Source organism: Actinomadura sp. NEAU-AAG7, from assembly GCF_018603865.1.
In the GTDB taxonomy this organism is placed as follows: Bacteria; Actinomycetota; Actinomycetes; order Streptosporangiales; family Streptosporangiaceae; genus Spirillospora; species Spirillospora litoris.
Genome location: NZ_JAHFZY010000003.1, coordinates 931,851 through 977,316, shown reverse-complemented (window position 1 = coordinate 977,316; position 45,466 = coordinate 931,851). Strand labels below are relative to the sequence as shown.

Below are 45,466 nucleotides of genomic sequence, written 5' to 3'. Positions count from 1 at the left end.
GGGTCCACGTCACCGACCCCACCAACGCCAGCCGCACCATGCTGATGGACCTGGAGACCCTGGAGTGGGACGAGGAACTCCTGTCCTTCTTCACCATCCCCCGCGCGATGCTCCCCACCATCAAACCCTCCTCCGCCCCCGACCCCTACGGAGTCACGCGCAAGGACGGGCCGCTGGGAGGCGAGGTCGCGCTCACCGCCGCGCTCGGCGACCAGCAGGCCGCGACCGTCGGGCAGGTGTGCTTCGCGCCCGGCGAGGCCAAGAACACCTACGGCACCGGCAACTTCCTCCTGCTCAACACGGGGGAGGAGCTGGTGCGGTCCGACAGCGGCCTGCTCACCACCGTCTGCTACCAGTTCGGGCGGGAGCGGCCCGTCTATGCGTTGGAGGGGTCGATCGCGGTGACGGGGTCGGCGGTGCAGTGGCTGCGCGACCAGCTCGGGATCATCTCCGGCGCCGCCCAGAGCGAGGACCTGGCCCGGCAGGTCACCGACAACGGCGGGGTGTACTTCGTGCCCGCCTTCTCCGGACTGTTCGCCCCCTACTGGCGCTCGGACGCCCGCGGCGCCATCGTCGGGCTCTCGCGCTACAACACCAACGCCCACCTGGCCCGCGCCACCCTGGAGGCCATCTGCTACCAGACCCGCGACGTGGTGGAGGCCATGGCCCGCGACTCCGGCGTCCACCTGGACGTCCTCAAGGTCGACGGCGGCGTCACCGCCAACGAACTGTGCATGCAACTCCAAGCCGACATCCTGGGCGTCCCGGTCTCCCGCCCCGTCGTCGCCGAGACCACCGCCCTGGGCGCCGCCTACGCCGCCGGACTGGCCACCGGCTTCTGGAGCACCACCGACGAACTCCGCACCAACTGGAACCAAGACAAACGCTGGCAACCCACCTGGACCGACACCCAACGCCAACACGGCTACGCGGGCTGGAAGAAGGCCGTCGGCCGCACCCTCGACTGGGTCGACGTCGACTGACGCGGCCGCCCCTCTCATCGGGAGCATGCAGTGAGATCCGTAGCGCTCGGACCGCAGTACCGCGAGGACACCCTCCGCGACCTCGCCGGGACGGAGTTCGACGTCCTGGTGGTCGGCGGCGGCATCACCGGCACGGGCGTCGCCCTGGACGCGGTCTCCCGGGGCCTGTCCGTGGCCCTGGTGGAGGCGCGCGACTTCGCGTCCGGGACCTCGGGCCGCTCCAGCAAGCTCATCCACGGCGGGCTGCGCTACCTGGAGCGGCGCGAGTTCGGGCTGGTCAGAGAGGCGCTGCGGGAGCGCGGCCTGCTGCTGCGGCTCGCGCCGCACCTGGTGCGCCCGGTCCGGTTCCTGTATCCGCTGCGGCACCGGATGTGGGAGCGGGCCTACGTCAGCGCGGGCGTCACGCTGTACGACACGATGGGCGGCGCCGGGGCGCTCCCCCGGCACCGCCACCTGACCCGTCGCGGCGCCCTGCGGGAGGCCCCGGCGCTGCGCCCGGACGTGGTGGTCGGCGCGATCCAGTACCACGACGCCCAGGTGGACGACGCGCGCTACACGATGATGGTCGCCCGGACGGCCGCGCACTACGGCGCCCGGATCGCGACCCACGCCAGGGTGACGGGCTTCCTGCGGGAGAGCGAGCGGGTGACCGGGGCGCGCGTCCTGGACCTGGAGGGCGGGCGGGAGATCGCCGTCCGGGCGCGCCGGGTCGTCTGCGCGACCGGGGTGTGGACGGACGACGCGCAGGCCATGACCGGGCGGCGGGCGCGGATCGGCGTGCAGGCGTCCAAAGGCGCGCACCTGATCGTGCCGCGCGACCGGATCCCGATGGACACGGGCCTGGTCACGCGGACGGAGCGGAGCGTCCTGTTCGTGATCCCGTGGGGGCGGCACTGGCTCGTCGGGACGACCGACACCCCGTGGGACGACGCGCCCGACACGCCCGTCGCCGACCACACCGACATCGGCTACATCCTCGACCAGGCCAACGCGGTGCTGCGCACGCCGCTGACCCGCGAGGACATCGAGGGCGTGTACGCGGGGCTGCGCCCGCTGCTGTCGGCCGAGGAGGGCGACACGGCCCGCATGTCCCGCGAGCACGCGGTCGCCGAGCCGGTCCCGGGCATGGTCGTGGTCGCGGGCGGCAAGTTCACGACCTACCGGGTGATGGCGCGGGACGCGGTGGACGCGGTCGTCGAGGGCCTGGAGGAGCCGGTGCCCGCCTCGGTGACCGAGCGGCTGCCGGTCCTCGGCGCGGTCGGCTTCGAGGTGCTGTGGAACGACCGCCGCCGGATCGCCGCCGGGTCGGGGCTGCACGTCGCGCGGGTCGAGCACCTGCTGCGCCGGTACGGGTCGTGCGTCCACGACGTCCTGGACCTGATCGCCGGTGACCCGGCGCTCGGCGCCCCCCTCCCCGGCGCGGAGGACTACCTGTGCGCCGAGGCCGTCCACGCGGTGACCCACGAGGGCGCGCTGCACCTGGACGACGTCCTCGCCCGCCGCCTCCGCGTCCTGATCGAGGAGCGGGACGGCGGTCTGGAGGCGGCGGCGCACGTCGCGGGGCTGCTCGCGCCGCATCTGGGCTGGAGCGCCGAGGACGCCGCGGGCGAGGTCGAGCGGTACGCGTCGCTGGTCAGGTCGGAGCGCCGCGACGGCCCGGCGGCCGCGGAACCCCCGGTGACCGCCGCCTGACCGCCCGCTAGAGGGAGTCGGTCTCCAGGGCGGGAGCCGGAGCGGTCCCCCGGCCCGCCTCCCGCGGGGGGCTCTCCTCGCGGACGGGCGCGGCGTCGTCGAGGAGCCCGAACAGCCGGTCCCAACGGGCGAGCACCGCCTCCGGGTGGAACCGCCGGACCGACGCGCGGGCCGCGCCGCCGAGCGCCCGGCGCAGGTCCGGGTCGTCCATCAGGCGGCCGAGCGCGGTGGCGAACGCGGCGGTGTCGCGGCGCGGGGCCAGCAGGCCGCACTGGCCGTCCTCGATCAGCACGCGGACCCCGGGCGCGCAGTCGAAGGCGACCGCGGGCAGCCCGTAGGCCATCGCCTCCATCAGCGACATGGGCAGCCCCTCGTCCCGGGACGGCAGCGCGACGACCGACGCCTCGATCAGCGCCTCCTCCACGTCGGCGACCACCCCCCGGAACTCGACCGAGTCCGCGATCCCGGCGTCCTCGGCCCGCGTGCGCAGCTCGTCCTCCCGGGGGCCGCCGCCGTAGACGTGCAGCCGCCAGCCTGGGCGGGTCGCGACCGCCTCCGCCCACGCCTCCAGCAGCAGGTCGATCCCCTTCTCGTGGGACAGGCGCCCCACGCAGGCCACCACGGGCAGGTCGAGCGTCGGGTGGGCGCGCGGCTCGACCGGCAGCGGGTTCGGGATGTGGTCGACGTTGGTCATGCCGTCGCGCGCCCAGGCGTCGGCGTCCTCGGCGGTGAGGACCAGCAGCCGGTCCGCCCCGGCGAAGTGCTCCCTGACCCGGCGGTAGCGGGAGGAGCGGCGGCTCGCCGCGTACGACTCGTGGCTCATCCCGACGACGCGCAGGCCCGAGGTGTCGGCCCGCCGGACCCACTCCATCGCCCACACCTGCGCGACGACCACCATCGCGCCGGGCCGGGCGGCGGCGAACAGCTCGGTCAGCCGGGCGGCGCCGCGCCGCTGCGACGCCCGGCGCCACAGCTCGCGCCCGAAGGCCACCGGGTTCAGACGCCCCCGCGCCGTGGCGGGCCGCCACGCGAACGCGGGCGGGCGCCACCGCCGGTGCAGCACCTCCACGGCGTAGGAGCCGTCCCGGCCGTGGTGGTGGGACGCGGCGCCCCGGGTGACGCCGACGAGCGTGACGCGGTCGCCGCGTCCGGCCAGCAGGCGGGCCATGAGGTGCGCCCAGCGCTGGAGGCCGCCCATGTCGTCGACGTTGTCGCAGATGATGAAGACGTCACGTCCGGCCACGGCCGCTCCTTCCCGGAAGGCGCCGCGCGGCGGTCCCGCGCGTGGCCGCCGCCCCGAGGAATCTCCGGGCCAGGCGTCCGGGGCGGGAGGTGGCGGCGCCCAGCACGACCGCCCGCGCGAGCCGTCCCCGCGTCCCGGCGGAGTCGAGGGCGAAGGCCAGGTGCCCGCCGGCGGTGGTGTAGGAGCGGAGCCGGTCGGCGGCGAACCGCGTCAGCCGGGGCCGCACCGGGAACGCGACGCCGTCCAGCGGCGGCGATCCGGGGCCGGCGCCGGGACGGGTGACCAGCTCCCCGCGTCCCGTGCCCACCCGGAGCCGCACGTCCCAGACGGGGTCGGTGAGGCCGATCGGGCGGATCCGGCGCGCGGGGTCGAACTCGGCGCTCCAGGCCAGCACGTCGCCCCGGTGCTCGACGCGCGCGGGCGTCCGCGCCGTCCTGGACGGGCGGCGCCGGTCGCGGAACTCCAGCGCGGCCGTCAGCGCGGCGCCGGGCGGGATCCGGCCGAGCGGGTTCAGCACGGTCCCGGCGACGCGCGCCAGGCCGTCCCGCATCTCAAGCCGGGTCACGGTGTTGGCGGGCCGCAGCTTCTTCAGGGACCGCTTGTGCAGGCGGAGGCCGGTCACGTCAAGGACGCGGCGTGCCGGCGCATCCCCGGCGGGGTCGCCCCAGTAGATCCGCCCGTCCCGCTCCCGCAGGTGGACGCGCAGCTCGGGACGCTCCGCCCGGTCGTACTCGGCGGCCGCCAGCGCGCCCTCGTGGTCGCCCTCGCGGAGCAGGAACGCCGCGATCGCGGGCAGCGTCTGGGCGGTCTCGAACGCCCGCGGGTCCAGCTCGGCGACGTAGGCGGAGGCGAGGTCGAGGAAGCGCGCGCGGTGGGCGGGGTCGCGGGCGCGCAGGTCCCGCAGGTGCAGGGGGAGATCGTGGTTGACGAACTTGACGTCCTTGGCCCGCTTCAGCTCGTGCGCCCCGCGCCCCGCGAACAGCGCGTCGATGCGCCGGTGGATCTCCAGCCGGTCGGCGAGGCTGGCCGTCTCGGCGCGCCGGTTGGAGATCGACGGCGCCGCCGCCCCCTCCTGGACCAGCCAGCTGTAGACGCGGTGCGGGATCAGGGCCGTGCCCTCGGCCGCGAGGTAGGCCTCGGCGGTGAACAGCAGGTCCTCGTAGTGGAGCCGCTCGACGAACCGCAGACCGGCGCGCTCCAGGAAGTCCCGGCGGTAGACCTTGTTGGTCGAGAGCGTGTCGTAGAGGAGGTTGGGGTACTCGCCCAGCGACCCGTAGAGGACGCTGCGCCTGTAGAGCCAGGGGAACCAGGGGCGGACGCGGTCCGGGCCGCCCTCGGGGACGTCCAGGAAGATCCGTTCGCAGAGCCCCGAGACCAGGTCGGCGCCGGTGTCCTCGGCGGCGGCGACGAGGTTGAGGCAGGCGTGCCGGTCCAGCAGGTCGTCGCTGTCGAGGAACATCAGGTAGCGGCCGTCGGAGCGCTCGATCCCGGCGTTGCGCGGGCCGCCGCAGCCCCCGGAGTTGGACGGCAGGTGCACCGCGGCGACCCGGCCGGGATGCGCGGCGGCCAGCCGGTCGGCCACCCGGCCCGTCCCGTCGGTGCTCGCGTCGTCGACGATCACCGTCTGGACGCCGCCCAGCGACTGCCCCAGCGCCGAGGCCACCGCCCGCGGCAGCCGCCGCTCGTCGTTGTAGGCGATCACCACCACGCTGACCCGCGGGCGCGCCCGCATGGGCGGTCCCCCCTCCCCCGGCTTGCCTCGTCAGCCGGGAGTGTTTCCAGGAACGCCGCGTGAACGTCCAAGACCGATCAAAGGGCGTCAATGATTCCCATTACCCGAAACCGGGATCACCGGGCGAGGCCGGGCATGCCGGAAGCCGCCCGGCGGTGCCGGGCGGCTTCCGTGCGGCTTCCAGCGGCGTTCATGCGCGCCGCGTGGGGGGCGGGAGGGTGGGTCAGCCCGAGTAGTCGGGGTAGCCGTAGCCCACGACCTGCGACTTCTTGCGGATCTTCTGCTTCACCGCGTCGCCGGTGTTGCCCTCGACGGTGCTGATCGTGCCGTTGCCGTTGTCCTTGACGACGAACCCGACGTGCTCGATGCCGTCGATGCCGCCGCTGCGGCCGTTCTTGAAGTCGAAGAAGACGACCGAGCCGGGCTTGGCCTTCTGGCCCCAGCGGCCCTCCTTCTTGAACCAGGTGGCGTGCTGGACGGTGTAGGCGTCCCAGCCCATGTCCTTGGCGCCGACCTGCGCGCCGACCCACGAGACGAACATGTTGCACCAGCTCGCGCCCTTGTACTCGCGCACGGCGCCGCCGTCCCGCTTGGCGGTCTCGGCCGCGTGCGGGGTGGACATGTACCACTTGTGGAACTTGGTGTTGCCGCCCTTGCCCTCGCGGATGCCCACCTGCGACTCGGCCATCTTGATGACTTCCTTGGCCTTGACGCGGTGCGGCGGCACCTTGAAGCCCTCGCGGCGGGCCTCGGCGGCCTGCGAGAGCGCCGGGGCACCGGCCTTGTGGGCGGACCGCTCGGCGTGCGCGGGCTCGCCCGCGACGTGCGCGACCGACGCGGCGCGGGCCGGGGTCTCGGCGGTGGCGCTGTCGCTCGCGAGGGGGTTGAAGACGGCCAGCCCGAGGGCGCCGACGAGGACCGCGCCGACGGCGACGCCGACGGCCCTGTCCTCGGCGGACAGGCTGGACAGGCTGGCGATGGAAAGTCGATCGAAACGACCGGTCATGCAGGGGATCTCCTTGTCTTCCATGGCGCCTACCGGGTTAGCTGACGGATTCGGGCATGGAAGAGCCCTACGGCGCGCTCTGGGAGCGCCCCGATTCACCCCTGGAACCTGGGTCCCCGGCTCCGTGCGGTCTGGGACGACCGGCACGGACTCGGCCTCGCACCGCGGAACACGATGCGTTTCGGATGTATCTCAGTGACTGATCTGAGGAGCGCCCTTCATCGGGCGCGCGCCGCGGGCGGGTTCCGCTCCGCGACCGCCGTCCGCGCTTCGCGCGTCCGGCCCACAACGCATGGAACGCGTTGGGTGATTTCGGTAGAAGGTACCAACCTTCCCAAGAAAAGCAAACCAGGCACCAAACAGAGTCTTGCCTGATCAAAGCCCTCTCAAGGGAGTCCCAACGCCGGGGGCCCGCCGGGTCTTCCCGATCTTTCCCGGGTTCTCCGGCGGCGATCACAAGGAGGTCCCGGATCCCTTATGGCGGTGGAATCCCGCGCTTCCGAGCCGGTCCCGGCTTTACCTTGACCCCCGCACGCAACGCCCGGGTAAAAAAGGTCATCTTCGACGTGGCGAGGGGTCCGCCGGGCCTGCACAAAACCCGGAATGAGTCCTACGTCACGCAGGGTTACGCCACGGGGAACGGAGTGACCTGGGTCACTCGACGCGCAGGGCGAACAGCGTGGTGTCGTCGGCGGCGCGGTCGTGCTCCATCCGCGCCAGGACCTCGTCCAGCACCGGCTCGGGGCTGGACGCGCACTCCGCCAGGATGCCGGTGAGCCGCTCGATCCGCTCGTCCAGGTCGGCGTCCCGCCGCTCCACCAGCCCGTCGGTGTAGAGGAAGATCAGGTCGTCGGGCCTGAGCTGGATCCTGGCGGTCCCGTAGGCCCAGTCGGGCACCGCGCCCAGCATCGGGTCCGGGACGACCTCCATCGGCGCCGCCAGCCCGCCCCGCACGAGGATCGGCGGCGGGTGGCCCGCGCACGTCCACTCCAGGACGTGGCGGCGCGGCTCGAAGTGGGCCACGACGGCGGTGCCGGTCGCGGGCGGCTGGATGTGCCCGACCAGTTCGTTCAGCCAGCCCACGAGCCGTCCCGTGGGCTCCCCGGTGCACGCCAGCCCGAGCAGGCCGTTGCGGGTGCGGGCCATGGCGGCGGCGGCCGGGAGCCCGTGCCCCGCCGCGTCGCCGATCGCGAACAGCGCCCGCCCGTCGGGCATCGCCCGGGTCGCGAACCAGTCCCCGCCGATGCGGGCGGTGCTCTCGGCCGCCAGGCTGCGCAGGTCGACGCGCAGGCCCGGCAGCTCGTCCAGCTCGCTCTCGTCCGGCAGGATCGCGCGGCGCAGCGTCACCGCCACCCGCCGCTCCTGCGCCGTCTGGGCCTGCTGCTCCAGCATCTGCCGCCGGGTCTCGGCCAGCGCCCGCTCGATCCCGCGCCGCCGCGTGATGTCCTGCGAGACGATGTTGATCGAGACCGGCAGCCCGGAGTCGTCCAGCACCGGCTCGGCGAACACCCACAGGTGCCTCGGCGCGCCGTCCGGGCCGACGACGCGGTGCTCGGCCTCCACCGGCTCCCGGCGGGAGAACAGCGTCTGGACGGCCTCCTCCACCAGCGGGAGGTCGTCGTCCATCACGACCTTCGGCAGGTCGTCGGGCATCGGCGGCACCTGGTCGGCGCGCAGGCCGTAGTTCGCGAGCATCTGCGGGGTCCACTCGGCGTCGCCGGTCGCGAGGTCCCACTCCCCGAACCCGAGCAGCGCGAGCCGCTCGACCCGCTCCAGCCGCCGCGCCTGCCGGTCGGCGTCGTCGTGGTAGCGCCAGCTCACGCACAGGCCGGTGGGCACCGCCACGCACCGCACGCTCATCCGGGACGTCCGCGACAGCCCGCCCTGCGCGGTCGAGTACGTCATCGACGCCCGCTCCAGCCGCCTCCCGGTCTCCACCACCTCCACGAACGCGTCGAAGAGCCCGCTCATCGCCATCCCCGGCTCGGTCGGGAGCAGCCGGCGGCCCGCCAGCTCCTCCGCGCCCCGGCCGAACAGGTCCCGCGCGAGGTCGTTCAGCTCCGCGTAGAGGAAGTCGGCGACCTGTCCGCCGGAGTCCCGGACCGGGATCAGGTGCGCCGCGCCGTCGAGCGCGCCGTCCAGGAACGCCCTGGCCACCGGGTCCTCGGGCAGCCCGGCGATGATCTCCGCGTCGTCGGCGGTGTCCTCGGTCCGGACGCGCCGCAGCACGTCCTCGGCCTGCGTCACCACGGCCCGCCGCTCGTCGGCGCCCTTCGCCCGGGGCGCCTTCCGCCCGGTCAGGGCGGCGCCCTCCGGACCCGGCACCCCTCCCCGGTCGCGCGCGCCGACCACCAGCGCCGCGGCCTCGGCCAGCTCCATGTCCATGTCGCGGGCCAGCCAGATCAGGTGCTGCAGCGCCTCCCCCGGCGGGACGCCCAGCCGCCGCGCCAGCACCACCCGCGCCTCCGCCAGGACCGCGCGGTCGTGCGCGGCGCCCCGCAGGTCCTCCAGGTCGGGCACGGCCGCGTGCGCGCCGGACGGACCGGCCCCCGCGGGCCTCCCCGCGGGATCGGACGTCCGCGCCCCACCGCCGTCAGCTTCCGCCACCGCGTCCCCCATTCGGCGTTCGATGACCCCGGGAGAAAAGGTACATACACCGATGAAGGACTCTTCGCTGTCATTTCATCAGCAGGCCAGATCTTTAACCCGGTTTTCCGTTCGGCCCGGAGACGACCGGTTCAGGGGCACCTTCCCCGAAACCTCCCCGCCACACCCAGGCCCCCCGGAGCGGTCCACTTCTCTCGATTGGATGGCGACAGGCGCGCCCCGGCGTCCCTAGCGTGAACCCCATGCACGACGACCTCGCGCGGCTCCCCGGACTGCTCTCGGGCCACGCCGCCCGCCTCCTCGCCACGCTGGACGGGCGCCCCGCCGCCGTCCCGCCCGGGCCGCGCACGCCGCCGCGGCCGCTGCCCCCGGCCGCCGGCCTGGAGGGAGCGCTCGCCGAGTTCGCCTCCCGCTGGGAGCCCGGCTTCGCGGGCAGCGCGGGCCCGCGCTACTTCGGGTTCGTCACCGGCGGCGCCACCCCCGCCTCGGTCGCCGGGGACTGGCTGACCTCCGTCCTGGACCAGAACCCGGCCACCCGGTTCGACTCCAGCGCGCCCGACCTGGAGGAGGAGGCGATCGGCTGGCTCGCCGAACTGCTCGGCCTCCCGTCCCACACCGGCGCGTTCGTGTCGGGCGCGACGATGTCGAACACCACGGGTCTCGCGATCGCCCGCGAGTGGCTGGGCGAGCGGGCGGGCGTCCAGGTCGCCGACGAGGGCGTCGCGGCGCTCGGCGAGATCACGGTCCTGTCCGCCGAGCCGCACTCCAGCGTCCGCAAGGCGCTGTCGATGCTGGGCATCGGCCGCCGGAACCTGCGGATCGTCCCCGCCCTGCCCGGACGCGAGGCCGCCGACGTCGCCGCCCTGGAGGAGGCCCTCGCCGCCCTGGGCGGCCGTCCCGCCATCGTCGTCGCGAGCGCCGGCACCGTGAACACCGTCGACTTCGACGACCTGCGCGCCATCGCCGCCCTGCGCGAGCGCCACCCCTTCTGGCTCCACGTGGACGCCGCGTTCGGCGCGTTCGCGGCCCTCTCCCCCGCCCACGCGGACCTCGTCGCCGGCCTGGACGAGGCCGACTCCGTCTGCGTGGACCTCCACAAGTGGCTGAACGTCCCCTACGACTCCGCCGTCCAGTTCACCCGCCGCCGCGGCCTCCAGCACCGCGTCTTCCACAACAACGCCGCCTACCTCGGAGGGCCCTCCGAGGACCCCCTGCACCTGACACCGGAGAACTCCCGCCGCCTGCGCGGCCTCGCCGCCTGGTGCACGCTCCGCGCCTACGGCCGCGAGGGCCACCGCGCGATCGTCGAACGGTCGATCGCGCAGGCCCACCGGCTCGGCGAGCTGCTGACCGCGGCCCCCGGCTGGCGCCTGCTGGCCCCCGTCCGGCTCAACGTCGTCTGCTTCACCCACGACACGCGCGCCCCGGACGACATCATCCGCGACGCCCTGCCCGAGGCTTTCTTCACCCCCACCACCCTCTGGGGCGCCCCCGGCCTCCGCGCCGCCTTCAGCAACTGGCGCACCACGTCCGACGACGTGGAACGCGCGTTCCGCGCCCTCTCCGGCTACCCCGCCGAAGCCCGGTAGACCTGCCGCGTCAACGCCGTCACCCGCGCCGACGCCGCCCGGAACGAGGAGCCCGCCGGCTGGAGCGTCAGCACGACCACGATCTTGTCGCCCACGATCCCCGTCGTGTGCAGGACGGGCCGTCCGAGCCCCAGATCGGGCACGGCCACCGACTGCACGCTCCCCCCGCGGCACGGCGCGGCAGGCAGCGTCCCGAAGCCCGACCACCCCTGCTTGACGGCCCACGGCCGCTCCAGCGCGCTCGGGATCCCGAACGTCTGGTCGAACCCGTCCGTCCCGCACGGGGTGGACTTCCGCAACTGCGCGACCACGAAGTCCCGGTGGGGCTTCGGGGCCTTCTCCAGCAGGTACCGGTAGGTCCGCAGCACGTCCTCGGCGCTGAGCGCCGTGTAGCCCCAGAACCCGGGCTTGTCCCGGGGCGGCGGCGCCGTCTCGGTGAGCCCCGCCCTCGGGACCATCCGCCGGATGACCTCCGCCTGCCCGCCCCGCCGCCAGAACTCGGTGGCCGCCTTGTCGTCGCTGGACCGCAGCATCGACCCCAGCAGGTCCCGGTCCGCGGCCGAGACCCGGTGCTCGCGCATGTAGTCCAGCGCCAGCAGGATCTTCACCACCGAGGCCGACCGGTACGTCCTCCTGGTCTCCCGCCGCAGGACCACCCGCCCGAGCTTGCGGTCGAAGACGACGTACGACGCCCGGACCCCCGCCGGAACCTTCACCGCGGGCGGCCGCGCCCGGGGGCTCGCGGTCCCGGCGCTCGGACTCTCACCGGTCACCTGAGGACTCCCCCCGGCCGTCGCGCCGCCGCCACCGGACGGCCCGTCCGCCTGACACCCGCACGCCAGCACGACCAACCCGGCCACCCCGGCCCGCGCCACCAAAGAACCCACCAGGCATGCCTACCAGAACCAGAGGCCCCGCAGCGCCCAACGGACGGCGAGGGCCCGCATCGCCCAGGCGAAACGACCGGCTACCCGGCCCCGGTGAGCTGGAAGGCTCCGGAGGCGATGGCTTCGCGGACGCGCCGCTCGGTCTCGGTGATGTCGTCGGCGGACGTGTCGAGCACGTGGGACTCCAGCTCGCCGAGGTCGGCGAACTGGTCCCACATCGTCAGGATCGGATGGCGGTCCACCAGCGCGCCGGGCGCGGTGCGGGCCTGGGCGCGGGCGAGCGCGACATCGCGCCGCGGGCGCAGCACCACGTAGTGGACCGGGACCGGCGGAGACCGGCGTGCCCGCTCGTGGAAATGGTCGAGCATCCACGGCCCGACGACGCCGTCGACGATGGTGGTGAAATCCCCGGCCGCGTAGCGGAACGCCGCTCCGGCGATGACGTCCATGACCGTCTCGTTCTGCGTGCGCGATTCCGGTTCGTAGGGCGCGATCCCCCCGGACACGATGTAGTGCCAGAAGTCGTCGGTGTGCAGATGGACGGCCTTCGGGCGGCTGCGGGCGACCCGCGCCGCGAGGGTCGACTTCCCCGCGCCTGGCGGTCCGGTCACAATGATGACGCTGTCGGGCATGCGTGCGCCTTTCGGGTCGGGTGTGCGGGGGCCGGGGTGGTGCGGCGGTGCCGCCTCAGGGAGGCGTCGCCCCCTCTCCGGCGGCGCGGGCGACGGCGAGGAGGTGCCGGCTCGCGCCGAGCAGCGCGGGTTCCCGCTCGGTGCTCCGCAGTCCCCAGAGCAGGAGTTCCCGCTTGTCGGGGTCGTCGATCCACGACTCGATCCCTTCGATGAGCCACATGGCGCCCTCCACCGGATACACATGCTGAAGGTGGAGGCCGCAGGCGTGGACCTCCTCGGCCAGGTCGTCGGGGTGGTGCAGGTAGGCGGTGGTGAACGGGGCCCGGTCGCCGGGCAGGTGCCGGCCGTCCGCGAGCGTCGTCTCGATCACCTCGCGGACCCCGGGACGCGCCAGGAAGCCCCGCCTGAGCCCGTCGTGCAGGGACGCGAACCGGTTGATCGCGGTCGCGGCGACGATGCCGCCGGGCCGCACGACGCGGACCGCTTCCCGCCACGCGGCCAGCCGGTCGGCGCGTTCGACGAGGTGGTAGAGCGGGCCGAACAGCAGGACCGCGTCGTAGGAGGCGTCCGGCTCGTCCAACGCCCGCGCCTCGCCGAGCGCGGCGGTGACCCCGGCGTGCCCCCCGGCCCGCCGCACGTGCCTCGGCACCGGATCGACGACATGGACGGTGTGCCCGTCGGCCGCCAGCCACCGCGCGTGCGCGCCGGGCCCGCCGCCCACATCGAGGACGCGCAGCGGCGCCCCCGGCAGCACCCGGCGCAGGATGTCCTGGACGCGCAGCAGCTCCAGGCGCTCGGCCCCCGACGCCAACCGGCCGTCCTCGTCCCCCTCTTCGTAGTAGCGAAGAATCCGCTCCTCGATCAACTGCCCCTCCAGGCTGGACGAACCCGCTCTCCTGGACGGTGGCCGGCCCCGCCCGCGCAGGCGGGTCCGGCCATCGTCCAGTTCCATGATCGCCGCCGTTGCGAGTGCGGAAGCCCTGGCGAGGCGGGGAACGGGTTCAGGCGCGCTCGGCCCCCTCTGCGGCGGCGGGGCTTGGAGCATCGTGCCCCTCCTGGTGCTCGCCCCTGGTGTTGGTGGCGCGCAGGGCGATCACGGCCGCCGCGACGATGAAGGCGGCCGCGCCGAGCAGGGCGCGCTGGAAGCCCTCGGTGAGGGCGACGGCCGGCGCGGCGCCGGCGGCGAGCAGGTCGTCGGTGCGGGAGGTGGCCATCGCCGAGAAGACCGCCAGGCCGAGCGCCCCGCCGACCTGGCTGGAGGCGTTGATCAGCGCGGCGGCCAGGCCCGCCCGGTCCGCGGGCACCCCCGCGTTGGCCGCCGTGGTGACCGCGACGAACACCAGCGCGAGGCCCACGCCGACGACGACCAGGCCCGGCAGCAGGTCCCGGACGTAGCCCCCCTCCACCGGGCACCGCGCGAGCAGCCCCATGCCGGCCGCGCCGATCAGCAGCCCGGCGATGATGAGCGGGCGCGTGCCGACCCTCGGGATCAGCCCCGCGGTGAGGCCCGATCCGGCGCCGACGGCGACGGTGAGCGGCAGGTAGGCCAGGCCCGTCCTGACCGGCGAGTAGTGGAGGACCAGCTGCATGTAGAGGCTGAGGAAGAAGAACATCGCGATGAATCCGGCCATCGCCACGAACTGGGCGACGTCGGCGCCCGGCAGGCCCCTGATCTTGAAGATCGACAGTGGCAGCAGCGGGTTCCGGCTCCGCGCCTCGTTGGCCGTGAACAGCGCGAGGAGCACCAGGGCCCCGGCGATCGACGTCCACGTCCGGGCGGTGTCCCAGCCCTTCTCGGGCGCCTCGACCAGCGCGTACACCAGCAGCAGCATGCCGCCGGTGACCAGGACCGCGCCCGGCAGGTCGAAGGTGCGCGGGGCCGCCTTCCGCCGGTCGTCGGCGAGCAGCCACAGCGCGCCGGCGACGATGACCGCGACGGCGGGCGGGTTCACCCACATCACCCAGCGCCAGCCGGGGCCGTCGGTGAGGGCGCCGCCGGCCAGCACGCCGATCGCGGAGGCGGCCCCGGCCACGCCTCCCCAGACGCCGAGGGCGGCGGAGCGGTCCCGGCCGACGAAGGCGGTGGTCAGCACCGACAGGGCGGCGGGCGACATCAGCGCCGCGCCGAGCCCCTGGGCGAGCCGGGCGGCGACCATCGTCTGCTCGTTCTGGGCGAGGCCGCCGAGGACCGAGGCGACCCCGAACAGCGCGGTGCCCGCCACCAGGACGCGGCGCCGGCCGAGCAGGTCGGCGAACCGTCCGCCGAGCAGCATGAACCCGCCGTAGGTGAGCAGGTAGCCGGACGGCACCCACTGTAGGGACTGCTGGGAGAAGTCGAGGTCCTCCTTCATCGCGGGCAGGGCGACGTTCACGATGGAGGCGTCGATGAGGTCGACGAAGGCGACCAGGCAGAGCAGGGCCAGGACGATCCTGCCCCGCCCGGTGCCGAGGAATCCGAGCCGGCCGGGGCCGACCGGGCCGTCCGCGAGCTGGGTCATGTGGGTCTTCCTTGTCGGTTCCGCATGTGAGGGGAGGCCGGGCTCAGCCGAGCACCGGGTGGTTGGAGCGCACGACCCGGTCCGGGTCGCGTTCGCGCTTGATCGCCCGCAGCCGGTCCAGGGCGCGCGGCGCGAACGCCGCCGCGGCCGCCTCCTCGGGCGCGAGCAGCGTGAACGGCTTCGGCCCGCCGCTCAGCGACAGCGCGTCGGCGAGCGCCCGGCGCCGGGCGAGGCCGGGCTCGGGCGGGCCGAACGGGACGGCCATCATGGAGATCAGGAACGGGTCCCCGATCGGCCCGGCGGCGCCCGTCGAGGCGGTCAGCGCCCCGTCCAGGTGGCGGATCTGGACGGCGACGAGCGGCGGCAGGTCCCGCGCGGCCCCCGCCAGCGCGTACAGCGTCGTGTCGTCCAGGTCGGTCAGCATCTCGGTGCGGGCGCGCAGGGGCGAGGGGTCGACGGGGTCCCCGGTGATGTCGCCGAGGTCCGCGGGCCGCCGCGGACGCCGTGTGTCGAGCACGGGCGCGCCCGCGGCCGCCAGCGGCTTCAGCAGCCGCTCGGCCTCGTGGGCGGCACCGAGGAAGGCGGAGTCCACGATGACCATCGGCTCCCCGTCCGGGACGGGCGGCCGGAACAGGCGCAGCCACACGGTCAGCTCGGGCGGGGCGTTCCAGGTCACCTCGCGGAAGGCGGCCAGCACCGCGGCGGCCTTCGCGCCGGGCCACATCATCTGGCCGCCGTGGACGAGCCCCGCCTCCTGGAGGCCGAACTCCATCGCGGTGACGATCGCGAAGTCGCCGCCGCCTCCGCGCAGCGCCCAGAACAGCTCCGGGTCGCTCTCGGCCTCCACCCGCGCGGTCTCACCGTCGGCGGTGACCACGTCGAACGCGGTGACATGGTCGGACGCGCGGCCCCAGCGGCGCGAGAACCACGACAGGCCGCCGCCGAGGGTGTAGCCGACGACGCTGGTGTGGGGGGCGCTGCCGAGCAGGCCGGTCAGCCCGTGCGGGGACGCGACCTCCTGGACGCGCGACCAGGGCACCCCGGCGCCGACGCGGACGGCGGCCCTGCCGGGTTCGAAGGACACCTCGTCCAGCGCGCCGGTGCGCAGGAGGATCGTGCCGCCGGCGAGCGGTGCCGCGCCGTGCCCGCTCGGCTGGGCGCTCACACCGAGCCCGCGCTCGCGCGCGAACCGCACGGCCGCGACCACGTCGTCCGCGTGGGCGGCCTCCACGACCGCGTCCACCCGCTGGTCGACGGACAGGTTCCACGGCGTGCGGGCCGCCTCGTAGCCGGCGTCGCCGGGCAGCAGCACCGGTCCGGCGACACGGTCGCGCAGGTCGTCCAGGATGCCGTCTCGCATGCTCACCGTGCTCCTTCGGGAAGGGTCTCGTCGTCGGGGAAGGTCAGGTCCAGGCGGGCCAGGCGCTCCTTGTCGCCGAGGATGTCGATCTCGGTGATCAGGCCGTCCCGGACGGTGAAGGCCATCACGGCGGCGCCGTTGGCGAGCCCGGCGACGCCGTTCACGAGGACGGGCCGGGTGTCGTGCGCCAGCCGGCGGAACACCGCCGCCTGCTGCGCCACCGCCGGCGCTCCGGCGACGACGCGCAGGATCCCGGTGTCGGCGCGCAGCACGACGTCGGGCGCGAGGACGCGCACGAGCCCCGCGATGTCGCCGTCGCGGGTGGCGGCCAGGAAGGCGTCCACGACCGCGCGCTGGCGGGCCGGGTCCGGATCGGGCACGGCACCGCTGCCGCGCACCCGCCGCCGGGCCCGGCTGGCGGCCTTGCGCGCGGCCTCGGGGGAGCGCTCCACCATCCGCGCGATCTCGTCGTAGCCCACGCCGAACATGTCGTGCAGGACGAAGGTCAGGCGCTCGGTGGGCGTGAGCGTGTCGAGCACCACCAGCAGCGCCAGCCCGAGCGAGTCGGCCAGCAGCACCGCCTCCTCCGGGGAGGGCGTGCTGTCCACCGGCGTGACGATCGGGTCCGGCAGGCACTCGGCGAGATCGGCCAGGCCGCTCTCGCGGCGGCTCCGGCGCGCCTTCAGCAGGGTGAGGCTGACCCTGGCGACCACGGTGGTCAGCCAGCCGCCCAGATTGTCGATCTCCGCCCGGTCGGAGCGGTGCAGCCGCAGCCACGCCTCCTGGACGGCGTCCTCGGCCTCGGTCAGCGAACCGAGCACGCGGTAGGCGACCGACCGCAGATGCGGCCGGAGGCGTTCGAACTCCTCGGCGACGAACGGGTCGCCGGATGTGTCGGTCATGGGGTCGCACCACCTGGGGCAGTTCGGGAGCGGGGTGCTCCGCGTTCCCCTCCCTGACCTCGGCGGGGCGCCCCCCTGTGACCGGACGCCGCTATGACGCCGATCACCATCAGGCTGTGACCCAGGTCACCTCGAACGTCGGTCACACCTCACGGGCGGCACTTGTCAACGCGAAGACCGCACAAACGTTCGAGGAGAGCGCATGCCGCTCCTCCCGGCCACCTCTTGTGAGATGTACATGACCGACACGTCCGTGAGCCGACCGCAAGGACCGGCGCCCGCGCCGCTCCCCCCGTCCCGCTGGAACCGCTACATCGCCGCCGTCACCGGCAGGCGCTCCAAATGGGCGGTCCTGGCCGCCTGGGTGCTCGTCCTGATGGTCGCCGGCGGCTTCGCCGCCAAGCTCTCCCAGGTGCAGGACAACGACCCGGCGTCCTGGCTGCCCGCCGACTCCCAGTCCACCCGCGCCGTCGAGATCGCCGAACGGCACTTCGCCGACCACGACCGCGCCACCGCCGTCGTCGTCTACACCCGCGACGGCGGGCTCACCCCGGCCGACCTGGCCAAGGCCGACGCCGATCGCCGGACGGCGCCCGGCGCGACCGCGGCCACCAGGTCCGCCGACGGCAAGGCGGTCCTGTTCAGCGCGCCCGTCCCGATGGCCTCCAACGACAACACGGTGCTGGGCGACGCCGTGGACAAGCTGAGAAAGACCACCTCGGCCGGCGCGCCGTCCGGGCTGGACATCCGCGTCACCGGCCAGGCGGGCACCATCGCCGACTACATCGACGCCTACTCCGGCATGGACGGCGCCCTCCTCGGCGTCACGCTGGCGATCGTCACCCTCGTCCTCCTGGTCACCTACCGCAGCCCCGTGCTGTGGCTGGTGCCCCTGCTGGCCACGTTCCTCGGCACCTGGATCGCCATGGGCGTGGTCTACCTGCTCGCCAAGCACGCGGACCTGAAGGTGGACGGCCAGTCCAGCTACGTCCTGACCGTGCTCGCGCTCGGCGTCGGGACCGACTACGCGCTGCTCCTCATCGCCCGCTACCGCGAGGAACTGGGCCGGCGCGCCGACCGGCACGAGGCGATGGCGCACGCGCTGCACCGCTGCCTGCCCGCCGTCACCGCCTCGGCCGCCACCGTCGTGATCGCGTCGCTGTGCCTGGTCTTCGGGAAGATGAACAACACCCAGGGCCTCGGCCCGGTCATCGCGATCGGCGTCGCCGTCGTCTGCCTGGCCGCCGTCTCCCTGCTGCCCGCCCTGCTGATCTGCCTCGGCCGCTGGGTGTTCTGGCCCAGGCGCCCCACCGTCCAGGCGCCCCGGTCCGACGGCGGCCCCTGGCGGCGCCTGGCCACGGCCATCGACGCGAGGCCGCGCCGGATCTGGGTCGGCACCGCCCTGGTCCTGGCCGCCCTGGCGGCGGCGTCGTTCACCCTGGACTCCGGCCAGCGCCTGGACGAGCAGTTCACCAAGACCACCGACGCCATCGCGGGACAGCGCCAGATCGGCCGCCACTTCGCCGCGGGCTCGTCCGAACCCGCCGACATCTACGTCGCCGACGCCCAGGCCGCGACGACCTTGGCCCGCGCCGCCAAGGTCCCCGGCGTGGCCGCCGTTGCCAAGGAACGCTCATCGGGCGGCTACACCCACCTGACCGCCGTCTTCGCCGACGAACCCGACACCCCCTCGGCCCGCGCCACCGTCACCCGCGTCCGCGACGCCCTGGACGGCAGCGGGGCCGTCGTCGGCGGGCAGACCGCCGTCGCCCTGGACACCTCGCACGCCCAGGGCACCGAAGAGGCCGTCCTCATTCCGCTGATCCTCGCCGTGGTCCTGGCCATGCTCGTCCTGCTGCTGCGCGCCGTCACCGCGTCGCTGCTGCTGATCGCCTCCGTCGTCCTCTCCTACGGCGCGGCCCTCGGCCTTGCGGGCCTGCTCTACCGGGCGCTCGGCCACCCGCACATCGACCGCGGCCTCCTGCTGTTCGGCTTCCTGTTCCTGGTCGCCCTGGGCATCGACTACACGATCTTCCTGATGTCCCGCGCGAGGGAGGAGGCCCACCTCCACGGGCACCGGGCGGGAATCCGCGACGGCCTGAGCCTCACCGGCGGCGTCATCACCAGCGCCGGCCTCGTCCTCGCCGCCACCTTCAGCGTCCTGGTCGTCCTCCCGACCGTCGGCGCCCTCCAGCAGGGCCTGCTCATCGCCGGAGGCGTCCTCCTGGACACCCTGGTCGTCCGCAGCCTCCTCGTCCCCGCCCTGGCGCTGGACGCGGGCAAACGCATCTGGTGGCCCACGAGAATCGAAGACTGAACCGCCCGACCACCGTCCCCCTGGCCCCGCCGCCGACCCCTGCGGGCCGGGGGACGGTGGTACACCCGGCCAGGAAGGCGCCCCCGCCCAACCCGGTACGCACGCACCCTCGGACTGCGCTAGAGTAATCACGCCTGCTCCGCCAGGCACCGGGACGTAGCGCAGTTTGGCAGCGCACTTGACTGGGGGTCAAGGGGTCGTGGGTTCAAATCCCGCCGTCCCGACACAGGCCAGGGCCTATTCAGGGCCCTGATGCGAAGGGTAGAACTACCGCTCCGTGGGAAATTCGTGGGATGATCTTGAAATCATCTCTCTGCCTCGGCGCGCAGCAGCGCGTCGAGGACGTTCACGGGTGAGCGAGGGCACATACGCAGCCGAGTGCCTAGGGCTTTCATGCCACTGGTCGTTCAGCTCCTCTAGGCTTGTCGTTAAACCTCTGATCTGCGTGTTCGTGGCATTGCTGGCATAGCGGACTGTTGCTGTCTGTGGCGGAGTCAGGTCTTGCGTCGGGGTTTGGTGCCTTTCTGGTGGTGAGCTGGGCGTTTGTGAGCTTCGCCGGTGGCCAGGACGCGGCCGACCTGGTGCCGTGGTGCGGGGCGATGCCGGGAGCCGGGTGGCCGTCCGGGCCGGGCCGGGAGGGTTTTGGTGCACGCGCCGGACCGGTGGCTTTCACGCGCAGGTTCCGAAACCCCCTGCGCACCCGGGCGGGGGTGAGCCTGCCAGGTGGGGTTGGGCGCTCCCAGGGGCGGCGCAGGTCGGCGGCGAGTGGCCGGGCCAGACGCAGTTCGGTGTGGGCGGCGATGATGATCCAGGTCCAGCGGTCCGCGGCTTGGGGGTCGCGGAGCTTGGGCCGGGTCCACCCGAGGGTCTGCTTGAGCATTCGGAAGGTGTGTTCGATGTCGAAGCGTCGCAGGAACGCCTGCCAGAGCCGGTCGACGTCGGTGTCGGTGGCATCGACGCCGGACCACCACAGCCAGACCGGCTGGGGTCGCCGCCGGCGGGCAGGTGGTCGACCTGCAGGCGGATTACGGTGCCGGCGATGATGGGCAGCTCGCCGGCGAAGCCTTCCCAGGCGGCACGGCGGGTGAGCCGGGGGTGCAGCCGGTCCCATGCGGTGGCGACTGCGGTGCCGTAGCGGGTGGTGGCGGTGGTGGTCTCGGTCTGCGGCGCGTCCCAGGTGGCCGGATCGCCGAAGACGAACTCGGTGCCGTGTTTGGGCGGGCGGCCGCCCTCGAAGTTGTAGGTCCAGGGCGGGGTGGCCCGGCGCAGCACGCGATCGCTGCGCATCCGTCCGAGCACCTCGACCGGCAGATCATCGAGCAGGAACGCGATGCGGGGCACGTCGTATCCGGCGTCCAGCACGATGAGAATGTCGAGGTCGCCGCCGGTGCGCTGGTCGGTGGCCAGCAGCCGCCCGACGATCTGGCGGATTTGGGCGACGGTGACGGCCGCGGCGTCGGCGCCAGGCTCCAGGCGGACCGCGTCCAGTAGCGCGGTCCAGGAAGTCCGGCCGGTTTCCAACGCGGCGACGATGGAGTACGGCCAGCCCGGGATCATGTGGTGCTGATCCTTGCCGCGCCCATAGGTGTGGCAGAACGAGCGATCCGGCGAGGTGGCGGCGTCGGGCCGCAGCCACGGCGAGATGTCGACCGCCAGCACGATCCGGCCGTCGGCGGCGCGGGGCAGTGGCAGCGCCGCCAGCGCCCACCGCAGCCGCTCGGCCTCGATCCGGCCACGGTTCAACCCGCCGTACAAGGCACCGTGCCCGCGCCTGTGCTCGGGCGCCAGCGCCAGGTCGACCAGCGTCTTGACCGGACCATCGGTGCACAGCACCGCGTCAGCCAGCTCGAACAGCTCGTCGGAACGAGCCGACAAGCAGTCGTAGAACTCGGTCCGAAACCTCGACAGCACCGCCAGAGCCCCGTTTCCGCCAGTCCCACCGTCGCCTACTTGCGCACCGTCGACCGGCCCCCGTGCCATCGTGGAGTCCACAGCCACCGCCTCCTGTTCGGAACAGCATCCGACCCGAAGATGAGACGGTGGCCGCCTCCGTGCACGGCGACACACCATGACGCAACGGCCACAATCCGCTATGCGGTGAAACGTCACCAATCGCTCACCGACCAAGGTCAAGGGCAGAACCAGAGGTGAACGGCCGGTGCCTGGCTCGGGCTCACTCGCCATAAGGCAGGCTGGAGGGCATGAACACCGATGGGCTCACTGTTTCCAACCGACTCGGCCGCATCCGTGCCCTGTTGTCTGGCTTGACAGGCCCGCTCAGCAATGGCGAGTTGCACGCCTGGGCCAACCTCGGCAATGCCGAAGGAATGCCCCGCCAGGTGTTCCAGCTGATTGACGGCCTCGACTCGTCTCAACCCAGGCGTCCCGAAGCGCCCGGTGACATCCTGGAATCACCCGTCGATCTTGCCGCCCGCCTCGCCGAAACCGACGAGGACGGCGCCCTGCACAGACTGATCAGCATTGTCTCGACCACTCTGGCCTACCGCACTCCCGGGCGATACGACGAGGTCAAGGCCAAAGATGTCTTCGGTTCACTGCTCCACCTGCTCGGCCACGACACCCGCTGGTGGACCAACACCGACGCCCCCGCCTGGAACCCCGTGACGCGACACGTCTTCGACGCAGTAGTGGTCGGCGTCGGCAACGGCTTCATCGTCACCGTTCTCGCGTTCGACGAAGACTGATCCGCAGACCCCGGCAGGTTAAACAACAAGCTAGGAGCCTGTCTCTGATCTTTCGGGTGACATGGGTGTACCGGCTCCGCATCGAGCCGTCCTCATGCCCCATACGTTGGTCGATCAGCTTCTGTTGAACACCGGCCTCTTCAAGCATGTGGGAATGGCGCAGGCCGTGCGGCGTCACGCCCGCAGCATCGGCGTCCAGCACATCTCGGCGCGCCCCTGGGAGTTACGTCCTCGGACAGGGACCCCCGGCCACGGCTCTCCGAGAAGCGGTACCGGCCGAGCAGGCTGCGGCGCCTTCTTGGGGTACCAGCCCGACGCCGCAGGGTGGAACACCCACGTCGCGAACCCTGATCGGCGCCAGTGCGGCGCGCCCGACCTGGTGTCCGGCGCCGCCGTCGAAGGCGCGTACCCATCGCCAGGATCGCCTCCTCCACCCGCTCTCGCGCCCCCGTGGCCACACGGTCGGGATGGCGGAGGACATGAGAGACCGTTCCGACGCTCACCTTCGCACGCTTGGCCACATCCGCCATGGCCACGGCCCCGTCCTATCCAACCGCGAGCTTCAGCCCACCGCGTCACACTGATCAGCACAGGCCCTGGCTGCCAGGGCGGCCACCTCATCTTCTCTGAACCAGGAGACGTCAGGGTCGCTGGCAGGCTCTGAAACGGTCAGGGCAGAGGTGTAGTGGTTCTCGGTGTCAAGCTCTCGAAGGAGCGGCCCGACGAGGCGGTGGGTGATGGCGCCGGATGCTTGGTTGATTTCGGCCCAGGTGAGGGCTGTGCTGGAGCTGTAGGCATCACGGAGGATCCGTGACGGCTGCCGCCGGACGCAGACAGAATCACTGCGGGCCCGCTCGGTGTTTTGTCAGCGGCGGCCGACCGCGAGGAGGAACGCGGCGGCCGCCGCGACGGGAGCGACGATCACCGCCCAAGCCGCCTGATCGGGCAGGGGCGCGGTGTCGGCGAGGGTGAAGAGTGTCACGGCGGCGGTGACCGGGAGCGTCCAGGCGAGGAGCGGGGCGTGCTGGCGCAGCCAGGCGCGGCGGTCGGCGGGGGCGGTCGCGCGCAGCTCGCCGGCCAGCAGGGCAACGACCACGACGTAGGCCGACACGATCAGCAGCAGCGTGGTCATGGGCGCACCCCGGTCCGCAGGGTGTCGGGCCCGGTCCACGGGACGACGGGGATACCGAGGTCGGTCATCCTCCGCACGAGGCCCGCCCGTTCCAGCCGCCAGAGCCGCAGCGCCAGGTCGTCGGCGGGCCGCGGGGGCTCCTCGCGGAGGACGTCCACGACGACGGTCTCGAAGCCGCGTTCCCGCAGGCTGCGGATCACCTCGACCGCGTCGTGGTCGAGCAGCGGCGAGAACACCAGGACGAGGGCGCCGGGCGGCAGCGCGGGTGGCGGGATGCGGGTGACGTGCGGCCGCCGGTAGCCGGGCTCGCGCCAGGCGTCGAGTACGGCTTCGGCGATCCGGTAGAAGTGGCGTTCGCCCAGGTCGGGACGCAGCCAGCGGATGCGGTCGCCGAGGACGACGATACCGACCCGGTCCGCGCGGCGCAGCTGGGCCCAGATCACGGCGGCGGCGCCGCGCACGGCCCAGTCGAGCGTGGTGTCGCCGGGGTCCCCAGCCTCGGAGAGCGTGTCGAGCAGGACGACCACGTCGGCGGCCCGTTCCGCCGACTGCTGGTTCACGTGCAGCTCACCGCGCCGGGAGCTGACCGCCCAGTTGACGCGGCGTGGCCGGTCGCCCGGGACGTAGGGCCGGATTCCGGTGAACTCGACGCCTTCGGCGGCCACGCGGCTGGTGTGGTCGCCGAGGCGAGCGAGCAGGTCGGCCGGGCGGACACCGGCCCGGGACGGCTTGGGGACGGGGAAGACACCGAGCTCCCCGGCGGGGAACGACAGCCTCGCGCGGCGGGTGCGTCCAGCGTCCAGGCAGGTGATCTCGATGGTGCCGACGGGGCGGCGGCCCCAGCGGTCGACGGCCAGTGTCCAGGTCGCCTCGGCCCATGAGCCTTCGGTCACGGTGACCGTGGCCCGGCTGAGGAGCTTGACCGAGCCGGGCACGAAGGTGAGGGCGAACTGGTCGAGCCGGTCGACGGCGCGGACGACCAGGTGCAGCTCCACGGTCTCGCCCTCGAAGCACCGTTCGGTGCTGAGCCTCCACTCCGCGTCGAGCGTGGACACCGTCGGAGGGCGGGCGGCGGCCAGCATCACCAGCGGAGGAACGGCGACGATCAGGGCCGCGCCCTCCAGCGTGACCAAGGCCACGGCGAGCGCGACGAGCGCGACCGCCGCTAGCCGGACGGCGTGCGGCGAGGCGCGCCAGTCCAGGTCGTGCCGGTTCACCGGACGGTCTCGGCGCGCGGCGCGGGCACCTCGCCGAGGATCTCGGCGAGGAGGTCGTCACCCGTCACGCGGCGGACCCACAGCTCGGGTCGCACGCTGACGCGGTGCGCGAGCGCGGCACCGGCGATGCCCTTCACGTCCTCCGGAACGACGAAGTCGCGGCCGGCGAGGAGCGCGCGTGCGCGGGCCAGCCCGACCAGGCCGAGGCCGCCACGCGGGCTGGCGCCGACCAGCACCTGCGGGTGGTCGCGGGTCGCGGCGAGCAGCCGGACGACGTAGCCGAGCAGATCGTCCTCCACCTCGACGAGTTCGAGGGCGGCGCGCATCGCGAGGACCTCGGCCGCGTCCACCGCGGGTTCGAGCCGAGGGGGCTGCCCGCCTCCGGCGAGGCGGCGGCGCAGCAGGTCGGTCTCGTCCTCGGGCGGCAGGTAGCCGACGCGAACGCGCAGCAGGAACCGGTCGAGCTGGGCCTCCGGCAGCGGGTAGGTGCCCTCGTACTCGATCGGGTTGTCGGTGGCGAGGACGACAAACGGGCTGGGCAGCGGGTGCGTCACCCCGTCGATGCTCACCTGGCCTTCGGCCATCGCCTCCAGCAGGGCCGCCTGGGTCTTCGGCGGAGTGCGGTTGATCTCGTCGGCGAGCAGGACGTTGGTGAAGACCGGCCCGGGCCGGAACGCGAAGTCACTGGTGCGCGGGTCGTAGACGGGCGCACCCGTCACGTCCGCCGGGAGCAGGTCGGGGGTGAACTGGATCCGGGTGAAGCCGAGCCCGAGGACCGTCGCGAACGAGCGGGCGACCAGCGTCTTGCCGAGCCCGGGGAGGTCTTCGATGAGGACGTGCCCGCCCGCGAGGATCCCGCAGAGGATCTGCTCTAGCACGGGACGTTTGCCGACGACGGCGCGCTCCACCTCCTCCAGGATCAGGCGCGCCTTCTCCCCTGCCTGTAATGGGTTCATGGTCATACCTCCTCAAGCCGTTCCACGAGACGGCGCAGCACGGCGTCACCGGTGCGGGCACCCGTGCCGGCGGGGTCGAAGTAGGGCCACAGTTCGGGGCCCACGAGGTCGCGGGCGAGGTCGGGACGCGCGGCCATGTCGACGCCGTGCCGTTCGAGCAGCCGCTCGGCGAGCAGCCGCGCCAGCAGCGGGCGCACGACCCGGTCGTAGTGCGTCCCGGAGGTGTTCGCCCAGCCGAGGGACGTCTCGATCTTCCGGTAGGTGACGAACGGGGCGAGCGGGTCCGGCTCGGGCGCGGCGTACCCGTCATCGGATCGGGGAGTGCGCGGTGTCGTCAGCAAGGCCGCGGCCATCACGACGACCGCGAGCCCCGTGGCCGCCGCGACCGCGCCCTCCGCGCGCCCCGCGACCGCGCCGACCCCGATCGCCACCGGACCGAGCACAGCGATGTTCCTCCAGGTCACGGCACCTCCCCGAGGACACCGCCCAGATCGTCGCGGACGGCGGCAAGGGCGTCCCGCGCCCGCCGCACGTCGTCGTCGGTGACGGTGTGGCGGCTGAAGCGGGCCCGCCGGAACAGCTCGGTCAAACCCTCGGCGTTCTCGCCGCGGATAAGGCCCCGGGCGGCGGCCCTGCCGAGCACCTCGGCCGGACTGTCGGACGGTCTGGGCCCGGCCCCGGACCGGGCGAGAGCCTGTTCCATCGCCGCGTAGCACGCGATCACGGCTTCGCGGGGCGCGTCACCGGTGCTCAGCGCGTATCCGGCCGCTTCGACGGCCGTGCGCAAGGCGGCCGAACGGGGTTCATCACCGAACGGTTCCGCGACACGCGCCGACCGGCGGCGATAGCCTCGCGCGGAGACCGCGCCCACGGCGATGACGGCGGCTCCCAGCAGCAGGACACCGATGGGAACCGTGCCCCTTCCCGCCCGGTGATACGGTCTGGGCGTCTCGAAGACTGCGGGACTGGTGCGGGTGGGCACCGGCTCTTCTTCGCAGTGCGTCCCGACCGGCTCGCACTCGGCCGACGGTGACAGGGACGGAGCGGAGACCATCACCACGACGGCGAGCACACCGAACGCCGCCGTGGAGAAGGCGAGAGCGGCAACTCGGGACCGACTCGTCCTCGCCAAGAACAGATAGGCGACGACCCAGCACGCGACCACGAGGACGAGCAAACCGGCGACGATCCCCGCGGACCGGTCACCGGGGCCGGGTAAACGGTGGTCCCGACGCAGCGCGAGGGCGAGTCCCGCCAGGGCGAGGAGAGCACCGACCGCCGCCAGGCGCCGCATGTACGGCGCCACGATCACCCCCGCCGGCGTGGTGACACCGCGCCTGGCCGTCCGGGATTTCAGGACCATGTTCGGAAGCCTAAAGACCTTCCATCGGGAGGGGTCCCAAAACAAGCCACGGCTCATGCCTCACCAGGTCCCAAGTGGTGAGGGGCGGCAGGTGGCGGCGGACGGCGCGGCCTTCGTCGGTCACGGCAGCCGCACCCAGCGCCCCGGATGCGCCGAACGTTCGGCCGGGCGCGGCACGAGCCGGGACCGGCCAACCGCAACTGCCCCGGATCAACATCCATGGGCCCCCCACCGCACGCCCGGCCCTACAGCGATACCGGCACTGGCGCCGACGGCTAGGGCGTGTTTCTTGGATCGGCTGATGGTGGGCGTTGGTTGGGTCGCTGTGGGGTGATGGGGCGTGGTGACTTGACCGATGCGCAGTGGGAGCGGCGATGGCCGCCGGAGAGCCGGCGGCACCTGGTCGCGTGGGCGCTGATCCTGCTGCACACGCTGGAACGCGACGGCACGTTCACCTCCCGCTACAGCGAAGGGGGCTCCACCGGCGACACCGACAACGACCTGGCGAGCCTGCGCGGGATCATCGTCGTCCTGGACCGCGATGCCCTGCCCCGCCTGCACGGCATCCGGGACACGGCCGTGCGCGCCCACCAGGACCGCGGAGGCTCCTACGGGCAGCTCGCCGCCGCCATGAACGTCGCCCGCTCCACCGCCCCGACCCGCGCCGACACCCTGGCCGCCGCCCAGCCCTCCCCGCACGAGCGGTGGGCCCGCGGCCTGGGGCCGCTCGTGCGGCCGTCCTCCCCCGTCCCGGCGGGACCGGCGGGCCCGCCCGGATTTCACCATGGCGACCTTCTCCGCGACCGCCATGTTCCGCGGGGCGACCTTCAACGGGGACGTTGTGTTCGACGCGGCGACCTTCCCCGGGCCAGCCGGGGTCGACGCGGCGAGGTTCGAAGCTGAGCCCGAGATGACGTGTGCCACCGTCGCGGAAGCCACCGGCGAGCATGTGCCGCCGCCGGGCTGGCGGATCGAGCCGACCGAAGGGGGCGCGGGCCGCTTCGATCGAACTCCCGCGCCCGCGAACGGCTCCTGAGCACTACTCTCAACCCGCATTAGAAACGATCGGATCTGAGACAGCGGCGGGCTGCCGGCCGGGCCAGTTGTCGGTGCAGGTCGAGTTGTCTCAAAAGCCGTGTTCTCACGCCGGGGGCGGCCCTTCTACTGATCCGCGCGGAGTGCGCATGGGGCGTACGTGGCGGGGGACTGCTCCACGTTCGAGGCGCCCGGCAAGCACGGGACGGGTGTCCTTGCCAGGCGGGACAGCGGCCCTCTGGTGTTCATGCCGGGATGGCGAGAATCCTGGGATTATCGCTCACGGTAGGCGAATGATCCGTTCCGGTAATGGGCGCGGGCTTCTGCGACGCCCGGCAGGAGATCGGCGGATCGAGCCGCGCGCGCCGCCCGGGAGCGCGGGCCGCCGCCCTCTGCGCACCGTCGCAAGGGGCGGGTGGCCACGCGCAGGTGTCGTGCCACGTCACGTCGGCCGTCGAGGGACCGTCGGGGCACGGCGCCGGAAGGGACACCCCCATGTCACTGTCCACCAGCGCCTCGGCGCACCGCCGCGGACTCCGCAGCCGGTTAATCGTCCTGATCGCCGCGCTCGCCCTGGGTGCGGCGGGCCTGCTGGCCCTGGCGGGCCCGGCCCACGCCGAATGCGGCCCCTGGGGCGTCACCGCCGTCGATCCCGCTTCCGGGCCACCGGCGGGCGGCACGGTGGTCACCATCACCGGCCACGACTTCACCTGCTCGTTCATCGGTGCCCAGATCGACTACGTGGAGTTCGGCGGCACCCCCGCGACGTCCTTCGCCGTCGACAGCGACACCCAGATCACCGCGACCGCTCCCGCCCACGCCGCCGGCACCGTCGACGTCCGGGTCAGGAACGGAACGGGCCCGCTCAGCCCCATCACCACCGCCGACCAGTACACCTACACCAACCCCGGCCCCGCCTACACCTTCACCGGGTTCTTCGCCCCCGTCGACAACCCGCCTGTGGTCAACACCGTCAACGCCGGACGCAGCATCCCGGTCACCTTCTCCCTGAACGGCGACCAGGGCCTGGACGTCCTGGCCGACAACTCGCCCTACTCCCAGGCCACCACCTGCGGCACCGGCACCCAGGACCCCGTCGAGACCACCACCGACTCCAACTCCGGACTCACCTACAACCCGGCCACCGGCCGCTACACCTACGTCTGGAAGACCGACAAGGCGTGGGAGGGCACCTGCCGCACCTTCCACCTCAAACTGGCCGACGGCAGCGACCACACCGCCCTCTTCCAGTTCAACTGACCACCACCCCCGGTGACGGCCCCGGCGCGCCCCACCCGGGGTCGTCACCACCACCGGGAACACCACCACTCCACCCCTGGCCGGGCCTGCGCCCACACGCGAAAGGGACACCCCGATGAACACCAGCCGCACCACCGCACCGCAAACCCCGCAGGCGGGCCGGCGAGCCCGCAGGGCCGCCGCCCCGGCCGCCCTGCTCCTGACGGCCGCGCTCACCGCCCTGCTCCCCATCCAGCCCGCCGACGCCGACGTCGACACCCTCACCTGCACCGGCACCAGCCACCTGGCCTACAGCCCCGGCCTGACCTTCACCCCCCAGACCACCACCATCACCGAGACCGACACCTACACCTCCTGCGCCTCCAGCGACCCCACCCTGACCAGCGGGCACATCTCCGGCTCCTTCCCCGTCGCCGGACTGTCCTGCGCCACCCTCACCGCCGGACCCGACCGCTACCCCGTCATCTGGAACAACGGCCAGACCTCCACCATCGCCTTCGCCCAGACCGAGGCCACCATCGTCGCCGGGGTCCAGCAGTACGTCGGCACCGGCACCGTCATCTCCGGCGAGTTCAACGGCGCCACCGCCGTCTTCACCTGGGCCTACCTGCCACCCAGCCCCCTCAACTGCCTCGCCCCCGGCGGCCTCACCAGCCAAGACGGCACCGTCACCGCCGTCATCACCGGCCTGTGACCCCCACCCGCCCTGCCATCCCGCCGAACCCGCACCGACGTGCTCTGCGCCTCCCTGCACCTGCCGACCCTGCGGGTTCGCGGGGCGGGCATGGTCGACTTCACCGGCGCAGCGACGCGACCTTCACCGGGAACGCCAGGTTCGACAAGGCGGCCTTAGCGGGTGCTGTTGGTCTGGGTCGCGCGGTTTTCTCGCACGGGGTCGATCTGGAAGCGGCGACGGTGGCGGACGTCCAGCTCGCGCATGAGGTCCCGACCGGGTGGGAGATCCAACCCGGTCGGGACGGAACCGAAGGGCGCTTCACGCGGACGCCGCCCCCTCACCGCTGACTTTCTGAAAGAGCCATTGTCTGCGACACGGGCCTACGCCCCCGCCCCACGCGTTCATTTGACGCGGGCGCCCCGTAATCGTCGGGACATCCCCTGGATGTCCGGTTCGATCCGTTCACCTTGCCGTTCGTTTTCTCGATCAGTGGAGTCAGGTGTTCGGGTCCGCCCGCTTCGGGGGCGGGGTTCGATGCTCAGGGGGCGCCGATGATCCCGGGCAGCCGGGTCTGGAAGTCGAGCACGCCGACCCAGTCCGGGCGCAGTGATATCCGGGCCATCCGCGTTTCGGGGTGCATGGCGCCCGCGACGTACTCGGCGCCGCCCTTCTCTCCCAGGAAGCGTCGGGCGGCCTCCGCCTGCTCGGGCACCATGCCGTCCACCTCCTGGATCGTGACCCGGCCGCGCAGCAGAAGCACCTCCGGGGGCTGGCGCTCGGTGTCGATCGTGATCGCGACGGCGGGGTTGGCGCGCAACGCGCTCAGCCGCCGCGCGGGCGTCAGCATCCCCATGGGCGGGCAGCGGACGTAGGTCGCCATCACCAGTTCCTCGCCCGTCCAGACGTGCCAGCTCGACATCACCCGCGGCGTCCCGTCTACCGCCATGTAGGCGACGCGTGCCGGGATGGTCGACCGCAGCAGGCGTTGGGCGGTGTCGGACTCCAGTAGTCCGGGGTCTCCCTGGGGCAGGTCCATGTTCTCTCCTTCGCACGGTCTGAGGTGCAGACCCGCCCGGCACCCGAAAATCATCGATCTCCACTTAACGCCGGGCTCGGGCGTGCGGTCTGGTGAACCGCGGAAGGGGCGTCTGAGGGGCATGGCGGAGGCGGCGCCGGACGGCGCGGGTGCTGGGGCCGGGTACCCGATGGTGGCTGGTGCACGTCGACGGGGTGAAGGTCGGCGGCACCAGCGGCCTGACCGGCAAGGACCTAGCCGACGCCCTGGACACCGTCCGGGGCCGGGCGATGGCACTGGGAACCGGTCATGAAGCTGGTCATGCACGTGCAGGAAACTCCGATCCTGACGGTCCTGCGGCAGGAGCGAGTCGAGCTGCAGCTACGGCACGAGAGGGCAGAGCAGACCATCTCCCAGCTGACCCCCACCATCGTCCGCCTCACCGCGGAGCTGGACCGCGTCACGGTCGAGCGCGACTTCCTGTCCGCCGCGACGACGACGCCCATCGAAACTCCCCCCGAGCCCCCCATCCCAGCGCCCATCCCGACCCCAGGGGGCGTCGAGGTCGCCTTAACGGCCGGGAAGGAGAAGAACGAGGACGACGACTACTGGGCGACGATTGCCTTCGGCAAACCGCAGTATCCCTGGCACTCCGAAACCACAGCTCAGCCTACGTTCCCTGAGGCAAGGAACACGCTGTGAAGTGCGGTTCCCGGTGACCGGGGCGGACGCCGGGGCCCTTCACCGCACCGGGGTCTGGCTCCCCTCTGGTTCCCTGGCCCAGGGGACCCAGCCCGTGCGGCACCGGCGCCCGCGCGAGACGCGTCGGCTCGGCGCCAGCCAACCCGCGCGGTGGTCACCGGGACAGGAATCTCGTTCCGTCGACAAGCGGGGAGGTGCTCTGCATGGGCAAGCCCACTCCGATGGACAGGGGCGTGGCGGCGCGGATCCAGTCGGCGGCCGCGCGGAACCCCGACATGAAACCGCTGCACATCGCGGTACGAACCCTGGGGCGAAAGCGCCCTTGTCAAGGACGGCTACGATCCTGAACTCATCGACCAGACCATGTCCGAGAACATCGCACGCCTACGAACGTGCAAGGGCCGCGCGCCGCAGTCATCTAACGACCGTAGAGCTGACTCGGCAACACATCGGCGGCAGATTGGCGGTGAGGGCGCGTGCCAAGGCCCGCCAGCTCGGAGCCGTCCACCGTCCGGCCGTACGCCGGATGGTCGCCAGGTTTCGGCAACCAGCTCCTGCCCGCCCACGTTCGGTCCAGGCGACCGTTTAGCGGGGGTGATGTTGGACCGTGCGTGTCGTAGTGGGGGTTGGGGCAGCGTCGTGGGTGGCGGTGTAGCCAGCCCACGCGATGACGGCTCCGACCACGAGGAGGAAGAGGCATGAGGGATCACTTCTCCCTGATCACGGGGATACGCGGGAGCCGGACAAAGGTGGACGGGTTTGCGGGCAAAGTAAGCGCTCGTCGCTGTCAGCACCAGAAGCCGGAACATCGGGGCATAGCCCGGTTCGAGGACGTTCCTGGACAACAGGGTCGCCGTAGTACTCCCGGGGAAGACAGATATGGCTGACCGGCAAGACCTGGCGGACCTGGGCTTGCTCGTCCCCGGCCGCGCTCGGGCAGAGGACGCTACGTACACGATTTCCATTGCTTACCCGGCGACTCTGCGGGCGAGGCGCGCCAACCCGGCGCCATCGCTCCACGCATCATCCCCGTCCCGGTCGTCTTGGCGGACGTGATTGTGGTCGTCCGGCAGGGCGGCGCCTGCCGGCCGGGGCGGGGGCGCCTCTCGCTTCAGCCGGGCGTGTCCCGGCAGGCCTCCTCGCGGGGACGGCGAGTGTCCACACGACGGGCTGGAGGTCTCCCGGGACGGGCTCGGCTAGGGCGTTTCTGATGGCTCTTTGGACGGTGTCGCGGAGCCAGATCATGATCGCTGCGATGGTGAGCGTGCCGTTGTAGACGTAATCGCGTTTGTCGTAGCGGGTGGCCACCGCCCGGTACTGCTTCCACTTGCTCACGCACCGCTCGACAGCACTGCGGCCTCGGTACTGGGCTTTGTCGAAAGCGGGTGGGCGGCCTTCGGCCGAGCCCTTGCGCCGACGGTGGGCGTGCTGGTCCTCCGGCTGGGCGATGGTCGCCCTGATGTGCCGCCTGCGCAGGTAGGCGCAATTGTCGCGGCTGGAGTAGGCCTTGTCGCCGCGCACCCGGTCCGGACGGCCCGCACCCCGCCGCCGGATCCGCAACCGCGCCGGCACCGGCCCAGACATGGGGCTGTCCCCCCGCTGCCCGGGCGAGGTCAGCCAGCACAGCGGCCGCGCCCGATCATCGGCCAGCAGATGGATCTTGGTGGTCAACCCGCCCCGGGACCGCCCCAGCGCCTCACGCCCATCCTCCTCCACAACAGCGCCACCCCCTTTTCCGGGAAGTCGGCAGGTGCAGCGCGCCGCGCACCGGCGGCGTGCTGGTGCGCCCGGCACGAGGTGGAATCGATGTTGACGGCCCACTCGCCATGCCGGCACACGCCGGATTCGGCAGCGGTCTCGGCGGCGGTCTCGGCCGCCACCGCACGGGCGTGTGCGCCATCGGGGTCATCGGCGTCGGCCTCGATCTGCAGCACGCTCAGGATACGTTGCCAGGTCCCATCGGCCGACCAGCGGCGATGCCGGTCATAGACGCTCTTCCAGTTCCCGAACCGGTCGGGCAGGTCAGGCCAGGGCACCCCGGTCCGGGCTCGGAACAAGATCCCGTTGATCACCCTGCGATGGTCGCTCCACCGTCCACCCGGTTTGCCGTTGACCGGCAATAACGGCTCGATCACCGCCCATTGCGCATCGGTCAGTTCATGACGTCCCACCATGCCCGACCCGTGCCCACTCACCCGATAGATCCACCGCCACCCTTCAAGAGCCGTAAGAAACGCCCTAGTGGCGGCCGCTGGCTTCAGGCCGCTGCGGTGTCCGGTTGGCGCATCGAAACGCGTACTGCTTTGGCGATGGGCGGGTCAGGTGGTCCGACAGCGGGTTCGACTGGCAGTGGTGGCGGTCGTTATCCCAGAGGGGCGGCGGCGTCAATGAGGACAATTCGCCGATCTTGTGCGGGGGCCGAGCGGCAAGATGTCACAAGCCGCCAATTTCCTCTCGGTGGCGCATCGACGTGATCTATTGGCCCTGTCAGGCTGGTGGGAAATACCACGATTTGGGGGTGGTTCCCGTGCGCCGTGCACGTGGTCTGCTGGTCCTGTGCTCTCTCGTGGCGCTGCTCGGCAGCACGACCGCGGCCGTCTCGGGCGCGGACGCCGGCGTCGCGAGCGGCGACTGGCCGAGTTGGCAGGGCGATCCCGCCGGGTCGCGGTTCAACCGCGCCGAACATCGGATCACCCCGCGCACCGTGGGGCGGCTGAAGCTCAAATGGGCGTTCGCCTATCCGAAGACCGGGGCGTGGGCGAAGAGCCAGCCCGCGGTCGTCGGTAATGACGTGTTCTTCGGTGGGCCGGACCGGATGTTCTACGCGGTCGACGCCAGGACCGGGAAGACAAAGTGGCGGTTCAGCCTGGGGTCCGTGGGGGCCAGCACGATGGAGGGGGTCGCGTTCAACGGCGCGACCGGGGCGGCGGTCGCCGAGGGCAAGGTCTTCTTCGGCGACAGCCGCGGTTATGTGTACGCGCTGGATCAGCACACCGGAAAGCTGATCTGGGCGGTGCAGACCGAGAACCATCCACGCGGCTGGCACACCAGTTCGCCGCTGTACTACCGGGGCCGGATCTACCTCGGCGCGTCCAGCGCCGAGCACGGCGTCGACAAGGACTACCCGTGCTGCACCTTCCGCGGGCACATCGACTCGCTCAACGCCGCGACCGGAGCGCTGGTGTGGCGGCGCTATACGATGCCCGAACCGCAGCCGGTGGGTACCTGGCCGAGCGGCGCGACCCGGTACGAGCCCTCCGGTGCGGGTGTGTGGGGCTCGCCGGTCATCGACGAGTCCACGGGAACGCTCTACATCGGCACCGGGCAGAACTACTCCGGGCACGGCGGGGACTTCGACACCCTGTTCGCGCTGGACGCGGTCAGCGGCGCCGTGCGGTGGAAGCAGCAGGTCACCGACTCGGACAGCTGGCGCGATCTGTGCAACTTCCCCGACGGCGAGGGCTACTGCCCCGGCCTGAAGGACAACACGGCGCTGGACTTCGACCTCGGCTCGACCCCGAACCTGTTCCCGGTGCGCGGCCGCATGCTGGTGGGGGTCGGCCAGAAGAGCGGCGTGTACCACGCCTTCGACGCGCGGACCGGCAAGGTGCGCTGGCGGCGGCAGCTCTCGGTGCCGTCGCCGCTGGGCGGGGCCACCGGCATCCAGTGGGGCGCCAGCTACGACGGCACGCACCTGTACGCGGCCACCTACTACGCCGGGCCCGGCACGCTGAACGCCCTGGACCCGGCCACCGGCAAGGTGGTGTGGACCACGCCCAACCCCGCCGACGGCTGCACCCGGGGTGGCGCGGCCCAGTATCCCGAGCAGTGCGTGCTGGCCCACACCCCGGCGGTCACCTCCAGTCCGGGACTCGTCTACGAGGGCAGCACCGACGGCAAGATGCGGGTGTACTCCGCGCGGACCGGCGCGGTGCTATGGGAGTACGACACCATCCGGGACTTCACCGGCGTCAACGGGATTCCCGGGCGCGGCGGCTCGATCGCGGGCAACGGCGGCGCGGTGGTCGCGCACGGCACGCTCTACGTCCAGACCGGGTACGAGCCGATGTACCCGAGCGAGCGCGGAAACGTGCTGCTGGCCTTCGACCTGCCCTGATCCAGGACCGGCCCTGTCGTCCCGGCGGCAGGGCCGTCGATTCCCTAAGTCCGGTTCCGCTTGTGCGTGTTCGAATCCGTAAAGCGCCAGGACGATTACTCGGGCCGCCGGAAAAAAGGATCATGCTTGCTCGATGGCCACTGTCGGCTAACGGCACCTGAGGGCGGGGATGTCCGGTGATAGCGTGCGCTTGATTTCCCGCCTCCAGGGAAGGGGTTGGACCCGTGGCCGCAGACATCTCGCCAGGGAACGCGACCGCAACGGATGACGGCATCGATCTGCGATCCTTCAATCCGTTCGGCCCTCATGTCGGCTCGGCCTACCGTTTCCTGGAACAGGCCCGCGAACGGGAACCGATCTTCTTTTCCGAGCCGCTGCAATCGTGGTGTGTCACCCGATACGACGACATCAAGCAGATCGCGTCCGACTGGAGGACGTTCTCCTCCAGCGACGCGTTCCCGAGGCCCACCGGGTTGCCGGAAATCGCACAGCGGGCGGCGGACTTTCTGTTCGACAACACCATCGTGACGGTGGGCGATCCGCCACGGCACACCGCCGTGCGCCGTCTCGTGCACCACGGTTTCAAGCCCGGCACCGTCGCCGCGTTCGAACCAGCGATCCGGCGGATCATCGCGGCGAACGTCGACCGCCTGCCCGAGTCCGGTGGCTTCGACCTGGTGGGCGAGTTCGCCACGGTCGTCCCGCTGGAGGTCATCATGCATGTGACCGGCTTCCCGCTGAGCGAGCACGCCAAGCTCCGGCGCTGGATAGCCGATGAGACGGTCCTGTTCGCGGGAACAGCGGCGCTCGGTGAGAGCGAACTGATCGCCCACGGCCGGAGCTTCGGCGAGGCGGTCGAGTACCTCCGCGAGCTGGTGGAGATCCGGCGGGCGGATCCGGGTGACGACCTGATGTCCTTGATGATCAAGGGTGATCCGGACGGCCACGCGCTCAGCGTGGACGAGATCGTCATCCAGACGCTCGGGCTGGTCAGCGCCGGATGGGAGACCACCGGGAACGCCATCACCAACATCGTGAGCGCCCTCCTCCAGCAGCCGTCCCGCTGGACGGCCCTGGCGCGCGGGGAGATCGCGATCGGCCAGGTGGTCGCCGAGGGCCTGCGCTTCGACACCTCGGTCCTCGGCCTGTTCCGCACGGCGACGCGGGAGACGACCGTCGGCGACGTCACCTTCAAGGAAGGCGACAGGCTCTTCCTCTTCTACTCCTCCGCCAACCACGACACCGACCACTTCGAGGCACCGGAAGAGTTCCGGCTCGACCGGACGAACGCGAAACAGCACCTCAGCTTCGGCCACGGAATCCATAACTGCATCGGCGCTCCGCTGGCCAGGCTCGAACTGGAGATCGCCCTGGAACTGCTGGCCGCCCGCTACCCCGGACTGCGCCTGGAGGCCGAGGACCAGGCCCCCGAGTACAAGCCCCTCAGCCAGTTCAAGGGGCCCACGACACTACGGGTCGTGGCGTGACCGAAAACGTTCCCCGGAGACAGGGCCCGCCGTCTTCTTGAGTGCCCCTCAGCGGTTCGGCCGGGTGGACGCCCACCGCGGTGGCACGGCTCGTCGGTGCGGGAATGAAGGCGTGGGGGGCCGGGTTGATCGCTGCTGATCGACTCTTTCGCGTCCGGGAAGTAGGCGGGGCCATGACGTCCTTGACGGGAACGATGCGTGCTGTTCGGCTCTCCGCTCCCGGGCCCGTGGACAACCTGCGGGTGGTCGCGCTTCCGATCCCGCCCGAGCGGGACGGCTGGGTGCGCATCCGGGTCGAGGCGTTCGGCCTCAACCGGTCGGAGTTGAAGCTCCGGCTCGGAGTGAGCGTGGGGGTCGAGTTTCCCCGGGTGCCCGGGATCGAGGCAGCGGGGACCGTCGACGCGGCTCCGGCCGGTAGCGGACTGGTCCCCGGCCAGAAGGTCGTCGCGATGATGGGAGACATGGGGCGCACCTACGACGGCGGGTACGCCGAGTACACGTCGGTTCCCCTGTCCCAGGTCATTCCGGTGGACACCGATCTGCCCTGGGAGGTGCTGGGCGCTCTACCGGAGATGGTGCAGACCGCCCACGGCTCGCTCACCATCGGGCTGGACCTCAAGCCCGGCCAGTCCCTGCTGATACGCGGCGGCACGTCCTCGGTGGGCCTGGCCGCCGCGGCGCTGGCCGCGTGGCGCGGGTCCACGGTGCTGGCGACCACGCGGCAGGCCGGCCGCCTCGCCTGGTTGAAGGAGCGCGGTGTCGACCATCCGGTGCTCGACACCGGAGAGGTCGCGTCCGCCGTGCGCGAGTTGTATCCGGACGGTGTCGACGCCGCCCTCGACCTGGTCGGGACGCCGACCCTGCCCGACACCCTGCGCGCGGTGCGCGTGCACGGTACGGCGTGCTTCGGCGGCAGCCTCTCCAACCAGTACACGGTGAGGGACTTCTCCCCCAACGAGTACCTGCCGAGGGGCGTGCGGCTGGCGGGCTACTTCGGCGATGCCGCCGACCTGCCTCGGGACGTCTTCCAGGAGATCCTCGACGCCGTCGCGGCCGGTCGGCTCGCCTTTCCCGTGGACCGCGTCTATGACGGCCTGGAGCAGGTTCGGCGGGCCCATGACGACATGGAGCACGACCGCGCCACCGGCAAACTCGTCGTCCGCCTCCGGCATTAGAAATCGAACACGCCGTTCGCGCAGGTCAGCCGCTTTTTCCTGGTCTTCGGCGCCGGTCGCCGGTTTCCTTCAGGGCTTAGCATGGCGTCCGGGGGGATGGAGGGAGCGGCGATGCGCTCGGAGTGCCCCCGCGTGGAGGCGGCCGTCGCGCTGGATGCCCGCGCCGAGGCCGTGGGCGCGTTACCCCCTCTCCTTCCGGCGGTTCCGCCGGACGAAGCGACGCCCACGCAACCCCCCTTCGGAGAAGGTGATCATGCATCACGCCCGGCGCTCCCTCGTTGTCGCTGCTCTCACCGCACCCCTGCTCCTCGGTTCCGCCGCGCAGGCGGCGGGGCCCTCCGTGGACGGCAAGGTCCGGATCTCCACGGCCTACGTCATTCCCGGTGACCGCGTCTATCCCGAGGGGATCACCGCGGATCCGCGTACCGGCGACCTCTATGTCGGGACGTTCGAAGGCGGCGCGGTCTTCAAGATGACGCCCGGCGACCGCGTCGCCAAGGAGTTCCTGCCCGCGCGCGGGGACGGCCGCTCGCAGGCGCTCGGAATGGAGGTCGACCGGTCCCGGCGGCTGTGGGTGACCGACCGCCTCACCGGGCTCGCCGTGTACGACATTCCGAGCCGCCGCCTGCTGGCCCGGTTCACCGTCACCGGCCAGCAGGCGCGGCTGGTCAACGACATGGCGATCACGCCGGACGGCACCGCCTACATCACCGACAGCAGGCGGGCCGTGGTCTATCGCGTCACGCCCGAGCAGCTCGCGAAGGCGCAGGAGCAGGGTGGCGACACGCCTCTGACACCCGCCTTCGACCTGTCCGCGGTCGTGGAGCCGCACGCGCCCGACTCGATCACCCTGAACGGAATCGTCACCGAGCCGTCGGGGCGCTATCTGCTGACGGTGGACATGACCGGCGGCGACCTCTACCGCATCGCGTTGCCTTCCGGAAGGGTCGAGAAGGTGGCCCTGAGCGGAGGGGATCTGACGACGGGCGACGGTCTCGAACTGCGAAACGGCACATTGTGGGCGGCGCATCCGATCACCGGCGCCTACGCGATCAGCCGGTGGCGTATCGGCTCGGACGGCCGGACGGCCCGGCTCACCCGGCGCGTCACCGACCCGGCGTTGCAGACCCCGACGACCCTGCTCCGCAAGGACGGGAAGCTCTACGTGGTCCGCTCCCAGTTCGACAAGGGCGGGCCCACGGGCCCGGGAACCCCGCGACTCCCGTTCAGCATCGCGGCCGTGAGCGGCCTCTGACGCGGGCCTGAGAGGCGGGCGTACCGCTCGTCGCTCGACGACAGGCGCGCCGCCGCGACGTTCTCCGCCAGGTGCCGGACGGACTTGGTCCCCGGGATCGGCGGCATGGCGGGCGAGCGGCGCGGCTGCCAGGCCCGGGACCCCTGGACGGGTGTCGCGGAGTTCCGCCGCGACCTCGGCCGGGGTCCCGGCCCGGCCGCGTGCGCGCCCTCGGCGACGAGGCCGACGCCCAGCTCGACAGCGCGGCGCGCCATCCGCGGGCGGTGCGGTGCGGTGTGCGGGGTCAGGCGCGGTCCGGCAGCCTCAGCTCGGTCAGCCACTCGTCGTGCCCGGTGGATTCTCCGCGCACCAGCCGCATGTAGGCGTCCCGGACGAGCGTCGTGAGCGGACCGGGGGTTCCGTCGCCGACGGTGAGGCCGTCCACCGCGCGGACGGGGAGGATCTCCCAGGCCGTCCCCATGAAGAAGATCTCGTCGGCCACGTACAGCTCGCTGCGGTCGACCTCGCGCACCTCGACGGGGACGTCCGCCTCGGCGAGCAGCGTGAGGGCGGTGTCGCGGGTGATGCTCTCCAGCAGGCCGCCGGTCAGCGCGGGGGTGATGACCCTGCCGTCGCGGACGAGCGCGACGCAGGCCGCCGGGCCCTCGCTCACCTTGAGCCGCTCGTTCAGCATGATCGGCCAGTCGTGCCCGTTCTCCCGCGCCTCCATCAGCGCCAGCCGGCCGTTGTGGTAGTTCGAGAACGCCTTGGCGCGCGGCGGGGCGCTGGCGTCGGGCACCCGCAGCCAGGAGCTGACCGCCGCGCGGCAGCCGCGCTCGTCGGCCAGGCCGCTGCGGAACGGCCAGCTGTCCACGACGACGTCGCAGCGCAGCCCGGCGGGCACCATCTGCTCGCGGATGATGCCGGCGGGGTAGGCCCACGGGCGCACGTAGACGTCGCACGCGTAGCCGTTGGCCGCGAGCACCTCCAGGACGGCGGTGTGCAGCTCCTCGGCCGTCCAGGGGATCTCGATGCGGCAGATCCGCGCGGACTGGTGGAGGCGGCGCAGGTGGTCGTCCAGCCGGAACACTAGGAGCCGTTCGCCGTCGGCGGCCAGGTACGCCTTGAGGCCCTCGAAGACCGCCGCGACGGACGCGTGCCCCACCGCGTTGACGTGCACCCGCGCCTCATGCCACGGGACGAGGCCGCCGCTGCGCCACAGCCAGTCGGGGTCGCCGCCGTCCGGGTCGACCAGCGAGTCGACGGTCTCCGCACGGCCGGCCCGCTGATCGTCGATCATGGTTATGTGATTACCGCCCGGTCGCCGCGGGAAACCAGGTCGAAGGCGGTCAGATCGGGCAGGACGCGGCTCGCGCACCGGGACGTTCTTCAGCGGCGGCGCGTGCTCCAGCACGTGATCACCGGAAGCGCCGCCGTCCAGCAGCCCGGCCGGGCTCGGGACGCCGCCCGCGGCACCGGCGTCTCCACCAACGGGACCGAGGCGGGACACGGCCGGGCCGTGTCCCGCCTCGGCGCACCGCCGATGCCCGGAGGCTAACCGGCCGGGCACACCAGGACGAACGAGAAGTCGTGCCTCGTCCTCCGGTTCAACGGGATCTCGATCTTCACTCTGCGGGCGATCTCGGAGCGGCTGAGGCCCAGCCCGCGGGCGATCAGCCGTTCGGGACGGACCGGCACCGGATCCTCGAAGACGACCGCGACCCGGACGGGCCACGGATCATCGGGCACGGGGGACGCGTCGAGTTCCCAGCACCCGTCCCAGTCGAGCGCGAACCGGTTGCGCCGGGCGATCGACGGGTCGAGGAGCGTGTCGGTGACAAGGGACGGTGAGTTGGTCGTGTAGCCGGCCAGCAGGTCGGCGCGCAGCGCGCCGACCTGAACGCGGTCGTGGACGGTGAGCTTGCCGGTCCGCCCGCAGGCGGCGCAGTTGACCAGCAGCCAGACGTCGAGCAGCTTGCCGTTGGCGTTGACGCGGAACCTGCCGTCGCCGACCGCGGCGTGCCCCGAGGGGCAGTCCACGCAACGGAGGGCGAGCAGGGGCAGGCGGGTGCGCCGCACGGCCCAGGGCAGCACGGGATGAAGGTGTGAAGACATGACTCTCTGAAGACCTGACGAAGGCATGGAGAACAGAGCCGACGGCGTGGTCGGCGACCGATGCGTGGAGAAGTGTCAGGTCTAGAGAGCAGGGGGCGTCATGCGCGCTGTGTCCTCACATAGGGAGAGCGTCAGGGTAGCGACCGGCGTCCACGACGTCCAACCTCGCCGCCGCGCCTGATGCCGCCGGGGCCACAGTGAGCCGGGCATCGAATGCATGTTCGGTAGCCGGGACCGCAAAAACTGCGGTTCGCGTCGACCGTTCGGCGGTTTAGTGGCAAAAGCGCAGTTCAGACCGTATAGCACGAGGTTATGCCCAAATGTCATGGTTCCCCCCGCCTTCATCAGGTGTCAATGTCGTGCTTGCAGGACGCGTCGGCCGCCACGCGCCGCACAGCTCCCCAATCCGTGTGCGCGCCGCTCCCCCGGCCCCGCCGTCGCGTCGGCCGCCGCCCCGACCCCCGCGGGGCGGCCTCGCTCCCGCTCTGATGGAGGCACGCGGCTGTGAAACGAAGAAACCATCTCCTGGTGACCACCGCGGTCACCGCCCTCGCGCTCACCGGCGTGGCGGCACCCGCCATGACGTCCGCCCAGGGCAGCCAGGCCCCCGGCACCGACCCGAAGACGGCCGCGATGGCGTCGGCGGACCGGCTGGTCGCCGGGAACGCCGCCGCCCTGCACGCCGGCAAGGACGAGAAGTACATCCGGACCCAGGTGGTCGGCACGCCCTGGGACCAGTACTACGTCGCCTATGAGCGCACCTACCGCGACGTCCCCGTCGTCGGCGGCGACTTCGTGGTCGCCACCGACGGGCAGGGCCGCGTGCGCACGCTGTCGGTCGCGCAGCAGCAGCAGATCACGGTCGGCACCACGCCGAAGATCAGCCAGGCCGCCGCCGCGGGCAGCTCCCGCGCCGCGCTGACCAGCCCCGACAAGGCCGAGGTCAAGCCCCGCCTCGTCGTCCACGCCCTGGCCAAGCCGCGGCTGGCGTGGGAGAGCGTCGTGACCGGACGCGACGGCAAGCAGCCGAGCCGCAAGAAGGTCTATGTCGACGCCCAGACCGGCAAGCGGTTCGACGCCCAGGAGACCATCCACGCCGGTACCGGCACCGGCATCTGGGAGGGCTCGAACCTCACCATCGGGACGACCCAGTCGGGCAGCACCTACACGATGCGCGACCCGAAGCGGCCAGGGCTCACGTGCGCCGACTACAGCGGCGGCATCTTCTCCGGGCCGGACGACACCTGGGGCAGCACGTCCAAGACCAGCAAGGAGGCCGGCTGCGTCGACACCATGTACGCCGCCGCCGGGTTCTGGGACCTGCTCAAGACCTTCGGGCGGGACGGCCTGCGCAACGGCCAGTGGGCCCCGGCGCGGGTCGGCCTCAACGCGGTCAACGCCTACTGGAACGGCACCGACGCGCAGTTCGGCCACAACCAGGCGAACCAGTGGATCACCTCGACCGACGTCGTGGACCACGAGTTCGGCCACGGCCTGGACAACTTCACCCCGGGCGGCATGTCCGGCGGCGGCACCCAGGAGTTCGTCGGCGACGTGTGGGGCGCCTCCGTCGAGGCGTTCCTGAACAACCCGGTGGACAAGCCCGACTACACGGTCGGCGAAGAGGTCAACCTGGTCGGGCAGGGCCCGATCCGCAACATGTACAACCCCTCGCAGGTCAACAACGACCCGAACTGCTACTCCTCCTCGGTTCCGAGGATGGAGGTGCACAAGGCGGCAGGCCCCGGCAACCACTGGTTCTACCTGCTCGCCGAGGGCTCCAACCCCGGCGGCGGCAAGCCGAACAGCCCCGTCTGCCAGGGCGGCCAGGTGACGGGCATCGGCGTCCTGAACGCCGCGAAGATCTTCTACAACGCGATGAACATGAAGACCTCCGGCACCAGCTACCCCCGGTACCGGACGCTGACGCTCAGCGCCGCGAAGAACCTCGACAAGACCTGCGACTGGTTCAACAAGGTGAAGGCGGCGTGGGACGCCGTCCAACTCGGCGCGCAGTCGGGCGACCCGACCTGCACCCCGGGTGCCACCACGGCGAACACCGTGGGTGGTGGCCTCCCAAAAGTAGTGGCCGCGCCTGACATCAACGTCGAGAATGTCAAGGCGCACCTCCAGCAGCTCCAGACCATCGCCTCGCAGAACGGCGGCAACCGCCGCTCCACGGGCGGCGGTTACCTCGGCTCCGTGTCCTATGTCGAGCAGAAACTGAAGGCCGCCGGATTCACGGTGACCCGCCAGGCATGCTCGTCGGGATGCACCGGAGGCGCCGGGCCCAATCTGATCGCGGACTGGCCCGGCGGGAACGAGAACAACGTCTACATGTTCGGAGCCCACCTCGACAGCGTCGGAGCGGGCCCCGGCATCAACGACGACGGCAGCGGTTCCGCGGCGCTGCTGGAGACGGCTCTCCAGCTCGCCCAGTCCAAGCCCACCATGCTGAACCACGTGCGGTTCGGCTGGTGGACGGACGAGGAACAGGGCCTGCGCGGCTCGCAGTTCTACACGAGCCGGCTGCCGACCGCGGAACGGTCGAAGATCAAGGGCTACTTCAACTTCGACATGGTCGGCTCGCCCAACGCCGGTTATTTCATCGACTATCTCAACTCGCCTCTCTCGGCGAACCTGAAGGGTTACTTCGACTCCATCAAGGTTCCTACCGAAGAGGTCACGGAGTGCTGTAGCGACGACGGGTCCTTCCGCAACATCGGTGTCCCGACGTCGACCCTGTCCACCGGCGCGGGGATGAGGAAGTCCTCCGCGCAGGCGCAGAAATGGGGCGGCACCGCCGGTCAGGCGTTCGACCGGTGCTACCACCAGTCCTGCGACAGCTACCCGGCCAACATCAACACGACCGCGCTCGACCGCAGCGCGGACTCGATGGCCTGGGCGCTGTGGAAGGTCGCCGTCGGCGGTGCCCGCGCGCCCGACGCCGCACCGGTGTCCACCGTCCCCGAGACGCTCACCGTGTCGAACGTCTCGACGGTCCCCTCACCCGACATCAATGTCGAGAACGTCAAGGGACACCTCCAGCAGCTCCAGACCATCGCCACGCAGAACGGCGGCACCCGCCGCTCCACCGGTGCGGGTTACCTCGGCTCCGTGTCCTACATCGAGCAGAAACTGAAGGCCGCCGGATTCACGGTGACCCGCCAGGCATGCTCGTCGGGATGCACCGGAGGCGCCGGGCCGAACCTCATCGCGGACTGGCCGGGCGGGAACGAGAACAACGTCTACATGTTCGGAGCCCACCTTGACAGCGTCGGAGCGGGCCCCGGCATCAACGACAACGGCACCGGGTCGTCCGCCCAACTGGAGGTCGCGCTGCAACTGGCCCAGTCCAAGCCCACGATGCTGAACCACGTGCGGTTCGGCTGGTGGACGGACGAGGAGCAGGGCCTGCGCGGTTCGAAGTTCTATGTGGGCCGCCTGTCGACGGCCGACCGGTCGAAGATCAAGGGCTACTTCAACTTCGACATGGTCGGCTCGCCGAACCCGGGCTACTTCATCGACGACATCAACTCGCCCACGGCGAAGAACCTGAAGGAGTACTTCGACTCGATCAACGTCCCGACCGAGGAGGTCGCCGAGTGCTGCAGTGACGACGGGTCGTTCCGCAACGCCGGAATCCCCACGACGTTCCTGTTCACCGGCGCGCCGGCGACCAAGACCGCCGCGCAGGCGAAGAAGTGGGGAGGCACCGCCGGGCAGGCGTTCGACCGGTGCTACCACCAGGCCTGCGACCGGTATCCGAACAACGTCGACACGACCGCGCTCGACCGCTGCTCCGACGCGATCGCCCACGCGCTGTGGA

Annotated in this window: 36 protein-coding genes, 1 tRNA gene, 1 pseudogene and 1 riboswitch (1 of these 39 running past the window's edge); of the genes and pseudogenes, 16 read left to right on the top strand and 22 right to left on the bottom strand. The window is 72.0% G+C overall.

The window, feature by feature from the left end; genetic code table 11:
- Together glpK and KLI87_RS18960 are read left to right on the top strand one after the other, a co-directional pair.
- The coding region (gene glpK / locus KLI87_RS18965; RefSeq protein ID WP_214618060.1) for a glycerol kinase GlpK at positions 1–983 on the top strand (983 nt) is incomplete at its 5' end.
- Between the two features lie 30 nt (positions 984–1,013).
- Entirely contained in the window at positions 1,014–2,675 is a 1,662-nt protein-coding gene (locus KLI87_RS18960) for a glycerol-3-phosphate dehydrogenase/oxidase (RefSeq protein ID WP_214618059.1), read from the top strand.
- A 7-nt stretch (positions 2,676–2,682) separates the two neighbouring features.
- Here the strand turns inward: KLI87_RS18960 and KLI87_RS18955 are convergent, their stop codons facing one another.
- The 4 genes from KLI87_RS18955 to KLI87_RS18940 form a co-directional block, all read right to left on the bottom strand.
- Entirely contained in the window at positions 2,683–3,918 is a 1,236-nt protein-coding gene (locus KLI87_RS18955; RefSeq protein WP_214618058.1) for a glycosyltransferase, read from the bottom strand.
- On the bottom strand, positions 3,905–5,650 hold the full coding sequence (locus KLI87_RS18950; protein ID WP_214618057.1) for a glycosyltransferase family 2 protein: 1,746 nt from the start codon (positions 5,648–5,650) through the stop codon (positions 3,905–3,907). Before KLI87_RS18950 ends, KLI87_RS18955 begins: the two co-directional genes overlap by 14 nt.
- 223 nt (positions 5,651–5,873) lie before the next feature.
- Entirely contained in the window at positions 5,874–6,656 is a 783-nt protein-coding gene (locus tag KLI87_RS18945) for a CHAP domain-containing protein (RefSeq protein ID WP_156218164.1), read from the bottom strand.
- A gap of 11 nt (positions 6,657–6,667) precedes the next feature.
- Positions 6,668–6,812: riboswitch (cyclic di-AMP (ydaO/yuaA leader) on the bottom strand.
- Between the two features lie 498 nt (positions 6,813–7,310).
- Positions 7,311–9,263 carry a SpoIIE family protein phosphatase gene (locus KLI87_RS18940; protein WP_308166069.1) on the bottom strand — a complete coding sequence of 651 codons (1,953 nt, stop codon included), beginning with the start codon at positions 9,261–9,263 and terminating at the stop codon, positions 7,311–7,313.
- Positions 9,264–9,505: 242 nt separating this feature from the next.
- Here KLI87_RS18940 and KLI87_RS18935 point away from each other — a divergent pair, with 242 nt between their 5' ends.
- Positions 9,506–10,852 carry a pyridoxal-dependent decarboxylase gene (locus KLI87_RS18935; protein WP_214618055.1) on the top strand — a complete coding sequence of 449 codons (1,347 nt, stop codon included), beginning with the start codon at positions 9,506–9,508 and terminating at the stop codon, positions 10,850–10,852.
- Here KLI87_RS18935 and KLI87_RS18930 read toward each other — a convergent pair.
- From KLI87_RS18930 to KLI87_RS18905, 6 genes are all read right to left on the bottom strand, one after another.
- Complete coding sequence (locus KLI87_RS18930) at positions 10,831–11,625, bottom strand: hypothetical protein (RefSeq protein WP_308166068.1); 795 nt, start codon at positions 11,623–11,625, stop codon at positions 10,831–10,833. The genes KLI87_RS18935 and KLI87_RS18930 overlap by 22 nt on opposite strands.
- Positions 11,626–11,819: 194 nt before the next feature.
- On the bottom strand, positions 11,820–12,350 hold the full coding sequence (locus tag KLI87_RS18925) for an AAA family ATPase (protein WP_214618054.1): 531 nt from the start codon (positions 12,348–12,350) through the stop codon (positions 11,820–11,822).
- Positions 12,351–12,426: 76 nt separating this feature from the next.
- Entirely contained in the window at positions 12,427–13,323 is an 897-nt protein-coding gene (locus tag KLI87_RS18920) for a bifunctional 2-polyprenyl-6-hydroxyphenol methylase/3-demethylubiquinol 3-O-methyltransferase UbiG (RefSeq protein ID WP_156218168.1), read from the bottom strand.
- Between the two features lie 49 nt (positions 13,324–13,372).
- Positions 13,373–14,869 carry an MFS transporter gene (locus tag KLI87_RS18915; RefSeq protein WP_214618053.1) on the bottom strand — a complete coding sequence of 499 codons (1,497 nt, stop codon included), beginning with the start codon at positions 14,867–14,869 and terminating at the stop codon, positions 13,373–13,375.
- A gap of 43 nt (positions 14,870–14,912) precedes the next feature.
- Positions 14,913–16,229, bottom strand: a complete 1,317-nt coding sequence (locus KLI87_RS18910) for an FAD-binding oxidoreductase (protein ID WP_214618123.1) — start codon at positions 16,227–16,229, stop codon at positions 14,913–14,915.
- A gap of 2 nt (positions 16,230–16,231) precedes the next feature.
- On the bottom strand, positions 16,232–17,131 hold the full coding sequence (locus KLI87_RS18905; protein WP_214618052.1) for a sigma-70 family RNA polymerase sigma factor: 900 nt from the start codon (positions 17,129–17,131) through the stop codon (positions 16,232–16,234).
- Between the two features lie 238 nt (positions 17,132–17,369).
- Here KLI87_RS18905 and KLI87_RS18900 point away from each other — a divergent pair, with 238 nt between their 5' ends.
- Entirely contained in the window at positions 17,370–19,448 is a 2,079-nt protein-coding gene (locus KLI87_RS18900; protein ID WP_214618051.1) for an MMPL family transporter, read from the top strand.
- A gap of 150 nt (positions 19,449–19,598) precedes the next feature.
- Positions 19,599–19,672, top strand: a tRNA-Pro gene (locus KLI87_RS18895).
- A 445-nt stretch (positions 19,673–20,117) separates the two neighbouring features.
- Here the strand turns inward: KLI87_RS18895 and KLI87_RS18890 are convergent.
- Positions 20,118–21,440, bottom strand: a complete 1,323-nt coding sequence (locus KLI87_RS18890; protein ID WP_214618050.1) for a transposase — start codon at positions 21,438–21,440, stop codon at positions 20,118–20,120.
- 209 nt (positions 21,441–21,649) lie between these two features.
- Between KLI87_RS18890 and KLI87_RS18885 the strand changes: the two genes are divergently transcribed.
- The gene (locus KLI87_RS18885) at positions 21,650–22,153 is read left to right on the top strand and encodes a hypothetical protein (protein ID WP_214618049.1); all 504 of its coding nucleotides are present in this window, start codon (positions 21,650–21,652) and stop codon (positions 22,151–22,153) included.
- Here the strand turns inward: KLI87_RS18885 and KLI87_RS41875 are convergent.
- From KLI87_RS41875 to KLI87_RS41570, 7 genes are all read right to left on the bottom strand, one after another.
- Positions 22,125–22,331 (bottom strand): tyrosine-type recombinase/integrase, encoded by a 207-nt coding sequence (locus KLI87_RS41875; RefSeq protein ID WP_374225456.1) that lies wholly within the window; start codon positions 22,329–22,331, stop codon positions 22,125–22,127. The genes KLI87_RS18885 and KLI87_RS41875 overlap by 29 nt on opposite strands.
- Complete coding sequence (locus KLI87_RS18875) at positions 22,294–22,683, bottom strand: LacI family DNA-binding transcriptional regulator (protein WP_214618122.1); 390 nt, start codon at positions 22,681–22,683, stop codon at positions 22,294–22,296. The genes KLI87_RS41875 and KLI87_RS18875 overlap by 38 nt, the downstream gene beginning before the upstream one ends.
- A gap of 335 nt (positions 22,684–23,018) precedes the next feature.
- Entirely contained in the window at positions 23,019–23,285 is a 267-nt protein-coding gene (locus tag KLI87_RS18870) for a hypothetical protein (RefSeq protein ID WP_214618047.1), read from the bottom strand.
- Positions 23,282–24,502, bottom strand: a complete 1,221-nt coding sequence (locus KLI87_RS18865) for a DUF58 domain-containing protein (protein WP_214618046.1) — start codon at positions 24,500–24,502, stop codon at positions 23,282–23,284. Before KLI87_RS18865 ends, KLI87_RS18870 begins: the two co-directional genes overlap by 4 nt.
- Entirely contained in the window at positions 24,499–25,458 is a 960-nt protein-coding gene (locus KLI87_RS18860) for a MoxR family ATPase (protein WP_214618045.1), read from the bottom strand. The genes KLI87_RS18865 and KLI87_RS18860 overlap by 4 nt, the downstream gene beginning before the upstream one ends.
- Before the next feature lie 2 nt (positions 25,459–25,460).
- A complete protein-coding gene (locus tag KLI87_RS18855; RefSeq protein ID WP_214618044.1) occupies positions 25,461–25,922 on the bottom strand; it encodes a hypothetical protein in 462 nt (153 codons plus the stop codon).
- Positions 25,919–26,770: a DUF4129 domain-containing protein gene (locus tag KLI87_RS41570; protein WP_214618043.1), complete on the bottom strand. Its 852-nt coding sequence runs from the start codon at positions 26,768–26,770 to the stop codon at positions 25,919–25,921. Before KLI87_RS41570 ends, KLI87_RS18855 begins: the two co-directional genes overlap by 4 nt.
- 399 nt (positions 26,771–27,169) lie before the next feature.
- On the opposite strand from KLI87_RS41570, the gene KLI87_RS18845 reads away from it, so the two are divergent.
- The 3 genes from KLI87_RS18845 (at position 27,170) to KLI87_RS18835 (ending at position 29,810) form a co-directional block, all read left to right on the top strand.
- A complete protein-coding gene (locus KLI87_RS18845; protein ID WP_214618042.1) occupies positions 27,170–27,724 on the top strand; it encodes a hypothetical protein in 555 nt (184 codons plus the stop codon).
- A 627-nt stretch (positions 27,725–28,351) separates the two neighbouring features.
- Positions 28,352–29,116, top strand: a complete 765-nt coding sequence (locus tag KLI87_RS18840) for a PxKF domain-containing protein (RefSeq protein ID WP_214618041.1) — start codon at positions 28,352–28,354, stop codon at positions 29,114–29,116.
- Positions 29,117–29,231: 115 nt separating this feature from the next.
- Positions 29,232–29,810 (top strand): hypothetical protein, encoded by a 579-nt coding sequence (locus tag KLI87_RS18835; protein ID WP_214618040.1) that lies wholly within the window; start codon positions 29,232–29,234, stop codon positions 29,808–29,810.
- 520 nt (positions 29,811–30,330) lie between these two features.
- Here the strand turns inward: KLI87_RS18835 and KLI87_RS18830 are convergent.
- The gene (locus KLI87_RS18830; protein ID WP_250903929.1) at positions 30,331–30,828 is read right to left on the bottom strand and encodes a pyridoxamine 5'-phosphate oxidase; all 498 of its coding nucleotides are present in this window, start codon (positions 30,826–30,828) and stop codon (positions 30,331–30,333) included.
- Positions 30,829–31,116: 288 nt separating this feature from the next.
- Between KLI87_RS18830 and KLI87_RS18825 the strand changes: the two genes are divergently transcribed.
- Positions 31,117–31,509 (top strand): hypothetical protein, encoded by a 393-nt coding sequence (locus KLI87_RS18825; protein ID WP_214618038.1) that lies wholly within the window; start codon positions 31,117–31,119, stop codon positions 31,507–31,509.
- Positions 31,510–32,739: 1,230 nt separating this feature from the next.
- Here KLI87_RS18825 and KLI87_RS18820 read toward each other — a convergent pair.
- Positions 32,740–33,680, bottom strand: a pseudogene (locus KLI87_RS18820) (IS5 family transposase); the annotation flags it as partial.
- A gap of 356 nt (positions 33,681–34,036) precedes the next feature.
- Here KLI87_RS18820 and KLI87_RS18815 point away from each other — a divergent pair.
- The 4 genes from KLI87_RS18815 (at position 34,037) to KLI87_RS18800 (ending at position 39,543) form a co-directional block, all read left to right on the top strand.
- Positions 34,037–35,626, top strand: coding sequence for a PQQ-binding-like beta-propeller repeat protein (locus KLI87_RS18815; protein WP_214618037.1), 1,590 nt, complete (start codon positions 34,037–34,039; stop codon positions 35,624–35,626).
- 530 nt (positions 35,627–36,156) lie between these two features.
- Positions 36,157–37,113: a cytochrome P450 gene (locus tag KLI87_RS41565; RefSeq protein ID WP_214618036.1), complete on the top strand. Its 957-nt coding sequence runs from the start codon at positions 36,157–36,159 to the stop codon at positions 37,111–37,113.
- A gap of 227 nt (positions 37,114–37,340) precedes the next feature.
- Positions 37,341–38,288 (top strand): zinc-binding dehydrogenase, encoded by a 948-nt coding sequence (locus KLI87_RS18805; protein ID WP_308166067.1) that lies wholly within the window; start codon positions 37,341–37,343, stop codon positions 38,286–38,288.
- Positions 38,289–38,541: 253 nt separating this feature from the next.
- Positions 38,542–39,543 (top strand): SMP-30/gluconolactonase/LRE family protein, encoded by a 1,002-nt coding sequence (locus KLI87_RS18800; RefSeq protein WP_214618034.1) that lies wholly within the window; start codon positions 38,542–38,544, stop codon positions 39,541–39,543.
- A 283-nt stretch (positions 39,544–39,826) separates the two neighbouring features.
- On the opposite strand, the gene ilvE is transcribed toward KLI87_RS18800, so the two are convergent.
- A complete protein-coding gene (gene ilvE, locus KLI87_RS18795; RefSeq protein ID WP_214618033.1) occupies positions 39,827–40,822 on the bottom strand; it encodes a branched-chain-amino-acid transaminase in 996 nt (331 codons plus the stop codon).
- A 6-nt stretch (positions 40,823–40,828) separates the two neighbouring features.
- On the opposite strand from ilvE, the gene KLI87_RS18790 reads away from it, so the two are divergent.
- On the top strand, positions 40,829–41,080 hold the full coding sequence (locus KLI87_RS18790; protein ID WP_214618032.1) for a hypothetical protein: 252 nt from the start codon (positions 40,829–40,831) through the stop codon (positions 41,078–41,080).
- Here the strand turns inward: KLI87_RS18790 and KLI87_RS18785 are convergent.
- Positions 41,077–41,637: a DUF1062 domain-containing protein gene (locus KLI87_RS18785; RefSeq protein WP_156218204.1), complete on the bottom strand. Its 561-nt coding sequence runs from the start codon at positions 41,635–41,637 to the stop codon at positions 41,077–41,079. The genes KLI87_RS18790 and KLI87_RS18785 overlap by 4 nt on opposite strands.
- Positions 41,638–42,165: 528 nt before the next feature.
- Here KLI87_RS18785 and KLI87_RS40140 point away from each other — a divergent pair.
- Positions 42,166–45,466: the 5' portion of a M28 family peptidase gene (locus KLI87_RS40140; RefSeq protein WP_308166066.1), read on the top strand. 50 nt of this gene lie beyond the right edge of the window; the window shows 3,301 of its 3,351 coding nt (coding positions 1–3,301); the start codon lies at positions 42,166–42,168; the stop codon falls past the right edge of the window.

Coding starts and splice junctions, on each gene's coding strand:
- KLI87_RS18885 (WP_214618049.1), top strand. CDS start 21,650: ATGAACACCGATGGGCTCACTGTTTCCAACCGACTCGGCCGCATCCGT.
- KLI87_RS18870 (WP_214618047.1), bottom strand. CDS start 23,285: ATGACCACGCTGCTGCTGATCGTGTCGGCCTACGTCGTGGTCGTTGCC.
- KLI87_RS18935 (WP_214618055.1), top strand. CDS start 9,506: ATGCACGACGACCTCGCGCGGCTCCCCGGACTGCTCTCGGGCCACGCC.
- KLI87_RS18915 (WP_214618053.1), bottom strand. CDS start 14,869: ATGACCCAGCTCGCGGACGGCCCGGTCGGCCCCGGCCGGCTCGGATTC.
- KLI87_RS18825 (WP_214618038.1), top strand. CDS start 31,117: ATGAAGCTGGTCATGCACGTGCAGGAAACTCCGATCCTGACGGTCCTG.
- KLI87_RS18785 (WP_156218204.1), bottom strand. CDS start 41,637: ATGTCTTCACACCTTCATCCCGTGCTGCCCTGGGCCGTGCGGCGCACC.
- KLI87_RS18840 (WP_214618041.1), top strand. CDS start 28,352: ATGTCACTGTCCACCAGCGCCTCGGCGCACCGCCGCGGACTCCGCAGC.
- KLI87_RS18910 (WP_214618123.1), bottom strand. CDS start 16,229: ATGCGAGACGGCATCCTGGACGACCTGCGCGACCGTGTCGCCGGACCG.
- KLI87_RS18875 (WP_214618122.1), bottom strand. CDS start 22,683: ATGGCGGATGTGGCCAAGCGTGCGAAGGTGAGCGTCGGAACGGTCTCT.
- KLI87_RS18860 (WP_214618045.1), bottom strand. CDS start 25,458: ATGAACCCATTACAGGCAGGGGAGAAGGCGCGCCTGATCCTGGAGGAG.
- KLI87_RS18835 (WP_214618040.1), top strand. CDS start 29,232: ATGAACACCAGCCGCACCACCGCACCGCAAACCCCGCAGGCGGGCCGG.
- KLI87_RS18905 (WP_214618052.1), bottom strand. CDS start 17,131: ATGACCGACACATCCGGCGACCCGTTCGTCGCCGAGGAGTTCGAACGC.
- ilvE (WP_214618033.1), bottom strand. CDS start 40,822: ATGATCGACGATCAGCGGGCCGGCCGTGCGGAGACCGTCGACTCGCTG.
- KLI87_RS18830 (WP_250903929.1), bottom strand. CDS start 30,828: ATGGACCTGCCCCAGGGAGACCCCGGACTACTGGAGTCCGACACCGCC.
- KLI87_RS18900 (WP_214618051.1), top strand. CDS start 17,370: ATGACCGACACGTCCGTGAGCCGACCGCAAGGACCGGCGCCCGCGCCG.
- KLI87_RS18920 (WP_156218168.1), bottom strand. CDS start 13,323: ATGGAACTGGACGATGGCCGGACCCGCCTGCGCGGGCGGGGCCGGCCA.
- KLI87_RS18800 (WP_214618034.1), top strand. CDS start 38,542: ATGCATCACGCCCGGCGCTCCCTCGTTGTCGCTGCTCTCACCGCACCC.
- KLI87_RS18945 (WP_156218164.1), bottom strand. CDS start 6,656: ATGACCGGTCGTTTCGATCGACTTTCCATCGCCAGCCTGTCCAGCCTG.
- KLI87_RS18950 (WP_214618057.1), bottom strand. CDS start 5,650: ATGCGGGCGCGCCCGCGGGTCAGCGTGGTGGTGATCGCCTACAACGAC.